Genomic DNA, 57,029 nt, shown 5'->3' on the forward strand with positions numbered 1-57,029 from the left:
CGCCAGGCGGTCGATCCAGGCCTTGAGCTGGCTGGGGATGCCGAAGTTGTACATCGGCGCACCGACCACCACGACGTCGGCGGCCAGGAACTCTTCCAGCGCCGCGGCACCGAGCGCGATGGCGGCCCGGGTCTCGGCGTCGGGCTCGGCCTCGACCGCCGGCAAGCCCGGCTTGACGGCCGGCAGCTGGCGGGCGTCGAGGTGCGGGATCGGCTCGGCGGCAAGGTCGCGGCGCAGCACCTCCAGGCCCGGGACGGCGGTGCGCCAGCCCTCGACGACGGCGGCCGAGAGCTGCCGCGAGACCGAGGCGTCGCCGAGGATGCTGGAGTCGACGTGCAGGAGCTTCATCGTTCTGATCCCTCTTGTTCAAACGGTCCCGATCCAGATACTTCTGGAACGACTGGGCCGGTAGACGCCCGAATGGCGACAGCACGTTCTTCTGGTGGAACGATGAAGGACCTCAACGACCTCGCCTTCTTCGCCGCCGTGGTCAGCCACGGCGGCCTGTCGCCGGCGGCCCGGGCGCTCGGCCTGCCGAAGTCGCGGCTGAGCCGCCGGCTCGCAGCCCTGGAGGCGGAGCTCGGCCTGCGCCTGGTCGAGCGCACGACTCGCCGCTTCAACGTCACCGAGGCCGGGCGCGACGTCTTCGACCACGCGCGCGCTGCCTTGGCCGAGGCCGAGGCGGTCGACGCCGTCGCGGCCCGCCTGCGCGCCGAGCCCCAGGGCCTGGTCCGGGTGAGCTGCCCGCTCGGCGCCGAGCTGCCCCTGGCCGCGGCGCTGCCGGCCTTCCTGGCGCGCCATCCCCGGCTGCGCGTCCAGCTGCTCCAGACCAATCGGCGCGTCGACCTGATCGACGAGCGGGTCGACCTCGCGATCCGCGTGCGCGAGCGGCTGGAGGGCGACGCCGACCTGCAGCTCCGCATCCTCGGCAGTACCCGCTCCCTCCTCGCCGCCAGCCCCGCCTTGCTGGCCGAACGCGGCCGGCCGGAGTCACCGGCGAAGCTCGCGGCCCTGCCGACGCTCAGCAGGACCGAGCAGCCGGGACCGGACCGTTGGACGCTGGCCGGTCCCGCGGGCGCGCGCGAAACGCTGGTCCACGAGCCGCGGTTCGCCGCCGGCACCTTCGCCGTGGTCCGCGACGCCGCCATCGCCGGACTCGGCGTCGCGCTGCTGCCCGAGATGACCTGCCGTCAGCCCTTTGCCGACGGCACGCTCGAGCGGGTGCTGCCGGACTGGAGCGGCGAGGCGGGCGTGCTGCACCTCGTCTTCACCTCGCGCCGCGGCCTGCTGCCCGGCGTGCGGGCGGTCATCGACTTCGTCGCCGAGACGCTCGGCGGCTGCTCCCGCGACGCGTTGCCGCCGGCCTGAGCGTCGGCGACGGATCGCTCGGCCTGCGGCGTTGAACCTGCGAACGGCCGCTCCGACGGAACGGCTGCGCTTCGCCGTCCGTCCATGTCAGGATCTCCCCATGCCCGAACGTCCCGAGTCGACGGAGGACCGCCCGGCCTTCGGCTGGCGCTGGATCGGCCGCACGCTGCTGCTGCGCCGCCGGCAGTCGATCGCCGTCGCGGCCCTGACCGGGCTCGCCTACGGCGTCGGCCTGGTCTTCCCGATCTCGATCCAGAAGGCGGTCGACGCCGTCGTCGGCGGCCACGCCGCGACCGGCCCGGTCGTCGGGCTGGCGCTGCTCGCGCTGGCGGCGGCGGGCCTGGAGGCGGCGGTCTCCTTCGCCCACCAGCGCCTGCTGATCCGCCTGGTCACCTTCCTCGACCGGCGCATCTCGCGCAGCGTCTTCGCCCAGCTGATGCGCGTGCGCCAGGACGGTGCCGGCTTCCGCTCCGGCGAGATGATCAACCACTTCCAGCAGGCGACGAAGATCCGCGACTTCGTGCTGACCCAGGTGCCGCGCGTCGTCTTCGATGCCGGCGGCGCGGTCGTCGCCCTCGGCCTGATGCTCTGGTACGACCCGCTGATCGGGGCGACGCTGGTCGTCCTGTCCGGCGTCTTCGCCTGGGCGACGCGCGGGCAGCGCGGCCGGCTGCGCCGGGTCAAGGACGACTACTACGCCGCCATCGGCGAGCGGCAGAACGTGCTGTCCGAGACGGTCGGCGGCATGGCGACGGTCAAGTCGCTGGCCCTCGAAGGCCACCGCATGGGCCGCTGGGAGGCCGCGACCGCCCGCATGCTCGACCAGCTCGGCGCGGTCATGGCGCTCGGCCGCACCTTCCAGCTGCGCGCGCAGCTGACCTCGCGGCTGCTGACCCTGCTGGTCGTCGGCCTCTGCCTCTGGCGGCTCTTCTCCGGGGACCTGACGGTCGGCGAGATGCTCGCCCTGCAGCTGCTGGCGGCCCGGGTGACGCGGCCGATCCTGGCGCTGGGCGACCTCTATCGCGGCTACCAGGAGGCCGACGTCGCGATCAGCCGCATCGGCGCCTTCCTGGCCGAGCCGCGCGAGCAGGCGGCTGTGCGCCCGGCGCTGCGCCGGCTCGGGCCCGGCGGCATCGCGCTGTCGGAGGTCTCGCTGACCTATCCCGGCGCCGCCCGGCCGGCGCTCGACCGGGTGACGGCACGGCTGCCCGAGCAGGGCGTCGTCGCCATCGTCGGGCGCAACGGCTCCGGCAAGTCGAGCCTGCTGCGCATCCTGCTCGGCCTGCGCCGCGACTACGAGGGCCGGGTCGAGATCGGCGGCGCCGACCTGAGGGACTACGACCCGCGCTGGCTGCGCAGCCGCATCGGCGTGGTCGACCAGGACACGGTGCTGTTCTCCGGAACGGTGCGCGAGAACCTCTGTGTCGGCCGGCCGGCGGGCGATGCGACCCTGCGCCGGGCCCTGCGCTTCGCCGGCGCGCTCGAGCTCGTGGAGGCGCTGCCGGGCGGGCTCGACGCCGCGCTGAGCGAGGGCGGCCGCTCCCTGTCCGGCGGCCAGCGCCAGCGCCTCTCGGTCGCCCGCGCCGTGGTCCGCGACCCCTGCATCGCCCTGCTCGACGAGCCGACCGCCTTCCTCGACGCCGAGGCCGCGGTCGAGCTGGAGCGGCGCCTCGCCGACTGGGGCCGCGAGCGGCTGCTGATCCTGGTGACCCACCACCTGGCGGCGGCGCGCCACGCCGAGCGCATCCTGGTGCTCGACGAGGGGCGGCTGGTCGGCGACGGCCGCCACGACGACCTGGCCGCGGCCGTGCCCGCCTACGCCACGCTCTGGCGGGACTACCTGCGCTCGCTCGACTCGGAGCCGCCGCACGCCGAGGCGGCGGAATAGGCCTCAGCCGGCCCCGGGCCGCGCCGCGGCGGCGAGCCGGTCCCAGCAGTCGTCCTGCGCCGTCGAGAGCCGGTGCTTCATGATGCGCTGGCTGGGCGTGCGCTCGAAGTCCTCGACCAGGGCGATGTAGCGCGGGTTCTGGTAGGGCGCGAGCCGCTCGCCGAGCCAGGCCGAGAGCGCGGCCGGCTCGAGGGTCGCGCCGGGCTTCGGCTTGACGAAGAGCTTGATGTCCTGCTCGCCGATCTCGGCGGCGACGCCGACCATCGCGCAGTCCTCGACGGCCTCGTGCAGCACCGCGACGTGCTCGACCTCCCAGGCCGAGACGTTCTCGCCCCGGCAGCGCACGTTGTCGGTGCGGCGGCCGTGGAAGTAGAGGTTGCCCGCGGCGTCGAGCGAGCCGACGTCGCCGGTGTGCAGCCGGCCGCCGCGCAGCGCCTTCGCGCTGGCCTCGGGATTGTCGAAGTAGCCGGGGAAGAGGGCGCCGGGCAGGCTCGTGCGGACGACGATCTCGCCGCGCTGGCCGGTCGGGACCGCCTCGCCCTCTGGCCCCTCGAGGGCGACCGAGAACCAGGGCATCGGCCGGCCGACCGAGCCGACCGGCCCGCCGTCGTTGCAGGTCGTGATGCTCGAGGCCTCGGTCATGCCGTAGCACTCGCGGACCTCGACGCCGAAGCGGCGCTCGAAGGCCTGCCAGATCTCGCTCGGGCAGCCGCCGCCCCAGGCGATGCGCACGGGATGGCCGCGGTCGAGGGTGCTCTCCGGCTGCTTCAGCAGGATCTGCAGGATGCCGCCCAGGTAGTGGATGTGGGTGGCGTCGTAGTCGCGCACCTGCTGCCAGAAGCGGCTGGCGCTGAAGCGCTCGACCAGGGCCAGCACGACGCGGCGCAGCAGGGGCAGGACCAGCAGCTGGGCGCCGCCGATGTGGTAGAGCGGCTCCCAGACCAGGAAGACGTCGCCGTCGCGGGCCGCCGAGACCCGCACCACGGCCTCGCCGGCGAGCCGCATCATCAGGTGCGAGACGACGACGCCCTTCGGCCGGCCGGTCGTGCCCGAGGTGTACATGATGCAGCAGGGCGAGGTGGCGGCGGGGGCCGCCGCCTCGAAGCCCGCCCCGGAGTCGAGCAGCGGCGCCAGCGGGCGGCCGGCCTCGGCCGCGCCGCGGACCAGCAGCGGCAGGTCCGCGAGCGCGGCGCCGCAGTCACGGATCGTCGGCACGACCTCGGCCTCGGCGATCAGGGCGCGCGCCCGGCAATGCTCGAGGATGTAGCGCAGCCCCTCGCCGCGCTGCCGCACGTTGACCGGCACCCAGACCAGCCCGGCGCGGGCCAGGGCGAAGAGCACCGCCAGCGCGTCCCGGCTGTTGGCCAGCATGACGGCGACATGGTCGCCGCAGGACAGGCCGAGACCGAAGAGGCCGGCGGCCAGCGCCGCCGAGCGGCGGTCGAGCTCGCCGAAGGTGATCGGTGCGCCGTCGAAGCGGCCGTAGACGGCCTCGGGCTCGGCGGCGGCGCGCGCCAGGAACAGCTCGAGGAAGCCTTCGTCGGAGAGGGTCATGCGGGAGGCCCGGGAGTCGTGGAGTCGGAAGGACGGCGGATCAGCCGCTGCGGCGCAGCCGCTCGGCGCCCAGCAGCACGGCGGTGATGACGACGAAGACCACGACCGAGACCGCCGCCAGGGTCGGGTTGAGCTGCAGGATCATGTCGTCCCACATCTGCTTGGGCAGGGTCGTCGTGACGCCGCCGCTGACGAAGATCGCCACGGTCAGCTCGTCGAAGGAGGTGATGAAGGCGAAGAGGAAGGCCGCGACCACGCCGCCCTTGATCAGCGGCACGGTGACCAGGCGCAGCGCCTGCAGGCCGTTGGCGCCGAGCGTCGCCGCGGCTTGGTTGAGCCGCCAGTCGTAGCTCTTCAGCACCGCCGCGACGGCGATGAAGGCGAAGGGCAGGGCCAGCACCGTGTGGCCGATGGTCAGGCCGAGGTTGGTCGCGACCAGCCCGAGCTTGGCGAAGAGGTAGAACAGCCCGACGGCGATCACGATGCGCGGCACGATCATCGGCGCCAGGAAGAAGGCGAAGACGGCGCCGCGCCAGCGGGCCCGGGCGCGGGCCAGGGCGAGCGCGCCGAGGCCGCCGATCACGGTCGCGATCAGCGCCGTGGCGAAGGCCACGCCGAAGGAGCGCAGGGTCGCCGAGATCCAGACCGGCGAGGAGAGGTAGACCTCGAACCAGTGGGTGCCGTAGCCGGGCGGGGGGAACTCGAGGAAGTGCGAGCTGGTGAAGGCGATCGGCAGGACGACGAGGGTCGGCGCGACCAGGAAGACCAGCAGCAGCACGACGTAGCCCGGCAGCAGCCGGCGCCGCAGGCCCGGCCCCGCGATCCGCGCGACGGCCTCGGCGAGGGCGGCGCTGGCCGTGGCCGCGAGGCCGAGCAGCCCGAGGCCGAGGCGGCGCAGCAGGCCGCGGCCGCCGCCCCTGCGGCGGGGCGGCTCGCCGGACAGCGAGGACAGGCCGAAGACCCGGTCGTAGAGCCAGCAGGTCGCCAGCGCCGTGACCAGCAGCAGCGCCGCCAGGGCGCCGGCGAAGCCCCAGTTCAGCATCTCCTGGATCTGCACGATGACGAGCTGCGCCAGCATCGTCTGGTGCCGGCCGCCGAGCAGCGCCGGGACGATGAAGAAGCCGAGCGAGGAGATGAAGGTCAGCAGGCCGGCCGCCGCCACGCCCGGCATCGAGAGCGGGAACCAGACCAGCCAGAAGCTGCGCGCCGGTGCGGCGCCCAGCGTGCCCGCGGCCTGGCCGAGCCGGCGGTCGATGCCGGTCATGACCGGCAGCATGGTCAGCACGGCGAGCGGCAGCATGGCATGGACCATGCCGATCAGCACGCCGGCCTCGTTGTGCAGCAGGTCGAGCTCGGGGCCGCCGAGCGCCGCCGAGACGCGGTTGAGCAGGCCGGTGCGGCCGAGCACGATCATCCAGGCGAAGGTCTTGACGAGATAGCTGGTCCAGAACGGCACGACGACCAGCAGGATCATCCGGCCGCGCCGCCGGTCCGGCAGCTGCGCCAGCCAGTAGGCCAGCGGGTAGCCGAGCAGCAGCGAGGCGAGGGCGGTCAGGGTCGCGATCCGGAAGGTGATGCCGAGCACCCTCAGGTAGACGTCGACATGGAGCAGGCGCAGGTAGGCCGTGGCCGAGAGGGCGCCGGTCTGCGGATCTTCGAGCGACAGGCCGAGCAGCTGCGCCACCGGCAGCAGGAAGAACACGGCCAGGAAGGCGAAGCCGGGCGCGGCCAGCCAGAGCGGGCCGAAGCGCGGGCGCCAGCGGCGGGCCGGCACGGCGGGGACGGTCGCGGCGAGGCTCACGGCACCAGCACCGCGGCTTCGGGCCGCCAGCAGGCGGTGACCGGCTGGCCGAGCCGGGGCAGGGCGGCGTCCGGCGCCAGGCGCACCGTGACGACCGCGCCGTCGGGCAGCGCGATCAGCACCCGCGTCTCGGAGCCGGCGTAGACCAGCTCGGCGACCTCGCCGGCGACCCGGTTGAGGGCGGGGGCGGCGACGCCGTTCTTCGGCTCCGCCTCCAGGGTCAGGTGCTCGGGCCGGACCACCAGGCTGGCCTCCGCCCCCGGTGCTGCGCCGTCGAAGAGGAAGCGCCCGGCCGGAGTAGCGAGCAGCGGGCGGCCCTCGGCGGAGCGCTCGACGCGGCCGCGGAAGATGTTCGACAGGCCGATGAAGTCGGCGGCGAAGGCGCTCCTGGGATGGGCGTAGATCTCCTGCGGCACGCCGGTCTGCTCGACCCGCGCGTGGTTCATCAGGCAGATCCGGTCGGACAGCGCCAGCGCCTCCTCCTGGTCGTGGGTCACGTAGACGATCGTCGCGGCCGATTCCCGGTGCAGCCGCTTGATCTCGATCTGCATGTGCTCGCGCAGCTTCTTGTCGAGCGCGCCGAGCGGCTCGTCCATCAGGATCACGGAGGGCTGGTAGACGAAGCAGCGGGCCAGCGCCACCCGCTGCTGCTGGCCGCCGGACAGCTCGCGCGGGAAGCGCTCCTTCAGGTGGTCGAGCCGGACCATCGCCAGCGCCGCCTCGACCCGCTCGGCGAGCGCGCGCGCGCGGCAGCCGCGCATGCGCAGCGGGAAGCCGACGTTCTCGCTGACCGTCAGGTGCGGGAACAGGGCGTAGTGCTGGAAGACCAAGCCGATGTCGCGCCTGTGGACCGGCGTGCGGGTCTCGTCGCGGCCGTCGATCAGGATCCGGCCGGCGTCGGGCTCGACGAGGCCGGCGATCAGCTGCAGCAGGGTCGTCTTGCCCGAGCCGGAAGGGCCGAGCAGCGTCAGGAACTCGCCGGGCTGAACGTCGAGGCGGGTCGGCTCCAGGGCGACGACCGGTCCGTAGGACTTGGCCAGGCCGTCGACGACCAGCTTGGGCTGGCGAGGGGGCGCGTCGGTCAAGGTCGGCACTCCTGGAAAGGGGGGCGCGAAGGGGCGGAGGGGCCGCCCCTTCGCGCAGTCGGGCACAGCCTAGGCCAGGATCCAGGCGTTGAAGCGCTCGGTCACCTCGGCGCGGTGCTTTGTCCACCACTGGTCGTCGGCGATCGCCATCTGCGCCAGGTTCGGCTTGTAGGTCGGCAGCATCGGCGCCCGGTCGGCCGGGATGCTGTCGTAGGCGTCGAGGTTGGTCGGACCGTAGGCGAGGCCCTCGGTCATCACCGCCTGGCGCTTCGGGTCGGCGCAGAACTTGACGAAGCGGCGCGCCGCGTCGCCCTTCGGGCCGCCCTTCGGCAGGCCCCAGCCCTCGATCGAGTAGAGCCCCTGGTTCCAGCAGATCTTCACCGGCGCGCCGCCGTCGATCACCGTCTGCATGCGCGCGTTCCAGGAGGAGATCAGCTCGACCTCGCCGCTCTGGATCAGCTGGCTGGTCTGGGCGCCGCCGGTCCACCAGACGTCGATGTGCGGCTTGATCTCGTCGAGCTTCTTGAAGGCGCGGTCGATGTCGAGCGGATAGAGGTCCTTGCCGGCGACGCCGTCGGCCATCAGCGCCTGTTCCAGCGTGTCGATCGGGTTCTTGCGCAGCGAGCGGTGGGCCGGGAAGGTCTTCACGTCCCAGAACTCCGCCCAGGAGCCCGGGGCCTTGGCGCCGAAGTGGTCGCTGCGGTAGCCGAAGATCGTCGAATAGACGTCGAGGCCCATCCAGTGGTCGTTGAGCGCGTCCTTCATCAGGCCGGGCGCGTCGGCGGCGGTCAGGCCGATCGGATCGAGCAGGTCCTGGCCGGCCAGGATGTTCTGGGCCGAGAGCGTCAGGGTGCAGACGTCCCAGGTGTAGGACCTGGTCTCGACCATCGCCTTGAACTGGGCGGTCGGCTCGGCGTCGCGCGCGACGTTGACGACCTTGATGCCGGTCGCCGCCTCGAAGGGGTCGTAGTAGGCCTTGCGGTAGGCCGGGCCGTAGGGCCCGCCGGGGTCGGCCACGGTGATCGTCGTCTCGGCCCGGGCGCTGCGGGTCAGGATCGCCGGGGCGCTCAGGCCGACGGCCAGGGCGCCGGCGCCCTTCAGCAGGGCGCGGCGGCCGATCGGCAGGATCTTCTTCTCTGTCATGGTCAATGCCTCTCCTGTGGGGTGGGACGGCCCCCTGTCGCGGGGGCTCTTGCTGATTGGGTCGGGACGACGGTAGCGGGCGCCTAGCCGGCCTTGGCGGCGCCGCGCCTGGCGAGGAAGGCCTCCATCATCCGGGCCGGCTCGCCCGAGCCGTAGGCCTCGCGCTGGATGCGCTGCCCGGCCGCCAGGCAGTCGCGGAAGCCGGCCTCGGTCATTTCGCGGAAGCGCTGCTTGTCCAGGCGCATCGCGACCGGCGGCTTGGCCGCCAGCTCCTCCGCCAGGGCCAGCGCCTCGTCGAGCACCCGCTCCTGCGGCACCAGGCGGTTGATCAGGCCGACCTCCCGGCACTCCTCGGCGTCCATCAGGCGGCCGGTGAGCGTGAGGTCGATGGTGCGCGCGAGACCCAGGTGCTCGCGCATGATCCAGGGGCCGGTCGTGCTGGCGATGCCGGAGTTGATCTCGGGCTGGCCCATCCGCACGCCGGCGTGGCCGATCCGCAGGTCGCAGAGCAGCACGACCTGGAAGGCGGAGCCGGCGGCGAGGCCGTTCAGCGCCGCGATCAGCGGCTTGGAGAGCGAGCGGATCCGGTCGTAGAGCCGCTCCCATTCGGCGACCCACTGCTCGGCCCGGTCGGCGTCGAAGGTCTTGGTCTCGTTGAGGTCCTGGCCGGCCCCGAAGGCCCGCTCGCCGGCGCCGGTCATGACGATCGCGCGGATCTCCGGGTCCCGCTCGAGGCTGTCGAGCGCCTCGACCAGGGCCGTGCGCATCGGCGCGTTCCAGGCGTTCAGCACCTCCGGCCGGTTGAGGGTGACGAGGCCGACGGCGCCGCGGCGCTCGGTGAGGATGTGGTCGGGCACGTGACGGGGCTCCTTCCTGCTTGCGGCACTTTCTGCCGTGATGTATTGCAATACAATACGAAGTATTGGAAAATCATGACTCCCTTCCCGAAGGGCTGTCAATGCACTGTCATCGGCAGGGCGAATCGCGAGGAGCTGCGGATGGCGCGGACGGGGAGCGGCGAGGCGGACGGGAAGAGGGGCGGGAAGACGGCGGCGGGCGGGCGGGCCCGCAGCGGCGACCCCCTCATGGTGCTGTCGGTCGAGAAGGCCTTCCGGGTGCTCGACGCCTTCGACGCCGCGCACCCGACGATGAGCCTGACCCAGCTCGCCGCCGCGGTCGGCCTCGACAAGAGCGCGGCGCAGCGCTTCGCGCACACGCTGGAGCGGCTCGGCTACCTGCGGAAGGATCCGGAGACGAAGCGCTTCGAGCTGACCGTCAAGACGCTCGACCTCGGCGCCCACTTCATGCGCGCCAACTGGCTGGTCGAGCGGGCGACGCCCTACCTGATGCACCTCAGCAAGACAACCGAGGAGACGATCAACCTGACCGTGCCCGACGGTGCCGAGCTGGTCTTCGTGTCGCGCTTCCTCAGCCGCCACGTGCTCAACACCGACGTCGTGATCGGCAGCCGCATGCCGCTCTACTGCACGGCGCCGGGCATCGCCCTGCTGTCGCGCCTGCCGCGCGGCGAGGCGCTCGCGTTGCTGGAGCGCTGCGAGCTCAAGCCCTACACGCCGCAGACGACCTGGCGGCTCGAGGACCTGCTGGCGAAGATCGAGCTCTCGGCGGCGCGCGGCTACGCCACGGCCTTCGAGGAGTTCTATCGCGGTGACCTGTCCGTCGCCGCGGCGATCCTCGACGCCAAGGGCCGGCCGATCGGCGCGCTCAACATCGCGACCTCGTCCGCGCGCTTCCAGCCGGCCGAGGCCGAGGAGCGCTTCGCCCCGCTGGTCGTCGCCGCCGCGCTCTCGATCTCCCAGGCGAGCCAGCCGCCGGGCTGAGCGCCGCGGCCCCGCGGGCCGGCCGGGCGCGCCGTCAGATCGTGCTCACGACGCCGGCGCCGGCGCGGCGGGCTCCACGACCAGGCCGTCGGACCGCCATTCGCCGATCTGCCGCTCCGAGAAGCCGAGCTGCCGCAGCACGGCGCCGCTGTCCTGTCCGAGCGCCGGCGCCGGCCTCAGGTCCGCGGCGGCCATGCCCTCCAGCCGGACCAGCGGGCCGACCGTGAGCGTGTCGCCCAGGGTCGGATGGGCGAGCGGCACGAGGCAGCCCTGGTCCCGGAGCGGGCCCGAGGCGACGAGATCCTCCAGGCGGTGGACCGGTGAGGCGGGGATGCCGACCCTGCGCGAGAGCGCCATCCACTCGTCGGTGGTTCGCTCGACCAGGAGGCCGCTCAGGACCGCGTAGAGGTCGCCGATCTCTTCGTTGCGCCGCTTGGCGTCGGTCACCCTGGGATCGTCGCCGAGCTCGGGCCGGCCGGCCGCCGCGAAGAACTGCTGCCAGTGGCGCTTGGTGTAGGGCGTGATCGAGAGGTAGCCGTCGCGGGTGCGCATCGGCCGGCGGTAGGGCGTCGTCAGGCGGCCGTAGCCGGGCGGGCCCTGGGGCGGCAGGAAGCTGGCGCCGCCCAGGTGCTCGAGCAGGGTGAAGCCGGCCATGGCCTCGAACATCGACAGGTAGATGGCCTGGCCGCGGCCGGTCTTCTCGCGCGCTAGCAGCGCCGCCAGGACCGCCTGGCAGACGAGCAGCCCGCTGACCTTGTCGGCGACCAGGGTCGGCACGTAGCGCGGCTCCGAATCCGGCCCGGCGAACAGCGCGGCGATGCCCGATGCGGCCTGGATGACGTCGTCGACGGCCGGCTCGCCGGCGCGCGGCGAGCCCTCGGCGAAACCCGAGGCGGCGCAGTAGACAAGCCGCGGGTTGACCGCGGCTAACGACTCGTAGTCGACGCCGAGCCGCCGGGCCGCGGCCGGCAGCATGTTGTGCACCACGACGTCGGCCCAGGCCGCCAGGCGCGCGATCACGGCCTTCGCCTCCGGCCGCTTGAGGTCGATCGCCAGGGACTTCTTGTTGCGGTTCAGCGCCAGGTAGATGGAGCCCATGCCGGGCTGCTTCAGGCTGCCGCCGTTGCGGATCGAGTCGCCCTCGGGGGGCTCGACCTTGACCACCTCGGCGCCGAGGTCGGCGAGGCAGAGGGTGGCGAGCGGGCCGAGCACGATGGCCGTCAGGTCGAGGACCTTGCAGCCGTCCAGCGGGCGCACCGGGGTCTCGCTGGCCATCAGGCGGCGACGAAGCCGTCGGCGCCGAGAGGCGGCGCGTAGATCACGAGGACCTTGGCCGCGGTGCTGCCGGTCACCTCGAAGAGGTGCGGGGTGCGCGGCGGAATGCGGACCACCGTCCCGGCCGCGATCGTCTCGGGCTCGCCGTCGCCGAGCTGCAGGCGCCCCTCGCCCTCGAGCAGCAGGATGACCTGCCATTCGCTCTGGTGCTGGTGGCGGTGCCCGGCGCCGCCCGGGGCGATGGTGCCGTGCACCACCTCGAAGCCGGCACCGAGCGAGGCCTCGACGAGGCGGCGGTTGACCGTGCCCGAGTGCAGCGGCGGGCTGTAGGTCTCGAGGTCGTCCAGCCGGACGACGAGGGGCGTTTGCGGCATCTTAGCCTCCAGTCAGGTTGGACAGCCCGGGCAGCCACAGCGCGATCTGCGGAAAGGCGACCAGCAGGGCGAGCACGATCAGCTCGGCGATCACGAAGGGCGTGACGCCCCGTGCCACCGTGGCGACCGGCACCTTGGCGGTCGCGCTGAGGATGAAGAGGTTGAGGCCGACCGGCGGCGTCAGCAGGCCGATCTCGGCGGTCTTGACCACGATGATGCCGAGCCAGATCGGGTCGTAGCCGAGCCCGGTCATCAGTGGGAAGATCAGCGGCATGGTGATGATCAGGATCGCGATCTGGTCGAGGAAGATGCCGAGCACCAGCAGCACGGCCAGGACCAGCAGCAGCACCGAGACCGGGCTGAGCCCGGAGCCCTGGACCAGCGCCAGGATCGTCTGCGGTGCGCCGCTGAGCGTCAGGAAGACCGCGAAGACCGCCGAGAAGGCGACGATGCAGAGGATCATCGCGCTGCTGCGCGTGGCGCGGAACACGGCGTCGGACAGGCTGCGCCGGCCGAGCCGCCCGAGGGTCAGGGCGATCGCGAAGGCGCAGAGCGCGCCGAGCGCGCCGACCTCGGTCGGCGTCACCGTGCCGCTGTAGATCAGCGTGATCATCGCCCCCAGCAGCAGGAACATCGGCAGCGCCGGCAGGCTGGTGCGCAGCCGCTGGGCCATCGGCACGCGCGGCTGGGAGCGGGCGACGCTGGCCGGCCGCAGCCGGGCGATCAGCTGGATCGTGACGATGTAGGCGAGGGCGGTCAGCAGGCCCGGCAGCAGGCCGGCGATGAGCAGCAGGCCGACCGAGGTCTCGGTCAGGATGCCGTAGAGCACCAGCGCGATGCTGGGCGGGATCATGATCGCCAGGGTGCCGACGGCGGCCAGCGCGCCGGCAGAGAAGGAGGCGGAGTAGCCGTAGCGGCGCATCTCCGGATGGATCGCCGAGGCCAGCGTCGCCGCCGCGGCGCTCGACGAGCCGCAGACCGCGGCGAGCAGGACGCCGCCGGAGACGGCCGCGTAGGCGAGCCCGCCGCGCAGGTGGCCGAGCCAGCCGTTCGCCGCCCTGAACAGGTCGCGCGTGATGTTCGAGGCGCTCATCAGCTCGGCCATCAGCACGAACATCGGCAGCGTCGAGAGGGTGTAGCTCGCGACGTGCTCGTAAGGCCCGGACTTCAGCACGCCGATCACCGGGTAGGCGCCGCCGGCGAGATAGAGGCCGACGATGCCGGCGATCAGCATGGCGAAGGCGACCGGGACCGCCAGGAATAGCAGCAGGAACAGCAGCCCGAGGATGCCGGCGACCAGCATGGAGCTAGCGCCCCGCCACGCCGGCAGCGTCGGGCCGGGCAGCGTCGGGCCGGGCTGCGCCTCGCCGGGGCGCGTCTGGCCGGACCACGTCGAGGGCCAGCCGCAGGATCAGGATCGCGATCCCGGCCGGCATCCAGACGTAGCTGAGATAGAGCGGCCACTGGACCACCCCGAAGGTCGTCTCGCGGTCGGCGATGCGGCGCAGCGCCTCGTCGCCCGAGAACCACAGCAGCAGGCCGAAGGCGGCGAGCGACAGCAGCGCCACGCCCCGCCGGGCCAGGCCGCCCGGCAGCCGGGCGAGCCAGGGCTCCAGCAGCTCGAGCCGGACCTGGCCGCCGGTGGCGTAGCTGCGGGGCAGCGCCAGGAACGCCACGATCACCATCAGGTAGTAGGCGGTGAACTCGTAGGCGCCCTGGAGCGGCGCCCCGAACAGCCGGCCCAGGGCGTCCGCCGAGATGATCAGCATCATCGTGCAGAGCCCGACGGCGGCCAGGATGTCCGACGCGCGCTCCAGGACGTCGACGAAACGCTCGGCGTGCCTCACTTCCCGAGGCACCGATCCCGTTCGGCGGCGGCCGTGCCGTCGGCGCGCGCCTGCTTCTGGTAGTCGCGGAACCTGGTCATCATCTGCTCGCCCGGCAGGTTGCGGCCGGCCATCTGCTTCTGCCATTCCGCGTCGACCACCGACAGCTTGTCCGCGAACTGCGCGACCAGGGCGTCGGGCATCGCGTAGACCGCCTTGCCCATGCCCTTCAGGGCCTCCTGGGCCTTGAGGTCGCCCTTCATCAGGGCGCAGGTGGTGTGGAAGCCGGCCTCGGCGCCGGCCGCCAGCAGGACCTTCCGCTGCGTGTCCGACAGGCCGTTCCAGACGTCCTTGTTGATGAACGCGCCGAAGGCGACGCCGCCCAGGGAGGCGTTGGTGGTGAAGCTGTTGGTGACCTCCTCCAGCTTGTAGGAGCGCATCGCCGAGAGCGTGTAGATGGCGGCGTCGAGCGTGCCGCGCTCCAGCGCCACGTAGAGGTCCGGCGCGGCCATCTTGACCGGCACCAGGCCCAGGGCCTTGGCGGCCAGCTCGCCCGTCGAGCCGGCGACGCGGGTCTTCATGCCCTCGATGTCCGCCAGGCTGGCGATCGGCTCGCTCCGCTTCATCAGCAGCTGGTAGGGCGGGGTGACCAGCACCCAGAGCAGCTTGACGTTGTTGCGGTCGAAGTCGATGCCGGCGAGGTCCTTCTCGGCGAGGTGCAGGAAGGGCTCGTAGCCGTCGAAGCTGTCGCGGTAGAGCCCCGGCAGCTCCATCAGGGTCGCCAGCGGCATCCGCTCGGTCACGTAGCTGATGCCGACCATCGCGATGTCGGCGACCCGGTTGCGCACCAGGTCGAGCATCGAGTTGGCCTTGCCGAGCTGCTCGCCCGGGAAGTGCTGCACCGAGAGATCGGCCTCGGGATGGGCCTTGATATAGTCGAAGAAGGCCTGCGTGCCCTCGCGCGTGATCACGTGCGTGGCGGGGAACTGGTCGGCCAGCTTCAGCTCGGTCGCCTGCGCCGTGCCGGCGAGCGAGGCGCCGATCAGCAGCCCCGCGGCCAGCGCGGCCAGGCGGCCGCGGCGGTCATTCTTCCTTGGTGTCTCCGACATGGCGTGTTCCTCCCTTGGATTGTGTCTTGTTCTTGTTGTCGGACCGCGGCCGGTCGCCGCCTGGCGACGACGGCAGCCAGGACTCGATGCCTGCCAGGATCTCGTCGATCGGCTGGTCGATGACCTGCCGGAAGACGCTCCCGGGGTAGCGGTGGACGCCGGCGCCGAGCACCCGGCCCGCGTCGTCCAGGAAGCGCCGGTCGACCCGCACGACCGGCGAGCCGGGCGGGATCTGCAGCAGCGGCGCATCTTCCAGGCCGGCGAGGCCGACCGTGGTGATCTGCCGGCCGCGGGCCGGCCGCGGCTCGGCCTTGGTCATCAGCAGCAGGCCGACCTTGAAGCCCGCGTCGATGCCCGGCGGCAGGCTGTCGTAGGCGTCCCGGGCGATGTAGAAGTCGACTAGGCAGACCGGCAGCTCGCCGCCGAGATGGAGCCGGCGCAGGTGGACGAACTCGCCGGGCGCCGGCGCGCCGTCGGCGAGCTCGGGCGGCAGGGCGACGCCTTCCTGGCGCTCCAGCACCTTCACCGCCTCCTGCGGGCCGACGATCCAGGATTCGAAGTAGCTGTCGCCGAGCACGGCGCCGGGCTCCGCCGGCGCCTGCTCCTGGCGCTCGAGCACGAAGGTGCCGCGGCCCTGGCGGGAGTGCACCAGCCCCTGGGCGACCAGCAGGCCGAGCGCGCCGCGCACCGTGACCGGCGCGACGCCGTACTGCCTGGCGAGCTGGACGACGGTCGGCAGCCGGGTCCCCGCCGGCCATTCGCCGGCCGAGATCTTGCGCCAGAGCTCCGCGGCGAGGCGGCCGTAGGCGGTCATGCCGTCCCGGCCGGGTCCCTTGAGCATCGCACTCTCCTGGATCGGCTGCATGCGCCCGTCCCCACGGAAGATTGATGCTATAATGCGTATCAATAGTTCTTAGTGTCAATCGCTCCGGGCACGCGGCATCGCCGCCGCCGCACCGCGTCCGGCCGGCACGCGCTCTCCGCGCGGGCAGGTCCGGCTCAGCCGAAGCCGGCGATCCGCTCGGCGGTCGCGGGATCGAGGAAGCCGCGCACCGTGGCGGCGGTCTCGGCGGCCATGGCGGCCTCCAGGCCGGCGCCGGCGGGCCGGGCGAGGATGCGGCGCAGGTCCCTGACCGGGCCGGGCGGCAGGGCGGCGATGCGCTTGGCCAGGTCGGTCGCGGCCGGCAGCAGCGCCGCGTCGGCGACGACCTCGCGGATCAGGCCCCAGGACTGCGCCTGATGGGCGTCGAAGCGCTCGCCGAACAGGATCATGTCGCGGGCGCGCTGCAGGCCGACCAGGCGCGGCAGCAGGTCGGTGACGCCGCCGGTCACGAACAGGCCCCAGGAGACCTCGGGGAAGAAGAAGCGCGTGCCCTCGGCGGCGAGCGCGAAGTCGCAGTTGATCACCCACTCCAGGCCGCCGCCGACCGCCCAGCCGCGGATCGCGCCGACGACCGGCGTGTCGCCCAGCACCATGGCGCGGGTGACGTCCTGGATGCGCTCGACGTAGGCGGTCGTGCCGGCCTCGTCGGTGACCTGGGCCTCGAAGTCCTTGAGGTCGTCGCCGGAGCAGAAGGCGCGGCCCTCGCCGGTCAGCACGATCGCCCGCACCGCCGGGTCGCGGTCGGCGGCCTGGAGCGCCTCGACCAGGTCGTCGAGCAGCTCCGGCACGATGGCGTTGAGGCGCCGCGGCCGGTTGAGGGACAGCTTGCGGACGCCGTCGCCCAGTTCCTCGGTCAGCACGGTCCCGGTCATCTTCCGTTCCTCATGGCTTGTCCTTCCTGATCACCCGGGCCTGATCACCCGGACCTGATCACCCGGCGGGTCTTGCCTTCGGTGCGGGGCAGGGTCCCGAAGGGCAGCAGCGAGACCCGCGCGGTGACGCCGATCTCCCGCTTGATGCGACGCTCGACCTCGGCGGCGAGGCCCGCGGCCGGAGCCCGGCCGGCGGCGGTCTCGGCCTCGACCGGCAGCAGGTCGTAGGGCCCGGCGCCGTCGAGCACGATGCGGTACTCGCCCGACAGCTCGGCGAACTGGTTGACGACGGCGGCGACCTGGGTCGGGAAGGCGTTGATGCCGCGCACCACGACCATGTCGTCGGCGCGCCCGACGACCCGGAAGCGCGGCGCCGTGCGGCCGCAGCGGGCGCGGTCGGTGCCGGTCAGCTGGACGATGTCGCCGCTGCGGAAGCGCACCAGCGGCTGGCACTCGCGGCTGACGTGGGTCAGCACCAGCTCGCCGCGCTCGCCCTCGCGCCAGGGCAGGGGCGCGCCCTCGGCATCGATCAGCTCGGGATGCAGCACGTCGAGCGCGACGAAGTGCAGGTCCTCGTCGACTTCGCTCTGGCCGGCGAAGTTGCAGAAGACGTCGGAGACGCCGTAGTTGGCGTTGCGCACCTTGAAGCCCCAGGTCGCCTCGAGCCGGCGCCGGAAGTCCGGGTCGTCGAGGCCCGCCTCGCCGCCGAACAGGCCGAGCTCGAGGCCGAGGTCGCGGGGCCCGAGGTCGGGGAAGTGCTCGGCCAGCACCCGCTCCAGCACGGCCGGGTAGGAGGGGGTGCAGGAGATCGCGCTGATGCCGAGCTCCAGGATCGTGCGGATCAGCAGCTGGGTCTCGCCGACGCCGAAGGGCACGACCGTGGCGCCGGTCGCCTCCAGGGTCAGGTGGTCGGTCAGGCCGCCCATCCAGAGCCGGTAGTTGAGGCAGTGCACGACCCGGTGGCCGGGGCCGAGGCCGCTCGCGGCCTGGGCGCGGGCGCCGACCGTCGCCGTCTCCTGCGCGTCCCGCCAGGACAGGGCGAGGTTCATCGCCGTGCCGGTCGTGCCCGAGGTCCGGTGGACCCGGCTGACGCCGCTCTCGTCGAGCGCGAGATAGTCGCCGAAGGGCGGGTGGAGGCGCTGGCTCTCGCGCAGCATCTCCTTGTCGATCAGCGGCAGCTCGGCCAGGTCCTCGAGCGAGGCCGGTGGCCGCCGGTTGCCCCAGGCCCGGCGGTGCAGCGGCGAGCGGGCCAGCACGTAGTCGCGCTGCCGCTCCCAGAGCCGCTGGCGGTGCGCCGCAAGCTCGCCGAGGTCGGTGAAGTCCGCGCGGTCGACGAGCATCGCGCCGCTGCTCCAAAAATGACGTTGATGTCATTTTTATTTTGCACGGCGCGTCGACAGCGTCAAGATGCTCGCCGGAAGGAGCCGCACCGCCATGACGCCAGACGCTGCGAGCCGACCGGCCGCCGGACCGGACGACCTGGCCTATGCCGCCGTGCTGCGAGCGGCGGCCGGGGACGCGACGCTGCGCAAGACCGAGCGGACGCGGGCGCGGCTGCTCGCCAGCCTCGCCGGGCAGCTGATGGACGGCGTCGAGCGCGGCGAGCTCAGGGTCGCCGGCGTGACCGCCGGGGCCGGTCTCGCCCACGGCACCTTCTACCGCTACTTCCCGGACATCCGCGCGGCGACCGAGGCCCTGGTCGAGGAGTTCGCGGGCTTCGTGCGCACCGGTCTGGCCGGCGCGCGCGACGGCCAGACCGGCTCGCGCGAGCGGGTCCGCGGCGCGACGCTGCTCTATGTCCGCCTGTTCCGGGCCAACGCCGGCCTGATGCGCTGCCTGATCGCCCTCGGGCGCGAGAGCGACGCCTTCAGCCGGGCCTATCAGCGCCTGAACCGCGAGTGGAACCTGCGCATGGCCGCGGCCATCGCCCGGCGCCGGGCCGCGGCCGCCGGCGGCCTGCCGCAGCCGGCCGAGCACTTCCTGCCGGCCGCCTATGCGCTGGGCGGCATGGTCGACGAGTTCCTGACCCAGCTCTACCTGCGCCACGATCCCGCGCTCGCGGCCCTGCACGACGACGAGGCGGCGGTCGCCGAGCTGCTGGCCGAGCTCTGGTGCCTCGGCGCCGACGGCGTGGCGGCCCTGCGCCCCGCCGCACCTTGACCTCGGCCGCGCCTCGGCTAATTCTCCTGGCGACCGAGGGAAAATACGGGTGCTGCCGTGATCGACAAGCTGCTGGAGAGGAACCGTGCCTGGGCGGCGGAGCGCGAGGCCTCCGACCCCGGTTATTTCAAGCGCCTGTCCGACCAGCAGAGTCCGGAGTATCTCTGGATCGGCTGCTCGGACAGCCGGGTGCCGGCCAACGTCATCACCGGCCTCGACCCGGGCGAGGTCTTCGTCCACCGCAACATCGCCAACGTCGTCCACGGCTCCGACATCAACTGCCTGTCGGTGCTGCAGTTCGCCGTCGAGGTGCTGAAGGTCCGCCACGTCATCGTCTGCGGCCACTACGGCTGCGGCGGTGTCCGGGCCGCTCTCGAAGGGGCGACCGGCCTGCTCGACTACTGGCTGCACCCGGTCCGGCGCCTGGCGCGCGAGCGGCGCGACCTGCTCGACAGGATCGCCGACGCCGAGGGCCGCATCGACAAGCTCTGCGAGCTCAACGTCGCGCTGCAGGTCGAGATGCTGGCCCGCACGCCGCTGCTCGAGGAGGCCTGGGGCCGTGGCCAGGAGATCCGCATCCACGGCTGGTGCTACGGCCTCAAGGACGGCCTGATCCGCGACCTCGCCTGCGGCCGCTCCGGGCCCCGGGACTGACCGGGCGGTGCGCCAGGCGAGCCACCGCCTCACCATCGCGACCGGCGGCCGCGGCCTGACCGAGGTCACCGATCCGGTCGAGCGCTGGCTCGCCGGGCAGGGCGTCGGCGAGGGGCTGCTGACGGTCTTCTGCCGCCACACCTCGGCCTCGCTGATCGTCCAGGAGAACGCCGATCCCGACGTGCAGCGCGACCTCGAGGCCTTCTTCGCGCGCCTCGCGCCCGAGTCGCCCGGGCTCTACCGCCACGACGCCGAGGGGCCCGACGACATGCCGGCGCACATCCGCGCGGCGCTGACCCAGACCCAGCTCTCGATCCCCGTCGAGTCGGGGCGGATGGTGCTCGGCACCTGGCAGGGCCTCTATCTCTTCGAGCACCGGCGCCGGCCGCAGCGGCGCGAGGTCGCGCTCCACCTGCTGGGCGAGTGACCGGCTGCCAGGGTGTAACCTTTTGCCAGATTGGTTACGTCCGATGCCTCTCCGCTGACGCTTCGATTGCAAAATCCGCCCGCTTGCGCATCATGGTCCGGGACCGGGGGCGAAACCTCTCCGGCGGCGAACCAATGCCGCCTGCCCCGGTGACATCCAGCGAGCGAGGCCGACGACCAGCCGATGCCCAGTTCCACGACAGTCGACTACGTGATCGTCGGCGCCGGCTCCGCCGGCTGCACCCTGGCCAACCGCCTGTCGGCCGACCCGGCGGCCGGGGTGCTGCTGCTCGAGGCCGGCGGCTGGGACCGCGATCCGCTGATCCACATCCCGCTCGGCTGGGGCAAGATCCTGCAGAAGCGCCTGCACGACTGGATGTACTTCAGCGAGCCTGAGGACTCGGTCGACGGCCGTCGGGTCGAGTGCGCGCGCGGCAAGATCGTCGGCGGCTCCTCCTCGGTCAATGCCATGGCCTACGTGCGCGGCAACCGGCGCGACTTTGACCGCTGGGCCGAGGCCGGGCTGCCCGGCTGGTCCTATGGCGCGCTGCTGCCCTACTTCCGCCGGCAGGAGAGCTGGCGCGGCGGCGCCGACGCCTGGCGCGGCGGCGAGGGGCCGATCGGCACCCAGTTCTGCCAGTACCAGGACGACCTGGTCGAGGCCTTCGCCGCGGCGGGACGGGAGGCCGGCCACGGCTGGACCGAGGACTACAACGGCGCGCGCCAGGAGGGCTTCGGCCGCCTGCAGATGTCGATCCGCGACGGCCGCCGCTGCAGCGCCGCGACCGCCTATCTGCGGCCCGTGCTCGGCCGCAGGAACCTGACGGTCGAGGTCGAGGCGCTGGTCACGCGCGTGCTGGTCGAGGCCGGCCGGGCCGTCGGCGTCGAGTACCGGAAGGACGGCCGGCTCGTCACGGTGCGCGCGGCGAAGGAGGTGATCCTGGCCGGCGGCGTGATCAACTCGCCGCAGCTGCTGATGCTCTCCGGCATCGGCCCTGAGGAGGAGCTGAAGCGCCACGGCATCGCGGCGCGGGTCGCGCTGCCCGGCGTCGGCCGCAACCTGCAGGACCACGTCTCGGTGATCCTGATGTACGAGCGCAAGGAGCCGGGGCCGTTCCACCGCATGATGCGCTACGACCGCATCGCCCGCGAGATGGCCCGCGCCTACCTGTTCGGCAGCGGCTTCGCGGCCGACGTGCCCGGCGGCGTCACCGCCTTCCTGAAGAGCCGGAGCGGGCTCGAGGTGCCGGACATCCAGCTGCTGATGACGGCGGCCCCGCTCGGCGCCTGGCCCTACTTCCCGCCCTTCAAGGCGCCCTTCAGGGACGGCTTCGCCTGCCGCGTCGTCATGCTGCATCCGGAAAGCCGCGGCAGCGTGACGCTGGCCAGCGACAGCCCTTGGGACCTCGCGGTCATCCGCCAGAACTTCCTGTCGAGCGACAACGACTGGACGACCCTGCGCGCCGGCTTCGACCTGGCCCGCGACATGGCCGCCCAGCCGGCGCTGGTGCCCTTCATCAGGGCCGAGATCGCGCCGGGCGCCGCCAGGGCCTCCCGGGCCGAGATCGACGCCCACATCCGCAAGACCTCGATCACCGTGCACCATCCGCTCGGGACCTGCCGCATGGGGCCGGACGGCGATCCCGACGCGGTCGTCGATCCCGAGCTCCGGGTCCGCGGGCTCGAGGGCCTGCGCGTCGTCGACGCCTCGGTCATGCCGGAGCTCACCAGCGGCAACATCAATGCGCCGATCGTCGCGATCGCCGAGCGGGCCGCCGACCTGATCCTCGGCAAGACGCCGCTGGCGGCCGAGGATCCGGCACCCGAGGGCGCCGCGGCGGCGTGATCGGCGGACCTCCTTCTTGCCGTCATCCCCGCGAAAGCGGGGATCCAGAGGAAGCAGCCGTTCGCGCCGGCCGTCGTCTGCCCATGCCTGCCGCTTCGTTCTCTGGATCCCCGCTTTCGCGGGGACGACGGTGGGGGAGGGAGGAAGAAGGGCCGGAGCGCGAACGCCGCCGCCGCTACTCCGCGGCCTGGCGCCGCGCGGCGTAGCCCATCGGCAGGCTGTCGACGAAGAGGCTCTGGTGCACGTCGCTCAGGTGGTCGTGCATCAGGCTCTCGGCGCGCTGGCAGTCGCGCGCCGCGATCGCCTCGACGATGGCGCGATGGAAGCCGACGTGCTGCGACTGGCGCTTGAAGCAGTGGCCGTTCTCGCCGAAGCGCGCCAGGGCGGCGTCCTGCATCGCCCGGCCGACGGCCTCGTGCAGCGCGACGAACAGCGAGTTGCGCGACAGCTCGGCGATGCGCCGGTGGAAGGCGGCGTCGGCCGCCTGGTAGCTGGCGTGGTCCGCGGCCTTGGCCGAGCGCTCGGCGAGCGCGCGCAGCTCCTCGACGTCGAGGCGCGAGGAGCGCACGGCGGCGAGGCGCGCCATGACCGGCTCCAGCGCCAGGCGCAGCTCGATCAGCTCGACCGGATTGGCGCGGTCGAAGGGCAGCAGGCCCATGCTCTCGAGCCCGGCCTCGGCTCCGTCGGCGGCGGCGCTCGCGGCCGCCGCGGCGCGGCCGACGACGAAGGTGCCGCGGCCCTGGTGGCGCAGGATCCGGCCCTGCTCCTCCAGGCTGGCGAGCGCCCGGCGCAGGATGCGGCGGCCGACGCCGAAGGTCTCCGACAGCTCGCGCTCGGTCGGCAGGCGCCCGTCGGCAGCGACGGCGTCGGTCTCGATCAGCTGCTGCAGGGCGGTCAGGGTCTGTTGATAGCGGTCCGTTGCCACGCGGCGATTCCCAGTGCGGCGATTGTCAGTCTGGCCGACCCCTGGCTGTTCTCGGGGACCGGTCGCACGGCAGGATTGGTGCCCAAGGAGAACCAATGGTCGAAAATTCCCGGAAAATGTACGGTACGCAGGGGTGAATCGCAAGGATTTCCGCGTGCCGGAGGCGGGCGGATCCCACGGCGCCGCGGGCGAGGCCTGGCGCCGGGCGGTCGGGCCGAGGGAGTCCCGCGCGACGCCTCGAGCGGCACGGGCCGCGATTGACATGCCTTGGGCCATTGGTATCATCGATCGGCAAGAGTTCTGCAGCAGCGGAACCAATCAGTCGGATACGTGACGTTTCGGGCCGAAGCGGCCGGCAGGGAGCCGGGCGAGCGGTCGCCGGGCGACGACGGGGACGACGACAACAACGACGACAGAGGAGGTTGGAATGGGCGCAGCTAGGGCAAGGTGGGGTGTCGCGGCAGCGGCGCTCGCAGTGATGGCCGGGGCCGCGATGGCCGGCTCGTTCGCGCTCGGGGCGCAGGCGGCCGAGGTCAAGTCGATCGCCGTCCTGACCCCGGAGCAGGGCACCGACTACGGCTGGAACCAGCAGGGCGTCGACGCCGCCAAGGCGGTCGCCGAGAAGTACGGCCTGAAGTTCATGCCGGCCGAGGGCCTCGGCTACGGCGACGTGCGGCCGACGCTGCGCGAGCTCTCCGAGGAGGGCGCCAGCCTGATGATCGCCCACGCCAGCGGCTACAACACCGCCGCCCCGGAGATCGCCGCCGAGACCAAGACGCCGGTCGCCATCGTCGACCGGCCGGACGCGATGAAGCCGGGCCTGGTCGCCGACTACACGCTCTATGCCCACGAAGGCGCCTACCTGGCTGGCGAGATGGCCGCGCTGATGACCCGCACCGGCACGGTCGGCATCGTGGTGTCCGGCGAGCCGCCGTCCTGGAACGCCCAGTCGGCCGGCTTCGCCCAGGGCGTCAAGGCGACCAACCCGAAGGTCAAGATCGTCTATGCCGTGATCGGCCCGGCGGCCTATTCCGACGCGGCCGGCGGCCGGCGCGTGACCGAGTCGGTGATCTCGGCCGGGGCCGACGTCATCCTCGGCCAGGGCAACGGCTCCAGCTTCGGCATGATCGAGGCGGTCGAGACCACCAAGGCGACCGACGGCGGCGACGTCTGGTTCATCGACGTGATCGGCGACAAGTCGTCGATCGACAAGGGCCACCTGCTCTCGTCGGTGATGTGGAACATGGTGCCGGTCTACAGCGCCATGGTCGAGGACCTGAAGGCCGGGACCTTCGGGACCAAGCGCTACAGGATCCAGCTGGCCGACGACTCGGTGAAGCTGCTGAAGACCAAGCACATCCCGGCCGACGTCTGGAAGACGGTCATGGCGACCCGCGACAAGATCGTCGACGGCTCGGTCAAGGTCGACCTCGTGACCGACGCCGAGGGCGTGCGCAAGATGATGTCGAGCGTCGCGGCCAAATAGGGCCGGATCGGGCGGGGCGTCGCCGGCGACCGCCGGCGGTTGCCCCGCCCGGATCGTTCGACGGTTGTCGTGACCGGTGGACCGGTTCATCAGATCTGCTTCACGATGCCTCCGACGAGCGGAGGCCAGTTGCCGGGCGCCGGGGGTGGTCGATGGGTGTTGAGCGGTCCCCAAGGGGAGAGCCAGGGAACGATGTCGCCGTTGCGCTGTCCGGAGTGACCAAGCGCTTTCCGGGGGTCGTGGCCAACGACGGCATCTCGCTGACCTTCCGGCGCGGCGAGGTCCATGCCCTGCTCGGCGAGAACGGTGCCGGCAAGTCGACCCTGATCTCCATCCTGTCGGGCATGCAGCAGCCGGACGAGGGCGAGATCCGCATCGCCGGCAGGGCCGTGCGCATCGCCTCGCCGCGCGCCGCCCTCAAGCTCGGCATCGGCACGGTCTACCAGCACGTCCTGCTGATCCCCAGCCTGACCGTGCTGGAGAACCTGATGCTCGGCGGCCCCTGGTGGCGGCCGCTCGACCGCGCCGCCACCCTGAAGCGCTTCGAGGAGCTGAGCGGCCTCTTGTCCGCGCGCCTCGATCCGGACGCGCCGGTCGGCCGCCTGTCGCTCGGCCAGCAGCAGCAGCTCGAGATCATGCGCGCGCTCTGGCACGGCGAGCTGGTGCTGATCCTCGACGAGCCGACCTCGATGCTGACGCCGCAGGGCGTCCGCGAGCTCGGCGTGGTCATCAGGCGGCTGCGCGACCACGGTGTCGCCGTCGTCTTCATCACCCACAAGCTGGGCGAGGCCTACGAGCTGGCCGACCGCATCACCGTGCTGCGGCTCGGCAAGGTGGTCGGCGAGCTGGCGCCCGGGCAGCTGCGGGAGCTGGACGAGCGGCAGGTCGTCGACGCGGTGATCGGCTTCATGTTCGGCCGCAGGGAGGCGGGCGAGGCCCTGGAAGAGACCCTGACCGGCGAGGCGGAGGCGCTGCCCCGCCACGCCGTCGACCGCAGCGGCGCGCCGGCTCTGGCGCTGCAGGGGGCGGCGACCCGCGGCGAGCGCGGCGAATGCCCGCTGCAGGAGGCCGAGCTGGAGGTCTGGCCGGGCGAGATCCTCGGCATCGCCGGGATCGACGGCAACGGCCAGAAGCACCTGGCCGAGGCGCTGGCCGGCCAGCGGCCCCTGAGCGCCGGCAGGATGGTCCTGAACGGCCGCGACGTCACCGGCATGGAGGTCGTCCAGCGCCGGTCGGTCGGCGTGCGCTACATCACCGACGAGCGCCTGGGCGAGGGCACGGCGGCGGCGCACTCCGTCGCGACGAACCTGGTGCTGAAGCAGATCGGCCGGCCGCCCTTCTGGGCCGGCGGCCTGACCCGCTGGCCGGCGATCCATCGCCATGCCCGCGAGCAGATCCAGGTCCACGACGTGCGCACGCCCTCCGAGCAGACGCCGATCGCCAAGCTCTCGGGCGGCAACATCCAGAAGGTGCTGCTGGCCCGCGAGCTCGATCCCGAGGCCCGGCTGGTGATCTTCAACAAGCCGACCTACGGCCTCGACCTGCAGAACACCAAGCTGGCGCGCGACCGGATCCGCGCCGGCGCCGGCACCCGGGGCGCCGCCCTGGTCGTCATCTCCAACGAGCTCGACGAGCTTCTGGAGACCTGCGACCGCATCGCCGTGATGGACGGCGGCACGATCGTCGGCGTGGTCGAGAACGCGCCCGGCGCCGAGGCGGCGATCGGCCGCCTCATGATCGGCGCGGACGCCGCCTGATGGCCGGGCTGCAAGAGAAGGGCCGCGGTGCCGAGGCCGCCTTCACCCTGCTGCGCGTGCTGCTGCCGGTGCTGCTGGCGCTGGTCGTCGGCGGCCTGATCCTGGTGGCGCTCGGCAAGGACCCGCTCGCCTACTACCGCTTCGTCGTCGAGCGCGGCCTGCTGAGCCCGATCGGCCTGCAGGCCTCGATCACCCGCATGGCGCCGCTGCTGCTGATCGCCGCCGGCCTGATCGTCGCCTTCCGCGCCGGCCTCTGGAACCTGGGCGTCGACGGCCAGTTCCTGCTCGCCGCGGTCTTCGTCGCCGCCCTGGCGCCGAGCCTGGTCGCCGGCGGCCTGCCGCACATCCTGGTGATCCTGGTCTGCTTCGCCGTCGCGGCGGCGATCGGCGCGGCCTGGTCGGTGATCCCGGCCTATCTCAAGGCCGAGCACGGCATCAACGAGATCATCTCGACCCTGATGATGTCGTTCCTCGGGGTCAGCCTGGCCAACGTGCTGATCAAGCTGCCCTTCAACGACCCGAGCACGACGGTGCCGCAGACCGCGACCCTGGCGGTCGAGGACCGCCTGGCCCGGCTCGGCGGCACGACGATCCACTGGGGCGTGCTGCTCGGCCTCGCGGCGGTGATCGGCGTGCACTACCTGATGAGCCGCACCTCGCTCGGCCTCAAGCTGCAGATCGTCGGCAGCAACCCGCGGACCGCGATCCACGCCGGCATCGACGTCCGGCGCCTGACCTTCCTCGCCTTTGCGATCAGCGCCGCCTTCGCCGGCCTGGGCGGCGCCGTCGACGTCATGGGCGTGCAGGGCACAATCCGCGCCGACTGGAACCCGGCCTACGGCATCCTGGTGATCCCGCTGATCTTCCTGGCGCGCTTCAACGGCTGGGCGGTGATCGGCTTCGTCTTCTTCTTCGCCGTGCTGATGATCGGCGGCGAGAGCGCCGCGCGCCGCATGGGCGTGCCGACCTTCTACGTGCTGGTCCAGGTCGCGCTGCTGCTGGTCTTCTTCGCCGTGGTCGAGATGCTGGACCACGCCCGGCAGAAGCGGCGGGGGGCCTAGCCCGTGGAGCACCTGCTGACCGCCGCCTTTCTGGGCTCGCTGCTGCTCGGCGCGGTGACCGCCGGCGTGCCGCTGCTGCTCGCCGGCCTCGGCGAGCAGATCTCCGAGAAGGCCGGGGTGCTGAACATCGGCCTCGAGGGCATGATGCTGTTCGGCGCCTACTTCGGCTTCGCCGTCGCCTACCAGAGCGGCTCCTTCGCGCTCGGCTTCCTGGCCGGCGGGGCCGCCGGGGCCGTGGCGGCCCTGGTCATGGTGCTGCTCTGCGTGCGCCTCGGCATGAACCAGATCGTCGTCGGCATTGCCATCACCCTGGCCGGCGAGGGGCTGACGGCCCTGCTGCACTACTTCACCTTCGCGCGCAGCTATCCGCGCCTCGACAAGATCGGCACCCTGGCGGTCCCGGGCCTGAGCGGCCTGCCGGTCGTCGGCGACGCGCTGTTCAACCGCTCGCTCCTGGTCTATCTCGCCGTGCTGCTGCCCTTCGCTCTGATCTGGGTGTTCCGGCGCACGCAGTTCGGCCTCAACCTGCAGGCCGCGGGCGACAAGCCGGCGGCGCTCGACGCGGCCGGCGTCAGCGTCATGGGCACGCGCGCCGCGGCGGTGCTGCTGACCGGCTTCCTCGGCGGGCTCGGCGGCGCCTACCTCTCGACGGTCGGCGGCGGCCTGTTCCTGCCCTTCATGACCGGCGGCGCCGGCTTCATCTCGATCGTGCTGGCCATGCTGGCGCGCGGCAAGCCGCTCTGGGTGCTGTTCGGCGCCTTCCTGTTCGGCGCCAGCCTGTCGCTGACCACGGCCATGCAGGTCGCCGGCATCGACGTGCCGACCGACGTCATCCAGATGCTGCCCTTCGCCATGGTGATCCTGGTGCTGGTCGTCTTCGGCCGGCACAGCTACCTGCCGCCGGCGCTGGGCCTGCCGTACCATCGCGGGGAGCGCTGAAGGGGGCGCGGCCGGGCGGGACGGGGAAACGGGGACGCACGAACCGGAAAGGGAGCCGAACGATGTCCGACACGAAAGTCTACCTGCTCGACGGCGGCACGCTGGTGATCGACGGGTTCCATGCCTTCTGGAACCGCGGGCCGGGCGGCGAGCTGCGCTTTCCCTGCTATGCCGTGCTCGTCGAGCACGCCGACGGCACCTACATCTTCGACACGGGCTACGACCACGACCACGTGATGAAGGTGCTGCCCTTCGAGAAGCCGCTGCAGACGCCGGAGCAGACGATCCCGGGCGCGCTGGCCAGGATCGGCAAGAAGCCCCAGGACGTCGACTACGTCATCAACTCGCACTACCACTTCGACCACTGCGGCGGGAACAAGTACCTGACCGAGGCCTGCACGCTCTGCCACGCCAAGGAGCTGGAGGCCTGCAGCTGCCACCAGCCCTTCGAGCACCTCGGCTACTCGGACCTCAGCTTCGCGCCGGATCTGGCCAAGGCGAAGGCCGGTGCGAAGGACGCGGCGGAGCCGGCGCTCGACATCTACACGCCGAAGTTCGAGACCCTGACCGGCGACCAGGAGATCGCCAAGGGCCTCTGGCTGTTCGAGACGCCGGGCCACACCGCCGGCCACTACTCCATGATGGTCGAGCTGAAGAACCGCCGGCCGATGCTGTTCACGGCCGACGCCTGCTACAGCCAGAAGAACATGGACATGATGTGCATCTCGTCGTTCCACCTGGACCCGACGGCGAGCCTGAAGTCCATGCAGCGCCTGAAGGACCTGGCCGAGAAGTACGACGCCGAGCTGTTCTACTCCCACGATCCGGAGAGCTTCGGCGACTACATCAAGGCCCCGGGCTTCTATTCGTGAGCTTCGGGTGGCGATCGTCGTCCCCTTCCGATCCCGCCTTCCCGGGCGCTAGGCGAGCCCGGAAGCCGTCAGGCTTCCGGCTTGCGAGCCTTGCGACTCGGGACCCAGGGGCACCAGCGTCTCGGCCGATGGGTCCCGGATCGCTCGCTTTACCAGCGGCAGCAAAGCTGCCGGGCAAAGCGGCGTCCGGGAAGGCGGATCTACCTGAATGCCTTGGGAGTTGCCGCTTAGCCCCGCGCCGCGTCGATCACCGCCTGGGCCGCCTCCAGGCCGGCGCCGAGCTTCGCCGGGAAGCCGAGCGCCTTGAGCGCGCCGCCGAGCGCGGCGACCGCGACCAGGGCGTAGACCGGCTCGGCAGTCGGGCCCATGTGGCCGATGCGGATCAGCTTGTGCAGCGTCTCGCCGCGGCCGATCGACAGCATGACGCCGTAGCGTTGCCGGGCGATCTCGATGATCGCGTCGTCGCTGAGCGCCTCGGGCACCTTGACCGAGGTCGTGGTCGGCGAGGCGATCGCCTCGCGCGCCGCCCAGAGCTCGCAGCCGAGCGCCTTGATGCCGGCCCGGCAGGCCGCGGCGGTCAGGGCGTGGCGCGCCCAGACGGCCTGCGGCCCCTCCTCGAGGTAGAGGTCGATGGCGGCGTCGAGGCCGCTGATCTCGGCGACCGAGGGGGTGAAGGGGAAGGGCTGGTCGCGGCGCCAGGCGTTCTTCCAGTCCTTGAGGCTGAGGATCGAGGCGAAGGGGCAGTCGGGGTTCGCCTCCATCTTCTGCCAGGCCTTGTCGCTGACCGCGACGAAGGTGACGCCCGGCGTGCCGCCCAGGCACTTGCCGGGACCGGTGATGAAGACGTCGGCGTGGCAGTCGGCCGGGTGGATGTCCATGCCGCCGAAGGAGGAGACCGCGTCGACGATCAGGACAGCGCCGTGGGCGTGCACCACCTCGCCGATCTCGACCAGGGGATTGATCGTGCCCGAGGGCGTGTCGTGGTGCACGACCGAGACCACCGAGATGTCGGGCCGCGCCTGCAGCGCGGCGGCGACCGCCGCCGGGTCGATGGCCTCGTCGTAGGGCACCTCGATCTCGACCATCTCCTTGTGATAGCGCGCCGACCAGTAGCCGAAGCCCTTGCCGTAGACGCCCGAGGCCAGGTTGAGCACGACGTCCCGGCGGCCGATCACCGAGGCCGCCGCGGCCTCGATCGCGACCGCCGGCTCGGCCTGCACGATCAGCGCCGGCTCCGGCCAGCGCAGCGCCTGGGCGCACTTCTTCGCGACGGCCTCGTAGAAGCCGAGGAACCAGGGGTCGTAGTCGTAGCCGAGCGGCCGGGCCATGGCCTGCAGCACCTCGCTGTAGCCCTGGACGGGCCCGGCGGTCAGCGTGATCACGGGCTTGCGAAGCGGTGCGTCGGTCATGACTTCCTCCCTGCTGTCTTCGGCGGGCATCATACAAATGACCCGCCAAATATTCAATGAAATGATCCATATAAATCCGAAAACCAAGAAGTATTGGAAGGTCTTTTCTTGATGAAGGCGCAGATTTTCGACGTCCTCGTCGTCGGCGCCGGCTCGGCCGGCTGCGTGCTGGCGGCGCGGCTCAGCGAGGATCCGGACTGCCGGGTCGCGCTGGTCGAGGCCGGCGAGCAGCCCAGCGACCCGGACATCGCCGATCCGCTGAAGTGGCCGGCGCTGCAGGGCCGCGCCTACGACTGGGCCTATCACACAGAGCCGCAGCGTCACGGCGCCGGGCGCGTCCACGCCTGGCCGCGCGGACGCCTCGTCGGCGGCTCGTCCTGCCTGCACGCCATGGCCCATGTGCGCGGCCATCCCGACGACTTCGACGCCTGGGCCCGGACCGGCTGCGCCGGCTGGGGCTTCGCCGACCTGCTGCCCTACTTCATCCGCAGCGAGAGCTCGCCCTTCGGGCCGTCGCCGCTGCACGGCGACAGCGGGCCGGTCCGGCTGCTGACGCCGGGCGAGCCGCACCCGATCGTCGAGGCCTACCTGCAGGCCGGGGAGGAGATCGGCCTGGAGCCGACGCCGGAGCACAACGGCGCGCGCATGACCGGCCCGACGCTCAACAGCCTGACCATCGTCGACGGCAGGCGGCAGAGCGTCGCCGACGCCTACCTGACGCCGGCGGTGCTGGCCCGTCCCAACCTGACCCTGGTCACCGGCGCCCTGGTCGAGCGCCTGGCCTTCGCGCCCGGCGGCCGCTGCCGCGGACTCGAGCTTCGGCGCGGCGGCGCGGCCGAGACCCTGGTCGCCGAGCGCGAGGTGATCCTCTCGGCCGGGGCGATCGGCTCGCCGGCCCTGCTGCAGCGCTCCGGCATCGGCCCGGCCGACCTGCTGAGGCGGCTCGGTATCGCGGTGCGCCGGGACCTGCCCGGGGTCGGCGGCAACCTCCACGACCACCTGCTGTCCGGCGGCAACCTCTACCGCGCGAAGCGGCCGGTGCCGCCGTCGCGCTACCAGCACTCGGAATCGCTGACCTACGCGAACATCGGGACGGGGCAGGGCGCGCCGGAGATCGTCGCCGCCTGCGTCGTCGTGCCCGTGGTCACCGAGGCCTTCGCCGCGCCGCCGCCCGGCGAGGCCTACACCCTGATGTTCGGCTTCACCCATCCCGAGAGCCGCGGCACGGTGCGCCTGCGCTCGGCCGATCCCGCGGTGCCGCCGGCGATCGACCCGAACTACCTCGCCGAGCCGCGGGACCGCGCGCACTACCTGGCGGCCCTCGAGTTCGCACGCGGCCTCGGTGCCGCCCGGGCGCTCGACGGCTGGCGCGCCGAGGAGCTGCTGCCGCGCCAGGCCGACCTCGGTTCCGAGGCGGCGCGCCTCGCCTTCCTCGAACGTGCCGCATTCACCCACCACCATCCGGTCGGCACCTGCCGCATGGGCGGCGACGCCGAGGCGGTCGTCGATCCGGCGCTGCGGCTGCGGGGGCTCGAGGGCCTGCGCGTCGTCGATGCGTCGGTGATGCCCTCGATCACCACGGGGCCGGTCAACGCCGCGGTCGTGGCGATCGCCGAGCGGGCGGCCGACCTGATCGCCGGACGGAGGCTGCTGCCGGCCGCGGCCGGCTTCGTGAAGGAACCAGCGTGATGAACTCGACGACCTTGCCGATCGCCGCCGGCGCCCTGGCCCTGCTGCTGACCGTGCCGCCGGCGGCGGGGCCGGCCCTGGCCGAAGGCGAGGCGCAGCCGCCGCTCGATCTCAAGCCGGTGACCCTGACGCTGCGCAACGATTCGGCCGAGGTGCTGCGCTGCACGGCCGTGGAGGCGCATTTCATGAGCGAGCCGGTCGGCACGCTCGCCGCCGGGGAGAAGCTGACCATCGACCTGCGCCGGGACGCCGCGAGCGGCACCCTGGCCCTGAAGCCGCGCGGCGGCCGCGACGTGCCGCTGGAGAACATTCTCTGCGGCCGCGACGCCGCCTGGACCGAGAGCAAGGGCGAGCTGCCCCTGATCCGGGTCCGCGGCGACAAGGCGGCGCGGTTCGACGGCCGCTGCGGCGTCGCCAACGGCCGGGTCCAGTGCATGGTCGAGCCGGCGAAGCAGTAGGGACGGCGCATCGGCGCCGTCCGTGCGCCCCTCGACAGGCTCGGGGTGAAGCGACAGTGGTGCAGGCGGTGAGGCTTGGCGACGGAAGAGACGTCGCCTGCTTCACCGACATCTCCTGCCTTGCTTCACCCCGAGCTTGTCGAGGGGCGCACGGGCCGGTCAGCCAGCGTGTAGAGCTCCTACCAACGCACCATGCCGCCGTCGGCGACCAGGGTCTGGCCGGTGATCCAGTGGGCCTCCTCCGAGGCCAGGAAGGCGATCGCCGGGACGATGTCCTTGGGCGTGCCGTGGCCCTTGATCGCCTGCAGCATCTCGCAGAAGTCGAAGGCGTCCTTGTGCGGGCTCTCCTGCACGCCCTCGGTGTCGGTCAGGCCCGGCGCCACGCAGTTGACGGTGATGCGGTCGCCGCCCAGCTCGGTCGCCAGCGCCCGCGAGAAGGTCATGACGCCGCCCTTGGCGGCGACGTAGTGCGCCATGTTCGGCGTGCCGGCGAAGATCGAGTTGGAGCAGAGCGAGACGATGCGCCCGTAGCCGTTCCTGCGCATCGCCTCGGAGGAGGCGCGGCACATCAGGTAGAGGCCGTCGAGATTGACGCGCAGCACCCGGCGCCACTCCTCGAAGGTCAGGTCGTTCCAGGGCACGAAGGGCACGATCGCGGCGGCGTTGACCAGCACGTCGAGCTTGCCGCAGCGCGCCAGCACGGTCTCGTGCAGCCCGGCGACCGACTCGGGATCGCCGATGTCGACGCCGACGGCGAAGCACGAGCCGCCGGCCTCGGCGGCCTTGGCCTCGGCGCCCGCCTCGTTGATGTCGGCGAAGGCGACCGTCGCGCCCTCGCTGGCCAGGCGCAGCGCGGCAGCGCCGCCAATGCCCCTGGCCGAACCCGTGACGATGGCCACCCGGCCGTCGAACCTGCCCATGCTTCGCCTCCTCTGGTCTCTTTCTCCGGGTCGGAACGGGCGCCGCCGGCCGCGCGGGGCGGCGGCGGCGCCCCGTCTCAGCGCCTGGCCTCGACGACGTCCATCAGCTGCTTGTACTCCGCGGCGACCTTCGGGTCGGAGGTCAGGATCTTGTCGCTGACCTCCTTGAAGGTCTTGGTCATGCTGGCCCTGTCCTCGGCGCTCAGCTCCAGGATCTCGCCGCCGTGGTCGGTCCAGGCCTTGTTGGCCTTCTCGACGTTGGCGATGCCCCAGGGCAGGACGGCCTCCTCGGCGGCGCGGCCGGCCTCGACGATCGCCTTCTGGACGTCCGCCGGCTGCGACTGGAACCAGTCCTCGTTGACCACGTCGACCGAGACGATCAGCGAGAACTGCAGGTCGGTCACGTACTTGGCGATGTCGTAGTACTTGAAGGCGGTCAGGATCGGCATGCCGGCCAGCATGCCGTCGATGGCGCCGGCCTGCAGGGCCGGCACGACCTCGCTGAGCGGCAGCGGCAGCGGGCTGGCGCCGATCGCAGACATCGGCTTGATCTGCAGCGGCGAGGCGAAGGTGCGGATCTTCAGGCCCTCGAGGTCGGAGAGCTTCGGCGCCGGCTGCTTGGTCAGCACCAGGAAGGGGCTGTTGTAGATCGCGCCGATGATCCTGAGGCCCTTGTCGAGCGCCATGGTCTCGATGTGGTCGCGGTACTCGGGATCGTGGATCACCTTCGCCAGGTGCTCCGGCGAATCGAAGATGCCCGGCGCGTCGAAGATCTGCAGGGTCGGCTCGGTGCCGACCAGGAACGCGGTCGGTGTGATGAAGGATTCGATGGTGCCGAGCAGCACGCCCTCGACCATGCGCGGGATCGTGCCGAGCTGGCTGGCCGGATAGATCTCGACCTTGACCTTGTCGCCGACCCGCTTTTCCAGCTCCTGGGCGAAGACCTTCTGCCACTCGTGCTGGACGTCGTTGATGGTCGCGCTGGCCAGCTTCATCGTGGTCTGGGCCTGGGCCGGCAGCGCGCCGGCGGCGCAGAGGGCGAGGGCGCCGGCGGCCAAGGCGCCGAGGCGCCGCCGACTGAGGAAGGGGGTGCCGTGGGTCATGGTCTGCGTCCTTTCCGTTGGTGAAGCCCGTTTAGAGAAGTGTCGTGAGCCAGAGGGACAGCGGCGGCAGGTAGGTGATGATCATCAGGGTCGCGACCTGCACCAGGAAGAAGCCCAGGACGCCCCGGCAGACGTCCCAGATGTCGGCCTTCAGCACCGACTGGGCGACGAAGAGGTTGAGGCCGAAGGGCGGGGTGAACATGCCGATCGACAGGTTCACCGTCATGATGATGCCGAAGTGGATCGGGTCGATGCCCAGGTGCTTGACGATCGGCAGCAGGATCGGCGTCAGCACCAGGATCGCCGAGGTCGGGTCGATGAAGCAGCCGAGCACCAGCAGGATGGCGTTGATGGTCAGCAGGAAGACGGTCGGCGAGAGGTCGGCCTGCTGGACCCAGCCGATCAGCGCCTGGGGCACGCCCTGCACCGTCAGGCACCAGGAGAAGAGCGCGGCGGCTGAGACGATGACCAGGATCTGGCCGGTCAGGTAGGCCGAGTCCGAGGCGGCCTCCAGGATCTCGCCCCAGGTCAGGCTGCGGTAGCCCCAGCGCGCCAGCAGCATCGAGTAGAGGCAGGCGACGCCGCCGGCCTCGGTCGGCGAGAAGACCCCGAGGTAGATGCCGGACAGCACGATCAGCGGCATCGCCAGCGCCCCGGCGGAATGGACCGTGGCGGCGCGGAAGCCCATGCGCCCGGCCTCGGCGATCTCGGTGCCGGCCCGCCCGATGTCGCCCCGGCGCAGGCGCACCCAGAGCACGACGAAGGCGGCCATGGCCAGCGAGATGAGCAGGCCTGGCAGGATGCCGGCGATGAACAGCTTGGAGATCGACTGCTCGCCGCTGGCGCCGTAGAGGATCATCGCGATGCTCGGCGGGATGACGATGGCGACGGCGCCGGAGGAGGCGATCAGGCCGAGCGAGAAGCGCCTGCCGTAGCGCGCTTTCAGGAGGTCGGCATAGAGCGTGCGCCCGGTCGCCGCGACGGTCGCCGGGCTGGAGCCGGAGACCGCGCCGAGGATCGTCGCGCTGGCGATGGTCGTGACGCCCAGGCTGCCGCGCAGGTGGCCGGTGAAGGACTGGATCCAGAGCACCAGGCGGTCCGAGACGCCGCAGCGGCTCATCAGCTCGCCGGCGAAGACGAAGAAGGGCACGGCGAGCAGGGCGTAGTTCTCGACGCCGCCGAACAGGATCTGGTGGACCGCCAGGGGCGGCACCGACATGACCAGGGCCATGGTCAGCGCGCCGGCCGCGAGCAGCACGGTGAAGACCGGGAAGCCGAGCACGAAGAGCGCGATCGGCAGGACGGCGAGGGTCCAGATCACCGCGGCTCCTCCCCGGTCCCGTCCGAGGCCGCCGGCGGCTGCGGTGGCCGCAGGGCGTTGCGCAGCGAGAAGGCCAGGATCAGCAGGAAGCTGACCAGCACCGCGGCGTGCGGGACGACCATCGGCAGGCCGAGCGCCATCGAGCTCTGGCCGACCCGGGTGAGCTTCTGCAGCACGGCCCAGGATTGCAGCGCGACGTAGCCGGACAGCGTGGCGATCGCGAGGTGGCGGACGACCTGGAGCAGCCGCCGCGGCCCCGGCGGCAGCAGCCGCTCGACGATGTCGAAGCCGAGGTGGCCCTGGCGCGCCGTGACCAGCACGGCGCCCAGGAAGACCAGCCAGACCATGGCGAAGACCAGCAGCTCGTCGGAGCCCTCGATCGCCTTGCCGAAGAGGTAGCGCCCGGCCGCGTTGGCGACGTTGAGCAGCACCATGGCGATCAGCAGCAGGCCGAGCAGCTTGCGGAAGATCGAAGCGGCGGCCTTCACGCTTCCCGAGACGCCCCCCGTCATCTGCCTTTCCCCCCGGAAGGCCGGCCCGCGCGGCACGCGGCCGGCCGTTAGTCCTCGGTCAGCGCCTTGCGCACCGCGACGAAGCGATTCGCCCGCTCGGCGCGCAGCGACTGCAGCTCGCCGGGCGCGTAGTCGAACAGGCCGGCGCCGCTCTTCAGGCCGAGCCGGCCCCGGCCGATCCGCTCGGCGATCGCGCCGGAGACGTCCGCGCGCCGGCTCAGCTCGGGATTGAGGTAGGAGGCGACCGACTGGTAGATGTCGAGCCCGGCCATGTCGAGCAGCTTCATCGGGCCGACGATGGCGAGCTTGTAGCCGATGCCCCAGGACACGCAGGTGTCCAGGTCCTCGGGCTCGATCACGCCCTCCTCGACCAGGTCCAGGGCCTCGCGCATGATCGCATAGAGCACCCGGTTCTCGACGAAGCCCGGCACGTCCTTCTTGACCACGACCGGCAGCAGGCCGAGGCCGCGGATGAGGGCGACCATCCAGTCGCGCGTCGCCGTGCCGGTCTGCCGGCCGGCCACGACCTCGATCATCGGGATCAGGTGCGGCGGGTTCGACCAGTGCATGCCGACGACCCGCTCGGGGCGGGAGACGACGGCCTGCAGCTTGGTGATCGGGATGCCCGAGGTGTCCGAGGCGATGATGCAGTCGGTGCCGACGGCGGCGTCGATCTGCCGGAACACCTGCTGCTTCAGCTCCAGCTTCTCGGGCACGTTCTCCAGCACCAGGTCGGCGCCGGCGACGGCCTCCTCCAGGCTGCCGGCGAAGGCGACCGCCGTCGCGTCGCCCCTGGCCGGCGTGCCCAGGCGGTCGAGCAGGCCGGCGATCGCCGGCAGCTCGCCGCGGGCGCGCTCGACGGCGGCCGGTGCCGTGTCGCAGGCGCGCACGGTCAGGCCGCCGCGGGCCAGCACCGCCGCGATGCCGGCGCCCATCGTGCCGAGGCCGATGACCGCGGCAATGGTCACGCCGAGCAGGCCTTCTGGAACGAGGGCCTGGCGGCCAGCTTCCCGTGCCAGGCGCGCAGCGCCGGCAGGGGCGGCAGCTCGACCGGGAAGCCGAGGCAGCGGTGCACGATCGGCGCCAGGGCGATCTCGGCGAGGCTGATCTCGGAGCCGGCCAGCCAGGGCGACCGGGCGAGCCGTCCCTCGAGCAGGGTCAGGCACTCGACCAGCGTCTTGGCCGCCGCCTCGGGCACGCTCTCGCCGCCCTTCGACGCCTTGAAGATCGCGACGTAGGTGTCGTTGAGCGCGGCCAGCAGCCAGTCCATCCAGGGCTCGATCCGGGCCCGCGCGGCGAGGTCGGCGGGATAGAGCGCCGAGCCGGCCTTGGCCGCGATGTAGCGCAGGATGCTGTGCGACTCCCAGATGGTCAGCTCGCCGTCGACGAGGGTCGGCACCTTGCCGGCCGGGTTCATCGCCAGGTACTCGGCGCTGCCGGTGTTGCCGAACTGGCGGCCGTAGTCCTCGCGGCTGTAGTCGGCACCGAGCTCCTCCAGCAGGAAGAGCACCTTCTGCACGTTGCCGGAAGTCTTGCGTCCCAGGACTTTCATGTCGGGCTCCGTCGTTGTCTTCGGTTTTTCTGGCTTCGTCGATCTTCTGGATCGCGGAGGCGGGGCCGGCTCAGCCCTTGACGGGCAGGTAGGCGACCGCGTCCATCTCGATCTTGGTGTCGATGACGGCGCGCGCCTCGACGGTCGTGCGCGAGACCATCCCGTCCGGGAAGAACTCGGCGAAGACCTTGTTGTAGCGGCCGAAATTGCGCGCGTCCTCGAGGTAGACCGTGACCTTGCAGACGTCCGAGAGGTCGCCGCCCGCGGCCTTGAGGACGCGCCGGATCGACTCGATGGTCCAGCGCGTCTGCTCCTCGATCGGGCCGTCGCACATGTTGCCGTCCGCGTCCTTGGCGACCTGGCCGGAGACGAACAGGAAGTCACCGGCGCGCACGCCCGGATGGAAGGGCAGGTTGGGGTTCTTCTTGCCGACCGGCGTGATCTTGCCGCTCATGCGCTGTGGCTCCTCTAGAAGCAGGTGGTTTCGATGATGTCGACGCCGCGCTGGCGGTCGATCAGGTAGATCAGGCCGCGCTTGTCGAGCGTCACGTCGTTGGACGAGGAGCGCTCGAAGCCGGCCGGCGCGTCGGGCTGGTAGAAGCCGACCTCGCGCGGGGCGAAGGGATCGGCGAAGTCGACGAGGCGCAGGCCCTGGGCGAACCAGGCGAAGGGCACGACGCTGGTGCCGGTCAGCCGCTCCGAGGGCTGGTGGCAGCCGGTCATCGGCTCCTGCGGGCTGCCGTCGGTGTCGATGCCCGCGACCTGGAAGGTCGCGATCGAGATCGGGTTGCGCTCGTCGGTGATGTCGTAGACCCAGGCGAAGGCCGGCGCCGAGGGGTAGAGCTTGGCGACGTCCTCGTCGGCCACCAGCATGATCTCCCGGCCCTTCAGGGTCATCGGCATCCTGAGGCAGGTGTGCGTCGGATGCGGGAAGGACAGGCTGGTGTTGCGGTGGGAGATCAGCGTCGGCTTCGAGAGGTCGCTGACGTCCAGGATGAAGAAGCCGTGGTGCCAGTAGCTGACGTAGAGCCGGTTGCCGACCCGGAGCGGGTGGTGGCAGCGCGGCGGCACGTAGTCGGTCCAGGGGTTCTCCTCGCCGCCGGCGGCCCACTGGCCGGGGATCCACCAGCGCCCGACCTCCTCCGGCTTCGTCGGGTCCTGCAGGTCGACGATCATCGCGATGTTGCCGACGAAGCCCTCGGCGGTCGGCGAGAGGTAGGCGTAGCGGCCGTCGAAGTCGTAGCGGTGGACGCCCTTGCCGTGGGTCATCCACTTGGAGATCGGCTTCGGCTCGGCCGGGTTCGAGACGTCGTAGATCGCGATGCCGCCGCCGAATTCGGGCGCCGCCTGGCCGAAGCGCTCGTGGTTGACGATCATCAGGCCGTTGGCGACCCGGACCTTGTGGGAATGCCAGCCCTCGGGCACCTCGATGCGCGACAGCAGGCGCGGCTTCGAGGGATCGGAGATGTCGTAGATCGAGGTGCCGCTGGGCGGCCGCATGTGACCGACGTAGAGGGTCGTGCCGTCGACCCAGACCTGACCGCCGCCTGGGCAGTCGATATTGGCGATCAGCTTGGTGTTCTCGGCTCGGCTCATCGAAAGGGGCGTTCCTCGGGTGGGGAAGGGCGGGGCGGGACGGGGGAAGGCTCAGTCGAGGCGCAGGGTGTCGCCCTGGGCGTTCTGGCCCCAGCGCTTGAACAGGCCGAGCTTCTTCAGCGCCGGCTCGTCGCTGGCGACGAACAGCACGATCGGCTCCCTACTGTCGTTGACGTGCTGGCACCAGCTGCCGCCCGGCACCGCCAGGGTGTCGAACTGCGCCCAGTCGTGGCGCCGGCCGTCGATGATCGAGTGGCCGGCGGGGCCCTCGAAGGGCGCGACCAGCAGGCTGGCGGTCTGCTTCAGCGGCAGGGTCTTCTCGCCCGGGCGCAGCATCTGGGCGAAGAAGGTCATGGTCTTGAAGACCGGCTCGCCGTTGGTCGGGTCGATGTACTCGATCTTGATGGCCTCGTAGGGATCGCCCTCGTGGTCCCTGTAGGCCTCGAGGAACGCGCGCATCGGCTCCCAGCGGTAGACGTACATCGGCGAGGCGGCACCGGTGCCGCGGTCGTGGCCGACGAAGCGGGGCAGCAGGCCGCCGCGGCCGTAGATGTGCTTTGAGTAGTCGGGGTCGAAGCGGGCGGTCTGCTCGGCCCGGCTGACCTCGCGGTCGCCCTCCTTCTCCTTGTAGTCGTGCTCGAAGTAGATGGCGTTCAGCGTCTCGACCAGCGGCAGGTCGAGGACCGACAGGTTGACCGCCGGCTCGTCGCCCTTGTTGCCGTGGTTGTGCCAGGTGTCGTGCGGCGTCAGCACCATGTCGCCCGGCCCGAAGACGATGTCCTCGCCCTCGACGCCGGTGAAGTTCTGGCTGCCGGTCAGGCCGAAGCGGATGGCGTTGGGCGAGTGGCGGTGCGGCGGCATCACCTCGTGCGGATCGTTGAGGCGATAGGCCGTGTACATCGTGGTGACGGTGGCGCGGCGCGGCGCCAGGCCCGGGTTGACCAGGATCAGCGAGCGGCGCTCGGAGTCGGACATCGAGACCAGCTCGGCCGAGCGCTGCAGCAGCGGCCCGATCTGGTCGCGGTAGCTCCAGACGAAGGGCAGCGCCTTGGCCGACTTCATCAGCTGGCGGACCTCGTCGTGGGCGACCTCGGTGGTCGTCGCCCAGAAGGGGAACATGTTGGCCTGGTGGACGTCGTCGTAGAGCTTGTCCAGGGCCACCTTGATGTTGCTTTCCGCGCCCACCACCACCTCCTGCGCTGCTCGGGTCGGGCGCCCCGGCCTGCCGTCGATACCAATTTCAGATTGGTATCGCTATCTGGACCGCCCGTCTCGGCGAACTCTATCCGCGAGTTCCGTCGCGAGTCAAAGGTGCCGTGCGGGCCGACGCCGCAGGAATTGGGGAAAGGTTCCGTCCGGGCGGCCCTCAGCCGCGGAAAATCGCGGTTTCGCGGCCTTTCCGGGCAGGCGCGGGCCTGCCGGGCCACGCCTGATGTAACCAATATGCGCCGGCCGGCCCACTGGCGGGACCATTCCCGCTCCCTGCGGTCGGCCGCTCCGGGCTAGACGGCGTCGAGAGCCGCCAGGGGCAGCGGATCGAGCAGGTCGCGGAGCGGCAGGCTGCCGGCCCCCTGCCGTGCCGCGCCGCTCAGCGCGTCGACGAAGCGGCGGCCTTGCAGCGCCTCGGGCAGCAGGATCGCCGTGTCGCCCCAGGCCGCGGCGGGGATCGCGGGCAGTTCCGGGTGCAGCAGGCCGAGCGGCCGGCGCGGCACGACCACGACGGCCGCCCGGTCGCGGTGGCGCCGGGCGAAGGCGATGACGCGGTCCGCCTCGGCGCCGACGACCCGCAGCGCCCCGTAGTCGCCCTCGGCGAACAGCTGCGGCCGGGCCCGGCGCCAGGCGAGGCCGGCCTGCAGCACGCGCTGCTTGATCGCGCCGCTGCGCCAGTCGGCGAGCAGCTCCGCGAGCGGCCGCTCGCCGAGGCCCTCGAGTCGCGCGTCGAGGGTCCCGAAGGCGACCGGCCGGCGATTGTCCGGGTCGACCAGGCTGAGGTCCCAGCCTTCCGTGCCCTGGTAGAGGTCGGGAATGCCGGGCGCCGTGAGCTTGAGCAGGCTCTGGCTCAGGGAGTTGACCGCGCCGGCCCGCCGGAACGGCTCGGTCGTCGCGACGAAGTCCTGCAGGAAGGTCGGCTCCGACGCATCGAGCAGGCCTTCGGCGAAGGCCCGCACCGCGGCCTCGTAGGGCTCGTCGGGCGCGGTCCAGCGGGTGCGCAGCTTGGCCTCGCGCAGCGCCTTCTCCAGGAAGGCCGTGATCCGGTCGGAGAGCGCGGCGAGGCCGGCTCCGTCGTCCGGCTCCAGATCCGCCGGCCAGGCGCCGAGCAGGGTCTGGTAGATCAGCCATTCGGTCTCCGGCTCCGGCACCGGGCCCTCGTCGACCGCGCTACGCAGCCGGGCGTTGAGCGTCGACCAGCGGCCGACCGCCCGGGCCCAGAGCGCCGGCGCCTCGCTCAGGGCGTAGAGCCGGGCGCGCGCGTCCTCGCCGCGCTTGGTGTCGTGGGTCGCGGTCGCCGAGAGGCCGTGCGGCTGGCGCGCCCGCCGCTCGAGCATGGCCCGGTGGAAGGCCTCGGCCGAGGCCTCGGCGAGGCCGGGGTCGCCGCTGACCTCGTTGAGCGCGATCAGGCGGTGCTGGCGATAGAAGACCGTGTCCTCAAGGGCCTTGGCCATGATCGGGCCCGTCGTCTGCTGGAAGCGGGTCGTGAAGCGCAGGGCGTCCTCGCTGTCCTCTGGCTCGACCTCGAGCAGCAGCAGCGAGACGACGAAGTCGACGGTGCGCGGCTCCTCGACGTCGGGGCGCTGCTTGGCGCGCTCCGCGACCCCGGCGATCAGCCTGCGGTCGGTCTCGCCGGCGCCGGCCTCGTCGACGTAGCTGCGGTAGACCGGGAAGGCCAGGACCAGGGCGATGATCGCGCGGCGCAGGCTGTCCTCGCCGAAGTCGCGGGTCGCGAGCCGGCGCTGTGCCAGCTCGGCCGCCTGGCGCACCAGGGTCGCGAGCTCGGCGGCAAGGTTCTCGGTCAGGATCTGTCGCTTGGCCGCGGCGACCTCGTCCTCGAGGTCGAGCGGCCGGCCGACGAAGGCCTCGTAGGCCTCGCCGAGCGCGGCCAGCCCCGCCTGGTCGCAGAGCCCGGCGGCGAGCGCGGCGATGAACTCGTAGCCGGTGGTGCCGGCGACCGGCCAGGCGGCCGGCAGGGTCTCGCCGTCCTCCAGGATCTTCTCGACGACCAGGTAGGTGCCGTCGGGCAGGGCGGCGGCGAGGCGCTCCAGATAGCTCCTGGGATCGGCGAGGCCGTCGACGTGGTCCAGGCGCAGGCCCTGGACCAGGCCCTCCTCGACCAGCCGCAGCAGCAGGCCGTGGACCGCGTCGAACACCGCCGGCTCCTCGACGCGAACGCCGATCAGGCCGGTGATCTCGAAGAACCGCCGGTATGTCAGGCTGTCGCGCGCGGCGCGCCAGTGGACGAGCCGCCAGACCTGGGCCTCGTGGACCGCGTGGACCAGCTCCCGGTCCTGCGAGAGCGCGGCCAGGGTCGCCCGGAAGGCCTCGGGGACGCCGGGCTCGGTGAGGCGCCTGCGGAGGTCCGCGCGCAAGGCTTCGACGCTCTCCGGCAGCGCGCTCGCCAGCGGCGAGGCGAGGCCCTGCAGCGTGGCGTCGCCGGAGCGCGCGAGCAGCGTCGCGGCGCTCGGCGGGTTCAGCGGCAGCGCCGTCTCGTGGTAGCGCAGCAGCAGGCGGCCGGTCGCCGTCTCCAGGCCGAAGGCCAGCTCGCCGGCCTCCAGGACCTCCGCGTAGGGCGCGCCCAGGGTCGGGATCAGCAGCTTGTCCGCCGCCCAGTCGATGTCGAAGAAGGTCGCCGTCGGGCTCGCTTCGCCCCACTCCAGCAGCTCGGCCCACCAGGGATTGTCGGGCGTCGCGCTCATGTGGTTGGGCACGAAGTCGAGGATCAGGCCGAGGCCCTCGCGCCGCAGCGCCCCGGCCAGGGCCCGCAGGCCGGCCTCGCCGCCGAGCGCCGGCTCGATGCGGTTGAAGTCGGTGACGTCGTAGCCGTGGGTCGAGCCCGCGGCGGCGGCGAAGACCGGCGAGGCGTAGAGGTGGCTGATGCCGAGCTGTCGCCAGTAGGGCGCCAGCGCGGCGGCGCGCGCGAAGTCCATGCCCTCGCGGAACTGCAGGCGATAAGTGGCGCGCGGCAAGGTCATCGTGCCCGGCGCTTCAGGGCGCCGGCCGGACCGGGGCGAAGGGATCGAGGACCGAGACGCCAGCCGGTACGAAATGGGCGATGTTGCGGGTGACGACGGTGAGGCCGTGGTCGAGGGCGGTGGCCGCGATCATGAGATCGGCGCTGTCGTTGCCGATCGCCGCGCTCAGCGTGCCCCAGCGCCGGGCGGTGCTGAGCTCGAATGGCAGGATCCTGTCGTGATAGAGCGCCAGGACCCGGTCGAGCCAAGCCGTCAGGGTCCGGGCGAATGCCGGGTTCCTGCTCCGCTGCAGGGCAATGCCGCGCTCGATTTCACCGATGCTGACGACGCTGAGGAAGAGATCGCTGGTCCGCTGGCTTTCGACCCAGGCGACGACGCCCGGATCTCGTTGCCGCTTGCGCAGCTCCGACAGGACAACGGTGTCGATCAGGAACATCAGAGATCGAGATCGCGGGGCCGCAGCCGGATCCGCTCGAACTCTTCGTCGTCCTGAGGCATGGCCAGCAAGAGGTCGGGCAGCGAAGGCGCTTCTGCCTGATCGAGGCGCTGCAGGCGGTTGAACTCGGCGGCATCCACCACGACGACGGCCGGCTTGCCGTGCTTGGTCACGGTCTGTGGCTTTGCGCGTGCCGCCTCGATGACGGCGCTGAAGCGATTCTTCGCATCCTGCACGGACCAGGTCGCCATCTTCACCCCCGCGGTTGACGTTGAGCCGACAACAATCTGTCTAGAAAATCTATCCAGAATTTGGTCTCGGAGCGCTGTCCGATCAAGGTGTGTTCTGCTTCACTGCCTCGGTCGCTCGCCGGCCACGCCCCGGACGACGGCCTGGAAAAGACGGCTCTGCGGCAGCTCTTCCAGGGTCAGGCCGAGCCGGCGGCGCCAGTTCGGGTGCTCCTCGACCGTGCCCGGCACGTTGACCGCCTGGCGCTCCCCGGCGAGGTCCTCGAGACGCACCGCGAAGAGCCGCGAGGGCGCGCGCGCCAGGTGGCGGTGCACCGCGGCCGACAGGGCTTCGGCGGCGCTGCCCGACAGCCTGCCGTCCGCCGGGACCTGCCCGGTCTCCAGCAGGCCCTCGACGACGAGGTCGGCGAGCAGGCGGCGCTGGTCTTCGGCGCGGCGCCCGAGTTCGGCCTCGGCCATCGGCCCGTCCATGAAGCCGAGCTCGCGCTGCAGGGCGACGTCGTCGCCCTGCCACCAGCCGATCAGCGGCGGCAGGTCGTGGGTCGAGAGGCAGGCCAGCGCCTGGCGGGGATAGTCGCCCGGCGGCTTCAGGCCGTGGTCGAGCCGCTCGAAGTAGAGCAGGCGGTAGGACTGGATCTCGGCCGCGGCCATGATCTCGCGGAAGCCCTCGGGCACGGTGCCCAGGTCCTCGCCGATGACCAGGCTGCGGCAGTGCCGGCTGGCCTCGGCCAGCGCCTCCAGCATCTCGCCCATCGGATAGCGCAGGTAGGTGCCCTCGGTCGCCGGGTGGCCGGAGGGGATGAAGAAGAGCTGGCGCAGGCCCATGGCATGGTCCAGGCGCAGCGCCCCGGCATGGCGCATGACGTCCTCCAGCAGGGCCCGGTAGGGGGCCAGCGCGCGCTGCCGGAGCACCGCCGGCGACAGCGGCGAGAGGCCCCAGTCCTGGCCGGCGATGTTGAAGGAATCGGGTGGCGCGCCGACCCGGGCGCCGGTCACCATCAGGGCCTGGTCCGACCAGGTGGCGGCGCCGTCCGGCGCGTCCCCGACGGCGAGGTCGAGATAGAGGCCGATGCGCAGGCCGGCGGCCCGACCGCGCCGCTGCGCCGCCTCGAGCTGCCGGTCGGCGAGCCACTGCAGCCAGGCCTGGAAGGCCAGCTCGTCGCGCCGCTCGGCCTCGAAGGCCAGCACGGCCGCGCTGTCCGGCGAACGGAATTCCTCGGGCCAGCCCTGCCAGCCGGCGCCCTGGCCTTCGGCGGCGAAATGCTGCGACAGCGCCTCGAACAGCGCCTGGCGCGCCAGCGGCGTGCCGCGGGTCGCGCGGAAGGCGTCGAAGGCCGCGCGGCCGTCGGTGCCGCCCTCGGCGGCCGTCTCGCGCCAGCGCGGCCAGAGTCGGCGCAGCACGGCCACCTTGAGGCGCGCGACCCCCGGGTAGTCGACCAGGCTGCAGGCCCGCAGCCGCTCGAGCTCGGCCTGGTCGACCAGGACCGGATCGTAGCCCGGCACCCGGTCGACGGCGATGTAGAGCGGGTTGAGGAAGCGCCGGCTCGAGGGATAGAAGGGGCTGCAGCGCGCCGGATCGGCGAGCAGCAGGGCGTGCAGCGGATTGACGCCCAGGAAGTCGGCGCCGCAGGCGCCGGCCAGCTCCGCGGCCCGCGCCAGGTCCTCGAAGTCGCCGATGCCCCAGTCGCGCGCCGAGCGCAGCTGGTAGAGCTGCAGCGCGACGCCCCAGACCCGGCCGTGCTCCAGGCAGCCGGGCAGGAAGCAGCGCCGGTCCGCGCCGACCGCGACCCTGGCCTCCGGCAGCTCCGGCGCCTCGGCGAGCGCCTGGCGGAGCGCCGCCTCGTCGTCGGCCGGCACGCCGATCGCCTCGAGCAGGGCGCGCTTGACCTCCTCGGAGGCGACCCTGAGGTAGCCGAGCTGGTCGTGGTAGGCGAGGGTGATACCGTGGCGCTCGCAGAGCCGGTCGAGCAGCTCGCTCATCGGCCGCTCGCCTCCGCAGGGCTCCGGTCCAGCGAGACGACGATCGAGCAGGGCGGCAGGCGGCCCTCCGCCAGGCCGTCCGCCGCTCCCTCCGCCAGCTCGAAGAGCAGCCGCCCGGGGGGCGGCGGCTCGGCGGGGCGCTCCTCGCGCTCCAGGTTGGCGTCGATCTGCAGCCGGCTGCCGTCGGTCAGCGTCCAGGTGACGGCGACGACGCCGTCGTGCTGCGCCCGGATGCGGCCGCAGTGGCCGCCGAGGCCGGCCAGGCGGGGCACGACCTCGCGGTGCCGGATCTCCAGCAGCCGGCGCACGAGGCCGAGCTGCCGCCGCCCGTCGGGATCGTCCAAGCGCTGCCAGTCGAGGGTCGAGGCGGCGAAGGTCGTCGGATCGTTGGGGTCCGGGATGTGCTGCCGGCTGGCCTCGTCGGCGAAGGCCGACCAGGCGCGGAACTCGAGGCGCCGGCCCTCTCGCACGGCCTCGGCCAGCTCTCCGCGGAAGTCGGTGAAGAAGCAGAAGGGCCGCCGCTCGGCCCATTCCTCGCCCATGAAGAGCAGCGGGATCGAGGGGCCGAGCAGCAGCAGCGCGGTCAGCAGCTCGAGCATCGGCCGGTCGATCAGGTCGCTCAGCCGCTCGCCGAAGGCGCGGTTGCCGACCTGGTCGTGGTTCTGCAGGAAGTCGACGAAGGCGACCGGCGGCAGGCCGGCGCTGGGCTCGCCGCGCGGCCGGTCGCCGAAGTGCTCCGAGAGCTCGCCCTGGTAGACGAAGCCCTCGGCGAGGCTGCGTGCCAGCTTCGCCCAGTGGTCGGCGGCGAAGTCGCGGTAGTAGCCCTCGCTCTCGCCGGTCACCGCGGCATGGACCGCGTTGTGGAAGTCGTCGTTCCACTCGGCGGTGAACAGCGGGGTGCCGCCCTCGGCGTCACGGCGGTGCAGACGGATCTCGTTGCTGCTGTCCTCGCTGGTCAGGTGGACATGCCGGTCGCGGATGCGTTCGCGCACCAGCCGCGCCATCTCCTCCAGGATCGGCTCCGGCGAGGGGTCGTGGATCTGGTCGATGGCGTCGAAGCGCAGGCCGTCGAGGCGGTACTCCTCCAGCCAGTACAGCACGTTCTCGCAGAAGAACCGCCGCACCGGCGGCTTCTCGTAGGCGATGGCGCTGCCCCAGGGCGTCTGCCGGCCGGCATGGAAGAACTCGGGGGCGTAGAGGTGCAGGTAGTTCCCGTCCGGGCCGAAGTGGTTGTAGACGACGTCGAGCAGGACCATCAGGCCGCGGGCGTGGGCCGCGTCGACCAGGGCCTTGAGGCCTTCGGGCCCGCCGTAGGCCTCGTGCGGCGCATAGAGCAGCACGCCGTCGTAGCCCCAGCCGCGCCGGCCGGCGAACTGGGCGACCGGCATCAGCTCGATCGCCGTGACGCCGAGGCCGGCCAGGTGGTCGAGCCGCTCGGCGACGCCGGCGAAGGTCCCGGACCCGCTGAAGGTGCCGACATGCAGCTCGTAGATCACCGCCTCCTCCCAGGGCCGGCCGTGCCAGCCGGTCGTGCGCCAGCGCCAGGCGCCGGGATCGGCGAGCCGCGACAGCCCGTGGACGTCGCCGAGCTGCGCGCGCGCGGCGGGATCGGGGACGACCAGGCCGTCCTGCAGGCGGAAGCCGTAGCCGTCGCCGGGCGCGACCGCGTCGGTGGCCAGCTCGAACCAGCCGTCGTCGCTGCGCCTCATCGGCCGGTCCCGGCCGCCGCCATGCAGCCAGACCCGCGCCTGGGCCGGCGCCCAGAGCCGGAAGCGCGTGGTGCCGTCGCCGAGCGGCTCGGCGCCCCAGGTCCTGGCGGAGGCCGGGCAGTCGCTCACGTCACCTCGCCTTCGAGCACCAGGACGGCGCGGCCCGGCAGCTCGACGGTCTCGCGCGGATGGAAGGGCTCGCGCTCGGGCCGGACCTGCCCGACGGCGCTGTCGACCAGCAGCCGCCAGCGCGCCGCGGTCGCGCTGGCCGGCAGCACGAAGGGCAGCGGCTCGGGGTGGGCGTTGAGCAGGATCAGGTGCCGCTCGCCGGCGGCGCCGCAGAGCAGCAGCCCGACCGAGCGCGCCTCCGGATCCTCCCAGTCGCCCGGCGTCATGTCGTGGGAGTCGTGGCGCAGCCACAGCACGTCGCGGACCTCGCCGCTCCCGACCGGCCGTCCGTGCAGGAAGTGGCTCTGGCGGAGCGGCAGCGTCGCCCGGCGCACCGCGACGACCTGCCTGACGAACTCCAGGAAGGCGGCGTCGCGCGGGTCGAATTCCTCCCAGGCCAGCCAGGTCGACTCGTTGTCCTGGCAGTAGGCGTTGTTGTTGCCGGCCTGGCTGCGGCCGACCTCGTCGCCCATCAGCAGCATCGGCGTACCCTGGGAGATCAGCAGCGTGGTCACGATGGCGCGGCGCAGCCGGTCGCGCAGGGCGAGCACCTTGGGATCGTCGCTCGGCCCCTCGACGCCGCAGTTCCAGCTCACATTGTGGTTGTGGCCGTCGTTGTTGCCTTCCTGGTTCGGCTCGTTGTGCTTGCGGTCGTAGGACAGCAGGTCGGCCAGGGTGAAGCCGTCGTGGGCCGTCGCGAAGTTGATGCTGGCCCAGGGCCGGCGGCCGCGCCGCTCGAACAGCTCGGCCGAGCCGAGCAGGCTCTTGGCGAGGCCGGGCAGGGTGCCGGGATCGCCGCGCCAGAAGCTGCGCAGGCCGTCGCGGTAGCGGTCGTTCCACTCGGCCCAGCCGGGCGGGAAGTTGCCGAGCTGGTAGCCGTCGGGCCCGGTGTCCCAGGGCTCGGCGATCAGCTTGACCCGCGACAGCACGGGGTCCTGGCGGACCGCGTCGAAGAACACCGCGCTCAGCTCGAAGACGTCGCGGTCGCGGCCGAGCGAGCTCGCGAGGTCGAAGCGGAAGCCGTCGACATGGCACTCGCGCACCCAGTAGCGCAGCGAGTCCATGACCAGCTGCAGCACCCGCGGGTGGCGCAGGTTCACGGTGTTGCCGCAGCCGGTCGTGTCGAAGTAGTGCTGCGGATCGTCGCCCAGCAGGTAGTAGCTGGCGTTGTCGATGCCCCGGAACGACAGCGTCGGGCCCAGCTCGTTGCCCTCGGCGGTGTGGTTGTAGACGACGTCGAGCAGCACCTCGATGCCGGCTTCGTGCAGCCGGCGGACCAGCAGCTTGAACTCGTGGACGTCGCCGCCGCGCGAGATGTAGCGGCTGGCCGGCGCGAAGAAGCCGATCGTGTTGTAGCCCCAGTAGTTGGCGAGGCCCTTCTCCACCAGGTAGCGGTCGTCGAAGAAGGCCTGCGAGGGCATCAGCTCGACCGCGGTGACGCCGAGCTTGACCAGGTGCTCGATCACCTGCGGCTGCGCGAGGCCCGCGAAGGTGCCGCGCAGCTGCGGCGGCAGGTCCGGATGGCGCGCCGTCATGCCCCTGACGTGGGCCTCGTAGATGATCGTCTCGGCCCAGGGCACCTTCGGCGGCCGGTCCGCGCCCCAGGTCGCCGCCGGATCGATGACCACGCACTTCGGCATGACGAAGGCCGAATCGCGCCGGTCGAACGACAGGTCGCCGCGGGCGTGGCCGACCCGGTAGCCGAACAGCGCGTCGTGCCAGCGGATCTCGCCGTGCAGCGCCAGGGCGTAGGGGTCGATCAGCAGCTTGTTGTGGTTGAAGCGGTGGCCGTTCCTGGGGTCGTGCGGCCCGTGCACCCGGTAGCCGTAGAGCTGGCCGGGGCGCACCTGGGGCAGGTAGCCGTGCCAGACCTCATGGGTGAACTCGGGCAGGGCGATGCGGTCGGTCTCACGGCGGCCGTTGCGGTCGAACAGGCAGAGCTCGACCTTGGTGGCGTTGGCCGAGAACAGCGCGAAGTTGACGCCCGAGCCGTCCCAGGTGGCACCGAGCGGAAAGGGCGACCCCGCCTCCAGCTTCATCGTCATTCGTTCTGTCGTCCTAGGAAGAGGGGCGCAGGACCAGTACGCCGAGCGGCGGCAGGGTCAGGTCGAGCGAGGCGGGCCGGCCGTGCCAGCCCTCGCCGGACGCGTCGGCCCGGCCGCCGTTGCCGACGTTGGAGCCGCCGTAGAGCTCGGCATCGCTGTTGAAGATCTCGTCCCAGCTGCCGCCCCTCGGCACGCCGACGCGGTAGCCGTGGCGCACCAGGGGCGTGAAGTTGCAGACCACGACGACGGGATCGCCGCCGTCCGCGCCGTTGCGCTGGTAGACGAAGACGCTGCTGTCGGCGTCGCTGGCGTCGATCCACTCGAAGCCGTCCGGCGCGCAGTCCCGCTCGTGCAGCGCCGGGTTGCCGCGGTAGAGCCGGTTGAGGTCGCGCACCAGGTGCTGCAGGCCGGCGTGGGCGGGATCGTCGCAGAGGTGCCAGTCGAGCGAGCGGTCGTGGCTCCACTCGCGCTCCTGGCCGAACTCGCCCCCCATGAACAGCAGCTTCTTGCCCGGATGGGTCCACATGAAGGCGAAGTAGGCGCGCAGGTTGGCGAACTTCTGCCAGCGGTCGCCGGGCATCTTGCCGAGCAGCGAGCCCTTGCCGTGCACCACCTCGTCGTGACTGAGCGGCAGGATGAAGTTCTCCGAGAAGGCGTAGTGCAGGCCGAAGGTCACGCGGTCGTGGTGATGGCGGCGGTAGATCGGGTCGCGGCTGATGTAGTCCAGGCTGTCGTGCATCCAGCCCATGTTCCACTTGTAGCCGAAGCCCAGGCCGCCGCTGTAGACCGGCCGGCTGACCTGGGGCCAGGCGGTCGACTCCTCGGCGATGGTGACGGCGCCGGGATTGTCGGCGTAGACCCGGGTGTTGGTCTCGCGCAGGAAGGCGATCGCCTCCAGGTTCTCGTTGCCGCCGTGCGCGTTCGGCAGCCACTCGCCGGGCTTGCGGCTGTAGTCGAGGTAGAGCATCGAGGCGACGGCGTCGACCCTGAGCGCGTCGACGTGGAAGCGCTCCAGCCAGAACAGGGCGTTGGCCTGCAGGAAGTTGGCGACCTCGCGGCGGCCGAAGTTGTAGATCAGCGTGTTCCAGTCCTGATGGAAGCCGAGCCGCGGGTCCTCGTGCTCGTAGAGCGCGGTGCCGTCGAAGCGCGCGAGGCCGTGCACGTCGCTCGGGAAGTGCGCCGGCACCCAGTCGACGATGACGCCGAGCCCGGCCTCGTGGCAGCGCTCGACCAGGCGCGCGAAGCCCTCGGGCGGGCCGAAGCGCGCGGTCGGCGCGAACAGCCCGATCGGCTGGTAGCCCCAGGACCCGGCGAAGGGATGCTCGCTGACCGGCAGGAACTCGAGGTGCGTGAAGCCCATGTCCCGGGCATAGGGAATCAGCAGGTCGCCGATCGTGTCGTAGTCGAGCAGGGAATCGCCGTCGCCACGCCGCCAGGAGCCGAGATGCACCTCGTAGATCGAGATCGGCGCCGCCAGCGCCTGGCGCGCCTGCCGGCCCTCCATCCAGTCGGCGTCCCGCCAGTCGCGTGCCGGCAGCCCCTCGACCAGCGAGGCGGTCCGGGGCGGCGCCTCCTGGCGGAACGACAGCGGGTCCGACTTGAGCGGCAGCTGCTCGCCCCGGGGACCGACGATCTCGTACTTGTAGAGCGCGCCGCGCTCCAGGCCCGGCACGAAGAGCTCCCAGACGCCGGCTTCGTGGCGCCGGCGCATCGGATGGCGCCGGCCGTCCCAGGCGTTGAACTCGCCGACCACGCTGACCCGCTGGGCGTTCGGCGCCCAGACCGCGAAGGCCACGCCCGCGACGCCGTCCAGCGTGAGCGGATGGGCGCCGAGCCGCTCGAACAGCCGGCGGTGCCGGCCCTCGGCCAGCAGGTGGACGTCGAGCTCGCCGAGCACCGGGGGGAAGCGGTAGGGATCCTCGGCCTGCCAGCTGCGCTCGCCGGCCGTCATCTCCAGGCGATAGGCGAAGCGCTTCTTGCGGCGCGGCACCGGGCCGGCGAAGAAGCCTTCCGGATGGACGCGCTCCAGCCGCGCGGCCACCTTGCCGGTCTTGGCGTCGAGCACCGCGACCTCGGCGGCCGGCGGCGCGAAGACCGAGACGGTCAGCGGCGCGCCGTCGCCGCCGTGCATGCCGAGCACCGAGAAGGGGTCGCCATGGCGGCCGCGGACGATCGCCTCGACCGCGCTGTGATCCCTGGGCAAGGCAGTCTCGCTGTTCATGGCGTCCCGTGGCTTTCCAGGTGGTCGTGACGTTCGAGGAGGTCGATCAGGCCGGCGAGCGGCACGCTGAGCCAGGCCGGCCGGTTGGCCAGCTCGTAGCCGATCTCGTAGACCGCTTTCTGCAGCAGGAACAGCTCGAGCAGCCCCTCGCCCAGGGCCGGGTCCTCGGGCCAGGTCGGCGCGCCGGCGATCGTCTCGCGGTAGCTGGCCAGCACTGCCGACGTCGTGCGGTCGCGCCACAGGCGGGCGCGCCGCGCGACCGCCTCCTGGTCGATGCCGAGCCGCTGGCTGTAGCGGCTCGCCGCGGTCGCCGCCGCGTAGTCGAGCGAGCGCAGCAGCCCGGCGAGGTCGCGCAGCGGCGACGACTTGAGCCGTCGCTCCGAGAGGCTGCGCCCCGGCTCGCCCTCGAAGTCGATGACCACGAGGTCGTTCTGGGCGACCAGGATCTGGCCGAGATGATAGTCGCCGTGGATCCGCGAGCGGGCGCCCGACGGCGCCAGCTCGGCGACGGCCTTCAGGCGATGGGTCAGGCGGCCCTTCAGCTCGAGCAGGCGCCGGACCTCGGCCTGGGCGGCCTCCGGCAGCCGGTCGCGCGCGCCCTGCAGCTTCGACAGCATCGCCCTGGCCTCGGCCTGGGCCTCCCTGGACCAGCGCTTGAGGTCGGCGCGGGTCAGCGGCTCGCAGGCGAAGGCCGGGTCGTCGGTCGGGGCGGCGAGGGCCCTGTGCAGCTCCGCCGTGCGCCTGCCGAGCAGCGGACCCAGCTCGAGCGGGAAGTCGAAGCCCTCGGGCTCGGCCGGTGTCTCGGCATCGGGCTGGCGCAGGGCCTGCTCCTCCAGGTCGCGCTCGAGGGCGGCGGCGACGACGCCCCAGGCATCGCCCTGGTTGGGCACGAAGGCGAAGGCCGCGACCAGGGTGGTCGGCTCGCCCTCGCCCTCGACCACGTCGATCGAGCCGAGCAGGGCCGGGGTGTTCGGATAGCCGGCGGTCTCGGTCAGGAAGCGGGCGACCTCGACGTCGGGCTGCTCGCCGGCGCGCAGGCGCCGGTAGAGCTTCATGATCGCCTTGTCGCTGAACACGATCGAGATGTTGCTCTGCTCGACGCCGAGCGGGCGCGGCGCGCCGAAGTCCTCGATCGCCGCCAGGCGCTCGCTGCCGCTGCAGCGCAGGACGTGTCCGTCGGCCTCGTTGCGCCGGCCGGCCTGCATGGCGCGCAGCAGCTCCTCGGCGAAGGCCTCGTCGTGGGCGCCGTCGATCAGGGCGCCGACCCGCGGGCCCTTGCGGATCTTGGCCAGGGTGTAGCTGAGCTTGGGCGCGCCGGCCCGCAGGTTCTCCTCGCCCCAGCGCGCGGCGAGCGGCAGGAAGTAGCGCTGCGGCGCGTCGCTTTCGGCGCCCTTCAGGACGACCTCGGCGGTGGCCAGCAGGTGGTCGGGATTGTCGAGGCTGCCGAGCGGAGTCAGGGACACGCTGGCGATGCGCTCGTCCTTGGCCGCGAACCAGCGCTGCAGCGGCAGGAACGACGGCAGGGTCTCGCTCTCCAGCTGGCGCTTCTCGCGGCCGGTCAGCACGCTGGAGACCCTGCCGTCGCGGCTGGTCACGGTGATGAACTCGGGCAGCGGCTCCGGCATCGGCTGGTGCCAGTGCGGCATCTCGGCCTCGTCGGCCAGCAGGAACCAGTAGAAGCCGTAGGCCGGCAGGGTCAGCAGGTAGGGCAGGTCGCCGACCGGCGGGAACGGCGAGCCGCCGGTCAGCTCGACCGGCACGGCGCCGCGGAAGCGCGACAGGTCGAGCTCCACCGCCTGGGCCGAGCGCGCCAGGTTGGCGACGCAGAGGATCGCCTCGTCCCCCGACTCGCCCCGGCACTCCCGGACGTAGGCCAGGATCTTGCGGTTGTGCGGGTAGAGGAAGCCGATCGTGCCGCGGCCGAAGGCGCCGTGCTGCTTCCGGACCGAGACCATGCGCCGGGTCCAGTTGAGCAGCGACGAGGGGTCGGCGCGCTGCGCCTCGACGTTGATCGCCTGGTAGCCGTAGACCGGGTCCATGATCGGCGGCAGGTAGAGCTGCTGCGGGTTGGCTCGGGAGAAGCCGGCGTTGCGGTCGGTCGACCACTGCATCGGCGTGCGCACGCCGTCGCGGTCGCCGAGGAAGTAGTTGTCGCCCATGCCGAGCTCGTCGCCGTAGTAGAGGATCGGCGTGCCGGGCATCGACAGCAGCAGCGCGTTCATCAGCTCGATCTTGCGCCGGTCGTTCTGCATCAGCGGCGCCAGGCGCCGGCGGATGCCGAGGTTGATGCGGGCGCGGGTGTCGGCGGCATAGGTCCGCCAGAGGTAGTCGCGCTCCTCCTCGGTGACCATCTCCAGCGTCAGCTCGTCGTGGTTCCTCAGGAAGATCGCCCACTGGCAGGGCTCCGGGATCTCCGGAGTCTGCCGGATGATGTCGGTGACCGGATGCCGGTCCTCCTGGGCCAGCGCCATGTACATCCGCGGCATCAGCGGGAAGTGGAAGCCCATGTGGCACTCGTCGCCCTCGCCGAAGTAGGGGCGGGTGTCCTCGGGCCACTGGTTGGCCTCGGCGAGCAGCATGCGGTCGCTGTACTTCTCGTCCAGGCTGGCACGGACCTGCTTCAGCACCTCGTGGGTCTCGGGCAGGTTCTCGTTGTTGGTGCCCTCGCGCTCGACCAGGTAGGGGATGGCGTCGAGCCGGAGGCCGTCGACCCCCATGTCGAGCCACATGTGCATGACCTTCAGGACCTCCTTCATGACCCGCGGGTTGTCGAAGTTGAGGTCGGGCTGGTGCGAATAGAAGCGGTGCCAGAAGAAGGCCTCGGCCTCGGGGTCCCAGGTCCAGTTCGACTTCTCGGTGTCGAGGAAGATGATCCGCGTGCCCTGGTACTTCTGGTCCGTGTCGCTCCAGACGTAGAAGTTGCGCGCCGCCGATCCGGCCTTGGCCTTGCGCGCCTTCTGGAACCAGGGGTGCTGGTCCGAGGTGTGGTTGATGACCAGCTCGGTGATCACCCTGAGGCCGCGCCGGTGCGCCTCGGCGATGAAGCCCTTGAAGTCCTTCATCGTGCCGTAGCTCGGGTTGATCGAGCGGTAGTCGGCGATGTCGTAGCCGTCGTCGCGCAGCGGCGAGGGATAGAAGGGCAGCAGCCAGATCGCGGTGACGCCCAGCTCCTGGACGTAGTCGAGGCGCTGCATCAGCCCGGCGAAGTCGCCCAGGCCGTCGCCGTTCGAGTCCTGGAAGGCCTTGACGTGCAGCTGGTAGATGATCGCGTCCTTGTACCAGTCGGTCTGGCCGCGATCGATCGTGCCGTCGGGCGTCTTCCGGCGGCGGGGCGGCGTGGCCGGCGACGTCTCTGCGGGCAGGGGATGGTCCATCTCGCCGGTCCTCCTACCGCGGCGCGCCCGGCGGGATCAGCCGCCAGATCGCGTAGGGGCGCTGCCGCGGGTCGAGCCACAGGTGCTGGACCTTGCCGTGCCAGGTGAAGTGGCTGCCGGTGACCAGGTCCTCGACCTCGATCGCCGCCTCGTCCGGCAGCCCGAACTCCCAGAGCGGCACCTCGAAGTGGGCGCCCTGGGCGTTGTGCGGGTCGAGATTGACCGCGAACAGCAGGAAGCTCGACAGGTCGGCCGTGCGCTTGCCGTAGTAGAGGATGCTGTCGTTCCAGGCGTTGTAGAAGGCGATGTTGGTGAAGTCCTGCAGCGCCGGATGGCGGCGTCTCAGGTCGTTGACCAGCCGCACGTCGTCCTTGACGTTGCCGGGCCGGTCCCAGTCCCAGGCGCGGATCTCGTACTTCTCGGAGTTGAGGTACTCCTCCTTGCCCGGCACGGCGGCCGCCTCGCAGAGCTCGAAGCCGCTGTAGATGCCGTAGTTGCCGGCCAGGGTCGCGGCCAGCACCAGGCGCACGCGGAAGCCGGCGCGGCCGCTGTGCTGCAGGTAGTAGGGATTGATGTCCGGCGTGTTGACGAAGAAGTTCGGCCGCATGGTGTGGCGGCAGTCCTCCCGGGTCAGCTCGGTCAGGTACTCGGCCAGCTCCTGCTTGTGGTTGCGCCAGGTGAAGTAGGAGTAGGACTGGCTGAAGCCGATCTTGGCCAGGCGCTTCATGACCTTCGGGCGGGTGAAGGCCTCGGCCAGGAAGATCGCCTCCGGATGCTGCGCCCGGATCTCGCCGATCAGCCACTCCCAGAAGGGGAAGGGCTTGGTGTGCGGGTTGTCGACGCGGAAGATCGTGACGCCCTGCTCGATCCAGAAGCGCACCACGTCGCGCAGGGCGTGCCAGAGCCCCGGGATGGCGTCGCGGTAGAAGTGGACGTTGACGATGTCCTCGTATTTC

48 protein-coding genes (2 of these 48 cut by a window edge) are annotated in these 57,029 nt (G+C 71.9%); 14 read left to right on the forward strand and 34 right to left on the reverse strand.

Annotation, left to right across the window (positions count from 1 at the left end; translation table 11 throughout):
• Positions 1-348: the 5' portion of an FMN-dependent NADH-azoreductase gene (locus B9O00_RS21470; protein WP_085124785.1), read on the reverse strand. Its footprint begins 279 nt before the window's first position; only the first 348 of its 627 coding nucleotides appear in the window; the start codon lies at positions 346-348; the stop codon falls past the left edge of the window.
• A 102-nt stretch (positions 349-450) separates the two neighbouring features.
• Between B9O00_RS21470 and B9O00_RS21475 the strand changes: the two genes are divergently transcribed.
• Both B9O00_RS21475 and B9O00_RS21480 read left to right on the forward strand, forming a co-directional pair.
• Complete coding sequence (locus tag B9O00_RS21475) at positions 451-1,368, forward strand: LysR substrate-binding domain-containing protein (RefSeq protein ID WP_085124786.1); 918 nt, start codon at positions 451-453, stop codon at positions 1,366-1,368.
• Positions 1,369-1,468: 100 nt separating this feature from the next.
• Positions 1,469-3,256: a peptidase domain-containing ABC transporter gene (locus tag B9O00_RS21480; protein ID WP_085124787.1), complete on the forward strand. Its 1,788-nt coding sequence runs from the start codon at positions 1,469-1,471 to the stop codon at positions 3,254-3,256.
• Between the two features lie 3 nt (positions 3,257-3,259).
• Here B9O00_RS21480 and B9O00_RS21485 read toward each other — a convergent pair whose 3' ends face one another.
• The 5 genes from B9O00_RS21485 to B9O00_RS21505 form a co-directional block, all read right to left on the reverse strand.
• Positions 3,260-4,810 (reverse strand): AMP-binding protein, encoded by a 1,551-nt coding sequence (locus tag B9O00_RS21485; protein WP_085124788.1) that lies wholly within the window; start codon positions 4,808-4,810, stop codon positions 3,260-3,262.
• 40 nt (positions 4,811-4,850) lie between these two features.
• Positions 4,851-6,611, reverse strand: a complete 1,761-nt coding sequence (locus B9O00_RS21490; protein ID WP_085124789.1) for an ABC transporter permease subunit — start codon at positions 6,609-6,611, stop codon at positions 4,851-4,853.
• On the reverse strand, positions 6,608-7,696 hold the full coding sequence (locus B9O00_RS21495; RefSeq protein ID WP_085124790.1) for an ABC transporter ATP-binding protein: 1,089 nt from the start codon (positions 7,694-7,696) through the stop codon (positions 6,608-6,610). Before B9O00_RS21495 ends, B9O00_RS21490 begins: the two co-directional genes overlap by 4 nt.
• A 69-nt stretch (positions 7,697-7,765) precedes the next feature.
• Positions 7,766-8,839 carry an ABC transporter substrate-binding protein gene (locus B9O00_RS21500; protein ID WP_085124791.1) on the reverse strand — a complete coding sequence of 358 codons (1,074 nt, stop codon included), beginning with the start codon at positions 8,837-8,839 and terminating at the stop codon, positions 7,766-7,768.
• An 83-nt stretch (positions 8,840-8,922) separates the two neighbouring features.
• On the reverse strand, positions 8,923-9,696 hold the full coding sequence (locus B9O00_RS21505) for an enoyl-CoA hydratase/isomerase family protein (RefSeq protein ID WP_085124792.1): 774 nt from the start codon (positions 9,694-9,696) through the stop codon (positions 8,923-8,925).
• A 141-nt stretch (positions 9,697-9,837) separates the two neighbouring features.
• On the opposite strand from B9O00_RS21505, the gene B9O00_RS21510 reads away from it, so the two are divergent.
• Positions 9,838-10,680, forward strand: a complete 843-nt coding sequence (locus B9O00_RS21510; protein ID WP_085124793.1) for an IclR family transcriptional regulator — start codon at positions 9,838-9,840, stop codon at positions 10,678-10,680.
• A 45-nt stretch (positions 10,681-10,725) separates the two neighbouring features.
• On the opposite strand, the gene B9O00_RS21515 is transcribed toward B9O00_RS21510, so the two are convergent.
• From B9O00_RS21515 to B9O00_RS21550, 8 genes are all read right to left on the reverse strand, one after another.
• The gene (locus tag B9O00_RS21515) at positions 10,726-11,955 is read right to left on the reverse strand and encodes a CaiB/BaiF CoA transferase family protein (RefSeq protein ID WP_085124794.1); all 1,230 of its coding nucleotides are present in this window, start codon (positions 11,953-11,955) and stop codon (positions 10,726-10,728) included.
• Positions 11,955-12,329 carry a cupin domain-containing protein gene (locus B9O00_RS21520; protein ID WP_085124795.1) on the reverse strand — a complete coding sequence of 125 codons (375 nt, stop codon included), beginning with the start codon at positions 12,327-12,329 and terminating at the stop codon, positions 11,955-11,957. The genes B9O00_RS21515 and B9O00_RS21520 overlap by 1 nt, the downstream gene beginning before the upstream one ends.
• Before the next feature lies 1 nt (position 12,330).
• Positions 12,331-13,632, reverse strand: a complete 1,302-nt coding sequence (locus B9O00_RS21525) for a TRAP transporter large permease (RefSeq protein WP_085124796.1) — start codon at positions 13,630-13,632, stop codon at positions 12,331-12,333.
• 4 nt (positions 13,633-13,636) lie between these two features.
• Positions 13,637-14,188, reverse strand: coding sequence for a TRAP transporter small permease (locus B9O00_RS21530; RefSeq protein ID WP_159460284.1), 552 nt, complete (start codon positions 14,186-14,188; stop codon positions 13,637-13,639).
• On the reverse strand, positions 14,173-15,264 hold the full coding sequence (dctP, locus tag B9O00_RS21535; protein WP_085124798.1) for a TRAP transporter substrate-binding protein DctP: 1,092 nt from the start codon (positions 15,262-15,264) through the stop codon (positions 14,173-14,175). The genes B9O00_RS21530 and dctP overlap by 16 nt, the downstream gene beginning before the upstream one ends.
• A complete protein-coding gene (locus B9O00_RS21540) occupies positions 15,239-16,105 on the reverse strand; it encodes a GntR family transcriptional regulator (protein WP_159460285.1) in 867 nt (288 codons plus the stop codon). Before B9O00_RS21540 ends, dctP begins: the two co-directional genes overlap by 26 nt.
• A 158-nt stretch (positions 16,106-16,263) precedes the next feature.
• A complete protein-coding gene (locus B9O00_RS21545) occupies positions 16,264-17,019 on the reverse strand; it encodes an enoyl-CoA hydratase/isomerase family protein (RefSeq protein ID WP_085124800.1) in 756 nt (251 codons plus the stop codon).
• A 44-nt stretch (positions 17,020-17,063) separates the two neighbouring features.
• The gene (locus tag B9O00_RS21550) at positions 17,064-18,359 is read right to left on the reverse strand and encodes a phenylacetate--CoA ligase family protein (protein ID WP_085124801.1); all 1,296 of its coding nucleotides are present in this window, start codon (positions 18,357-18,359) and stop codon (positions 17,064-17,066) included.
• Between the two features lie 94 nt (positions 18,360-18,453).
• On the opposite strand from B9O00_RS21550, the gene B9O00_RS21555 reads away from it, so the two are divergent.
• The 4 genes from B9O00_RS21555 (at position 18,454) to B9O00_RS21570 (ending at position 22,105) form a co-directional block, all read left to right on the forward strand.
• Positions 18,454-19,179, forward strand: coding sequence for a TetR/AcrR family transcriptional regulator (locus B9O00_RS21555; RefSeq protein ID WP_085124802.1), 726 nt, complete (start codon positions 18,454-18,456; stop codon positions 19,177-19,179).
• A 57-nt stretch (positions 19,180-19,236) separates the two neighbouring features.
• Entirely contained in the window at positions 19,237-19,833 is a 597-nt protein-coding gene (locus B9O00_RS21560) for a carbonic anhydrase (protein WP_085124803.1), read from the forward strand.
• 7 nt (positions 19,834-19,840) lie between these two features.
• Positions 19,841-20,260, forward strand: coding sequence for a secondary thiamine-phosphate synthase enzyme YjbQ (locus tag B9O00_RS21565; RefSeq protein WP_085124804.1), 420 nt, complete (start codon positions 19,841-19,843; stop codon positions 20,258-20,260).
• A 183-nt stretch (positions 20,261-20,443) separates the two neighbouring features.
• Positions 20,444-22,105: a GMC family oxidoreductase gene (locus B9O00_RS21570; RefSeq protein WP_085124805.1), complete on the forward strand. Its 1,662-nt coding sequence runs from the start codon at positions 20,444-20,446 to the stop codon at positions 22,103-22,105.
• A 175-nt stretch (positions 22,106-22,280) separates the two neighbouring features.
• Here the strand turns inward: B9O00_RS21570 and B9O00_RS21575 are convergent, their stop codons facing one another.
• A complete protein-coding gene (locus B9O00_RS21575; RefSeq protein ID WP_159460286.1) occupies positions 22,281-23,030 on the reverse strand; it encodes a FadR/GntR family transcriptional regulator in 750 nt (249 codons plus the stop codon).
• 427 nt (positions 23,031-23,457) lie between these two features.
• Between B9O00_RS21575 and B9O00_RS21580 the strand changes: the two genes are divergently transcribed.
• The 5 genes from B9O00_RS21580 (at position 23,458) to pldA (ending at position 29,145) form a co-directional block, all read left to right on the forward strand.
• The gene (locus B9O00_RS21580) at positions 23,458-24,516 is read left to right on the forward strand and encodes a putative B6 ABC transporter substrate-binding protein (RefSeq protein ID WP_085124807.1); all 1,059 of its coding nucleotides are present in this window, start codon (positions 23,458-23,460) and stop codon (positions 24,514-24,516) included.
• Positions 24,517-24,668: 152 nt separating this feature from the next.
• Entirely contained in the window at positions 24,669-26,273 is a 1,605-nt protein-coding gene (locus B9O00_RS21585) for a putative B6 ABC transporter ATP-binding protein (RefSeq protein ID WP_085124808.1), read from the forward strand.
• Complete coding sequence (locus B9O00_RS33550; RefSeq protein ID WP_200808622.1) at positions 26,273-27,334, forward strand: putative B6 ABC transporter permease subunit 2; 1,062 nt, start codon at positions 26,273-26,275, stop codon at positions 27,332-27,334. Before B9O00_RS21585 ends, B9O00_RS33550 begins: the two co-directional genes overlap by 1 nt.
• Positions 27,335-27,337: 3 nt before the next feature.
• Positions 27,338-28,273, forward strand: coding sequence for a putative B6 ABC transporter permease subunit 1 (locus B9O00_RS21595; protein WP_085124809.1), 936 nt, complete (start codon positions 27,338-27,340; stop codon positions 28,271-28,273).
• A 62-nt stretch (positions 28,274-28,335) separates the two neighbouring features.
• The gene (gene pldA, locus B9O00_RS21600; RefSeq protein ID WP_085124810.1) at positions 28,336-29,145 is read left to right on the forward strand and encodes a 4-pyridoxolactonase; all 810 of its coding nucleotides are present in this window, start codon (positions 28,336-28,338) and stop codon (positions 29,143-29,145) included.
• 227 nt (positions 29,146-29,372) lie between these two features.
• Here the strand turns inward: pldA and ppaT are convergent, their stop codons facing one another.
• Entirely contained in the window at positions 29,373-30,554 is a 1,182-nt protein-coding gene (gene ppaT / locus B9O00_RS21605; RefSeq protein ID WP_085124811.1) for a pyridoxamine--pyruvate transaminase, read from the reverse strand.
• A 111-nt stretch (positions 30,555-30,665) separates the two neighbouring features.
• Between ppaT and B9O00_RS21610 the strand changes: the two genes are divergently transcribed.
• Together B9O00_RS21610 and B9O00_RS21615 are read left to right on the forward strand one after the other, a co-directional pair.
• Positions 30,666-32,243: a GMC family oxidoreductase gene (locus tag B9O00_RS21610; protein WP_085124812.1), complete on the forward strand. Its 1,578-nt coding sequence runs from the start codon at positions 30,666-30,668 to the stop codon at positions 32,241-32,243.
• A complete protein-coding gene (locus B9O00_RS21615; protein WP_085124813.1) occupies positions 32,243-32,701 on the forward strand; it encodes a hypothetical protein in 459 nt (152 codons plus the stop codon). The genes B9O00_RS21610 and B9O00_RS21615 overlap by 1 nt, the downstream gene beginning before the upstream one ends.
• Positions 32,702-32,880: 179 nt before the next feature.
• Here B9O00_RS21615 and pldH read toward each other — a convergent pair whose 3' ends face one another.
• The 18 genes from pldH to B9O00_RS21705 all read right to left on the reverse strand — a co-directional run.
• Positions 32,881-33,621 (reverse strand): pyridoxal 4-dehydrogenase, SDR-type, encoded by a 741-nt coding sequence (gene pldH / locus B9O00_RS21620; protein ID WP_085124814.1) that lies wholly within the window; start codon positions 33,619-33,621, stop codon positions 32,881-32,883.
• Between the two features lie 77 nt (positions 33,622-33,698).
• Positions 33,699-34,724, reverse strand: coding sequence for a TRAP transporter substrate-binding protein (locus tag B9O00_RS21625; RefSeq protein ID WP_085124815.1), 1,026 nt, complete (start codon positions 34,722-34,724; stop codon positions 33,699-33,701).
• 31 nt (positions 34,725-34,755) lie between these two features.
• Positions 34,756-36,045, reverse strand: a complete 1,290-nt coding sequence (locus tag B9O00_RS21630; RefSeq protein ID WP_085124816.1) for a TRAP transporter large permease — start codon at positions 36,043-36,045, stop codon at positions 34,756-34,758.
• The gene (locus B9O00_RS21635) at positions 36,042-36,557 is read right to left on the reverse strand and encodes a TRAP transporter small permease (protein WP_085124817.1); all 516 of its coding nucleotides are present in this window, start codon (positions 36,555-36,557) and stop codon (positions 36,042-36,044) included. Before B9O00_RS21635 ends, B9O00_RS21630 begins: the two co-directional genes overlap by 4 nt.
• Positions 36,558-36,604: 47 nt before the next feature.
• Entirely contained in the window at positions 36,605-37,525 is a 921-nt protein-coding gene (fhmpcd1, locus tag B9O00_RS21640; RefSeq protein ID WP_089229613.1) for a 5-formyl-3-hydroxy-2-methylpyridine 4-carboxylate 5-dehydrogenase, read from the reverse strand.
• On the reverse strand, positions 37,522-38,109 hold the full coding sequence (locus tag B9O00_RS21645; protein WP_085124818.1) for a glutathione S-transferase family protein: 588 nt from the start codon (positions 38,107-38,109) through the stop codon (positions 37,522-37,524). The genes fhmpcd1 and B9O00_RS21645 overlap by 4 nt, the downstream gene beginning before the upstream one ends.
• A gap of 70 nt (positions 38,110-38,179) precedes the next feature.
• A complete protein-coding gene (locus B9O00_RS21650; protein WP_085124819.1) occupies positions 38,180-38,563 on the reverse strand; it encodes a RidA family protein in 384 nt (127 codons plus the stop codon).
• 14 nt (positions 38,564-38,577) lie between these two features.
• Complete coding sequence (locus B9O00_RS21655; RefSeq protein ID WP_085124820.1) at positions 38,578-39,705, reverse strand: LVIVD repeat-containing protein; 1,128 nt, start codon at positions 39,703-39,705, stop codon at positions 38,578-38,580.
• Positions 39,706-39,756: 51 nt separating this feature from the next.
• Positions 39,757-40,890 carry a cupin domain-containing protein gene (locus B9O00_RS21660; protein WP_200808623.1) on the reverse strand — a complete coding sequence of 378 codons (1,134 nt, stop codon included), beginning with the start codon at positions 40,888-40,890 and terminating at the stop codon, positions 39,757-39,759.
• 317 nt (positions 40,891-41,207) lie between these two features.
• Positions 41,208-43,892 (reverse strand): malto-oligosyltrehalose synthase, encoded by a 2,685-nt coding sequence (gene treY, locus B9O00_RS21665; RefSeq protein WP_085124821.1) that lies wholly within the window; start codon positions 43,890-43,892, stop codon positions 41,208-41,210.
• Between the two features lie 13 nt (positions 43,893-43,905).
• Positions 43,906-44,328: a type II toxin-antitoxin system VapC family toxin gene (locus B9O00_RS21670; protein ID WP_085124822.1), complete on the reverse strand. Its 423-nt coding sequence runs from the start codon at positions 44,326-44,328 to the stop codon at positions 43,906-43,908.
• Positions 44,328-44,579 (reverse strand): type II toxin-antitoxin system Phd/YefM family antitoxin, encoded by a 252-nt coding sequence (locus B9O00_RS21675; RefSeq protein WP_085124823.1) that lies wholly within the window; start codon positions 44,577-44,579, stop codon positions 44,328-44,330. The genes B9O00_RS21670 and B9O00_RS21675 overlap by 1 nt, the downstream gene beginning before the upstream one ends.
• 99 nt (positions 44,580-44,678) lie before the next feature.
• Positions 44,679-46,556 carry a 4-alpha-glucanotransferase gene (gene malQ / locus B9O00_RS21680; protein WP_085124824.1) on the reverse strand — a complete coding sequence of 626 codons (1,878 nt, stop codon included), beginning with the start codon at positions 46,554-46,556 and terminating at the stop codon, positions 44,679-44,681.
• A complete protein-coding gene (gene treZ, locus B9O00_RS21685; RefSeq protein WP_085124825.1) occupies positions 46,553-48,394 on the reverse strand; it encodes a malto-oligosyltrehalose trehalohydrolase in 1,842 nt (613 codons plus the stop codon). Before treZ ends, malQ begins: the two co-directional genes overlap by 4 nt.
• Positions 48,391-50,478 (reverse strand): glycogen debranching protein GlgX, encoded by a 2,088-nt coding sequence (gene glgX, locus B9O00_RS21690; RefSeq protein WP_085124826.1) that lies wholly within the window; start codon positions 50,476-50,478, stop codon positions 48,391-48,393. The genes treZ and glgX overlap by 4 nt, the downstream gene beginning before the upstream one ends.
• A 13-nt stretch (positions 50,479-50,491) precedes the next feature.
• Positions 50,492-52,699 carry a 1,4-alpha-glucan branching protein GlgB gene (gene glgB, locus B9O00_RS21695; RefSeq protein ID WP_085124827.1) on the reverse strand — a complete coding sequence of 736 codons (2,208 nt, stop codon included), beginning with the start codon at positions 52,697-52,699 and terminating at the stop codon, positions 50,492-50,494.
• Positions 52,696-56,073 (reverse strand): maltose alpha-D-glucosyltransferase, encoded by a 3,378-nt coding sequence (treS, locus tag B9O00_RS21700; protein ID WP_085124828.1) that lies wholly within the window; start codon positions 56,071-56,073, stop codon positions 52,696-52,698. The genes glgB and treS overlap by 4 nt, the downstream gene beginning before the upstream one ends.
• Before the next feature lie 13 nt (positions 56,074-56,086).
• Positions 56,087-57,029, reverse strand: the 3' end of a protein-coding gene (locus tag B9O00_RS21705; protein ID WP_085124829.1) for an alpha-1,4-glucan--maltose-1-phosphate maltosyltransferase. Its footprint extends 1,154 nt past the window's final position; the window shows 943 of its 2,097 coding nt (coding positions 1,155-2,097); the start codon falls outside the window, past its right edge; its stop codon occupies positions 56,087-56,089.

This window comes from Tistlia consotensis USBA 355, assembly GCF_900177295.1.
In the GTDB taxonomy this organism is placed as follows: Bacteria; Pseudomonadota; Alphaproteobacteria; order Kiloniellales; family DSM-21159; genus Tistlia; species Tistlia consotensis.

Coding starts and splice junctions, on each gene's coding strand:
- B9O00_RS21475 (WP_085124786.1), top strand. CDS start 451: ATGAAGGACCTCAACGACCTCGCCTTCTTCGCCGCCGTGGTCAGCCAC.
- B9O00_RS21480 (WP_085124787.1), top strand. CDS start 1,469: ATGCCCGAACGTCCCGAGTCGACGGAGGACCGCCCGGCCTTCGGCTGG.
- B9O00_RS21485 (WP_085124788.1), bottom strand. CDS start 4,810: ATGACCCTCTCCGACGAAGGCTTCCTCGAGCTGTTCCTGGCGCGCGCC.
- B9O00_RS21500 (WP_085124791.1), bottom strand. CDS start 8,839: ATGACAGAGAAGAAGATCCTGCCGATCGGCCGCCGCGCCCTGCTGAAG.
- B9O00_RS21510 (WP_085124793.1), top strand. CDS start 9,838: ATGGCGCGGACGGGGAGCGGCGAGGCGGACGGGAAGAGGGGCGGGAAG.
- B9O00_RS21515 (WP_085124794.1), bottom strand. CDS start 11,955: ATGGCCAGCGAGACCCCGGTGCGCCCGCTGGACGGCTGCAAGGTCCTC.
- B9O00_RS21520 (WP_085124795.1), bottom strand. CDS start 12,329: ATGCCGCAAACGCCCCTCGTCGTCCGGCTGGACGACCTCGAGACCTAC.
- B9O00_RS21525 (WP_085124796.1), bottom strand. CDS start 13,632: ATGCTGGTCGCCGGCATCCTCGGGCTGCTGTTCCTGCTGCTATTCCTG.
- dctP (WP_085124798.1), bottom strand. CDS start 15,264: ATGTCGGAGACACCAAGGAAGAATGACCGCCGCGGCCGCCTGGCCGCG.
- B9O00_RS21540 (WP_159460285.1), bottom strand. CDS start 16,105: ATGCTCAAGGGACCCGGCCGGGACGGCATGACCGCCTACGGCCGCCTC.
- B9O00_RS21545 (WP_085124800.1), bottom strand. CDS start 17,019: ATGACCGGGACCGTGCTGACCGAGGAACTGGGCGACGGCGTCCGCAAG.
- B9O00_RS21550 (WP_085124801.1), bottom strand. CDS start 18,359: ATGCTCGTCGACCGCGCGGACTTCACCGACCTCGGCGAGCTTGCGGCG.
- B9O00_RS21555 (WP_085124802.1), top strand. CDS start 18,454: ATGACGCCAGACGCTGCGAGCCGACCGGCCGCCGGACCGGACGACCTG.
- B9O00_RS21570 (WP_085124805.1), top strand. CDS start 20,444: ATGCCCAGTTCCACGACAGTCGACTACGTGATCGTCGGCGCCGGCTCC.
- B9O00_RS21580 (WP_085124807.1), top strand. CDS start 23,458: ATGGGCGCAGCTAGGGCAAGGTGGGGTGTCGCGGCAGCGGCGCTCGCA.
- B9O00_RS21585 (WP_085124808.1), top strand. CDS start 24,669: ATGGGTGTTGAGCGGTCCCCAAGGGGAGAGCCAGGGAACGATGTCGCC.
- B9O00_RS33550 (WP_200808622.1), top strand. CDS start 26,273: ATGGCCGGGCTGCAAGAGAAGGGCCGCGGTGCCGAGGCCGCCTTCACC.
- pldA (WP_085124810.1), top strand. CDS start 28,336: ATGTCCGACACGAAAGTCTACCTGCTCGACGGCGGCACGCTGGTGATC.
- ppaT (WP_085124811.1), bottom strand. CDS start 30,554: ATGACCGACGCACCGCTTCGCAAGCCCGTGATCACGCTGACCGCCGGG.
- B9O00_RS21610 (WP_085124812.1), top strand. CDS start 30,666: ATGAAGGCGCAGATTTTCGACGTCCTCGTCGTCGGCGCCGGCTCGGCC.
- B9O00_RS21615 (WP_085124813.1), top strand. CDS start 32,243: ATGAACTCGACGACCTTGCCGATCGCCGCCGGCGCCCTGGCCCTGCTG.
- pldH (WP_085124814.1), bottom strand. CDS start 33,621: ATGGGCAGGTTCGACGGCCGGGTGGCCATCGTCACGGGTTCGGCCAGG.
- B9O00_RS21625 (WP_085124815.1), bottom strand. CDS start 34,724: ATGACCCACGGCACCCCCTTCCTCAGTCGGCGGCGCCTCGGCGCCTTG.
- B9O00_RS21635 (WP_085124817.1), bottom strand. CDS start 36,557: ATGACGGGGGGCGTCTCGGGAAGCGTGAAGGCCGCCGCTTCGATCTTC.
- B9O00_RS21645 (WP_085124818.1), bottom strand. CDS start 38,109: ATGAAAGTCCTGGGACGCAAGACTTCCGGCAACGTGCAGAAGGTGCTC.
- B9O00_RS21650 (WP_085124819.1), bottom strand. CDS start 38,563: ATGAGCGGCAAGATCACGCCGGTCGGCAAGAAGAACCCCAACCTGCCC.
- B9O00_RS21655 (WP_085124820.1), bottom strand. CDS start 39,705: ATGAGCCGAGCCGAGAACACCAAGCTGATCGCCAATATCGACTGCCCA.
- treY (WP_085124821.1), bottom strand. CDS start 43,892: ATGACCTTGCCGCGCGCCACTTATCGCCTGCAGTTCCGCGAGGGCATG.
- B9O00_RS21670 (WP_085124822.1), bottom strand. CDS start 44,328: ATGTTCCTGATCGACACCGTTGTCCTGTCGGAGCTGCGCAAGCGGCAA.
- B9O00_RS21675 (WP_085124823.1), bottom strand. CDS start 44,579: ATGGCGACCTGGTCCGTGCAGGATGCGAAGAATCGCTTCAGCGCCGTC.
- malQ (WP_085124824.1), bottom strand. CDS start 46,556: ATGAGCGAGCTGCTCGACCGGCTCTGCGAGCGCCACGGTATCACCCTC.
- glgX (WP_085124826.1), bottom strand. CDS start 50,478: ATGACGATGAAGCTGGAGGCGGGGTCGCCCTTTCCGCTCGGTGCCACC.
- glgB (WP_085124827.1), bottom strand. CDS start 52,699: ATGAACAGCGAGACTGCCTTGCCCAGGGATCACAGCGCGGTCGAGGCG.
- treS (WP_085124828.1), bottom strand. CDS start 56,073: ATGGACCATCCCCTGCCCGCAGAGACGTCGCCGGCCACGCCGCCCCGC.